The organism is Exiguobacterium sp. Leaf187 (genome assembly GCF_001423925.1).
Taxonomy (GTDB): Bacteria; Bacillota; Bacilli; order Exiguobacteriales; family Exiguobacteriaceae; genus Exiguobacterium_A; species Exiguobacterium_A indicum.
The window spans coordinates 1-56,694 of the sequence record NZ_LMPR01000009.1 but is presented as its reverse complement, the minus strand read 5'-3'; the positions used below and the strand labels follow the sequence as shown (position 1 = coordinate 56,694).

General features: G+C 48.7%; 61 protein-coding genes (1 of these 61 only partly in view). 7 read left to right on the top strand and 54 right to left on the bottom strand.

Going from position 1 to position 56,694, the window contains the following annotated elements:
- From ASF99_RS04220 to ASF99_RS04080, 29 genes are all read right to left on the bottom strand, one after another.
- Positions 1 to 275: the beginning of a DNA-3-methyladenine glycosylase family protein gene (locus tag ASF99_RS04220; RefSeq protein WP_023467713.1), read on the bottom strand. 553 nt of this gene lie to the left of the window's left edge; 275 of the gene's 828 nt are visible here — the first part of the coding sequence; the start codon lies at positions 273 to 275; its stop codon lies beyond the left edge, outside the window.
- Entirely contained in the window at positions 272 to 1,540 is a 1,269-nt protein-coding gene (locus ASF99_RS04215; protein WP_055967116.1) for a DUF445 domain-containing protein, read from the bottom strand. Before ASF99_RS04215 ends, ASF99_RS04220 begins: the two co-directional genes overlap by 4 nt.
- Positions 1,541 to 1,645: 105 nt before the next feature.
- Complete coding sequence (locus ASF99_RS04210) at positions 1,646 to 1,933, bottom strand: hypothetical protein (RefSeq protein ID WP_029341204.1); 288 nt, start codon at positions 1,931 to 1,933, stop codon at positions 1,646 to 1,648.
- Positions 1,934 to 2,057: 124 nt separating this feature from the next.
- A complete protein-coding gene (locus tag ASF99_RS04205) occupies positions 2,058 to 3,512 on the bottom strand; it encodes a phytoene desaturase family protein (protein ID WP_055967113.1) in 1,455 nt (484 codons plus the stop codon).
- Entirely contained in the window at positions 3,509 to 5,143 is a 1,635-nt protein-coding gene (locus ASF99_RS04200) for an alpha/beta hydrolase (RefSeq protein ID WP_055967110.1), read from the bottom strand. The genes ASF99_RS04205 and ASF99_RS04200 overlap by 4 nt, the downstream gene beginning before the upstream one ends.
- A 127-nt stretch (positions 5,144 to 5,270) precedes the next feature.
- On the bottom strand, positions 5,271 to 6,446 hold the full coding sequence (locus ASF99_RS04195) for a glycine C-acetyltransferase (RefSeq protein ID WP_055967107.1): 1,176 nt from the start codon (positions 6,444 to 6,446) through the stop codon (positions 5,271 to 5,273).
- A complete protein-coding gene (gene tdh, locus ASF99_RS04190) occupies positions 6,446 to 7,534 on the bottom strand; it encodes an L-threonine 3-dehydrogenase (protein ID WP_023467708.1) in 1,089 nt (362 codons plus the stop codon). The genes ASF99_RS04195 and tdh overlap by 1 nt, the downstream gene beginning before the upstream one ends.
- 99 nt (positions 7,535 to 7,633) lie before the next feature.
- The gene (locus ASF99_RS04185; protein ID WP_023467707.1) at positions 7,634 to 8,500 is read right to left on the bottom strand and encodes a 2-oxoacid:ferredoxin oxidoreductase subunit beta; all 867 of its coding nucleotides are present in this window, start codon (positions 8,498 to 8,500) and stop codon (positions 7,634 to 7,636) included.
- A complete protein-coding gene (locus ASF99_RS04180) occupies positions 8,487 to 10,235 on the bottom strand; it encodes a 2-oxoacid:acceptor oxidoreductase subunit alpha (protein WP_055967103.1) in 1,749 nt (582 codons plus the stop codon). The genes ASF99_RS04185 and ASF99_RS04180 overlap by 14 nt, the downstream gene beginning before the upstream one ends.
- A gap of 189 nt (positions 10,236 to 10,424) precedes the next feature.
- Positions 10,425 to 10,685 carry a stage V sporulation protein S gene (locus tag ASF99_RS04175; RefSeq protein ID WP_023467705.1) on the bottom strand — a complete coding sequence of 87 codons (261 nt, stop codon included), beginning with the start codon at positions 10,683 to 10,685 and terminating at the stop codon, positions 10,425 to 10,427.
- Between the two features lie 29 nt (positions 10,686 to 10,714).
- Positions 10,715 to 11,509 carry a TIGR00282 family metallophosphoesterase gene (locus tag ASF99_RS04170; protein ID WP_023467704.1) on the bottom strand — a complete coding sequence of 265 codons (795 nt, stop codon included), beginning with the start codon at positions 11,507 to 11,509 and terminating at the stop codon, positions 10,715 to 10,717.
- A gap of 49 nt (positions 11,510 to 11,558) precedes the next feature.
- The gene (gene rny, locus ASF99_RS04165; protein WP_023467703.1) at positions 11,559 to 13,121 is read right to left on the bottom strand and encodes a ribonuclease Y; all 1,563 of its coding nucleotides are present in this window, start codon (positions 13,119 to 13,121) and stop codon (positions 11,559 to 11,561) included.
- 193 nt (positions 13,122 to 13,314) lie between these two features.
- A complete protein-coding gene (gene recA, locus ASF99_RS04160) occupies positions 13,315 to 14,358 on the bottom strand; it encodes a recombinase RecA (RefSeq protein WP_023467702.1) in 1,044 nt (347 codons plus the stop codon).
- A gap of 111 nt (positions 14,359 to 14,469) precedes the next feature.
- Positions 14,470 to 15,702, bottom strand: a complete 1,233-nt coding sequence (locus tag ASF99_RS04155) for a competence/damage-inducible protein A (protein ID WP_035398191.1) — start codon at positions 15,700 to 15,702, stop codon at positions 14,470 to 14,472.
- 71 nt (positions 15,703 to 15,773) lie between these two features.
- On the bottom strand, positions 15,774 to 16,352 hold the full coding sequence (gene pgsA, locus ASF99_RS04150; RefSeq protein ID WP_023467700.1) for a CDP-diacylglycerol--glycerol-3-phosphate 3-phosphatidyltransferase: 579 nt from the start codon (positions 16,350 to 16,352) through the stop codon (positions 15,774 to 15,776).
- Positions 16,353 to 16,415: 63 nt separating this feature from the next.
- Positions 16,416 to 17,315: a helix-turn-helix domain-containing protein gene (locus ASF99_RS04145; RefSeq protein WP_035398676.1), complete on the bottom strand. Its 900-nt coding sequence runs from the start codon at positions 17,313 to 17,315 to the stop codon at positions 16,416 to 16,418.
- Between the two features lie 27 nt (positions 17,316 to 17,342).
- Positions 17,343 to 18,125, bottom strand: a complete 783-nt coding sequence (locus ASF99_RS04140; protein ID WP_023467698.1) for a DUF3388 domain-containing protein — start codon at positions 18,123 to 18,125, stop codon at positions 17,343 to 17,345.
- Between the two features lie 94 nt (positions 18,126 to 18,219).
- Positions 18,220 to 18,924 (bottom strand): elongation factor P 5-aminopentanone reductase, encoded by a 705-nt coding sequence (gene ymfI / locus ASF99_RS04135; protein ID WP_023467697.1) that lies wholly within the window; start codon positions 18,922 to 18,924, stop codon positions 18,220 to 18,222.
- Positions 18,924 to 20,195: an EF-P 5-aminopentanol modification-associated protein YfmH gene (gene yfmH, locus ASF99_RS04130; RefSeq protein WP_235515864.1), complete on the bottom strand. Its 1,272-nt coding sequence runs from the start codon at positions 20,193 to 20,195 to the stop codon at positions 18,924 to 18,926. Before yfmH ends, ymfI begins: the two co-directional genes overlap by 1 nt.
- Positions 20,192 to 21,445: an EF-P 5-aminopentanol modification-associated protein YfmF gene (yfmF, locus tag ASF99_RS04125; protein ID WP_055967099.1), complete on the bottom strand. Its 1,254-nt coding sequence runs from the start codon at positions 21,443 to 21,445 to the stop codon at positions 20,192 to 20,194. Before yfmF ends, yfmH begins: the two co-directional genes overlap by 4 nt.
- A complete protein-coding gene (locus ASF99_RS04120; protein WP_029341191.1) occupies positions 21,442 to 21,993 on the bottom strand; it encodes a cob(I)yrinic acid a,c-diamide adenosyltransferase in 552 nt (183 codons plus the stop codon). Before ASF99_RS04120 ends, yfmF begins: the two co-directional genes overlap by 4 nt.
- A 33-nt stretch (positions 21,994 to 22,026) precedes the next feature.
- Positions 22,027 to 23,754 (bottom strand): ATP-binding protein, encoded by a 1,728-nt coding sequence (locus ASF99_RS04115; RefSeq protein WP_023467693.1) that lies wholly within the window; start codon positions 23,752 to 23,754, stop codon positions 22,027 to 22,029.
- Positions 23,755 to 23,756: 2 nt separating this feature from the next.
- Positions 23,757 to 24,473 (bottom strand): response regulator transcription factor, encoded by a 717-nt coding sequence (locus ASF99_RS04110; RefSeq protein WP_023467692.1) that lies wholly within the window; start codon positions 24,471 to 24,473, stop codon positions 23,757 to 23,759.
- A 170-nt stretch (positions 24,474 to 24,643) separates the two neighbouring features.
- A complete protein-coding gene (gene ccsB / locus ASF99_RS04105) occupies positions 24,644 to 25,810 on the bottom strand; it encodes a c-type cytochrome biogenesis protein CcsB (RefSeq protein WP_055967096.1) in 1,167 nt (388 codons plus the stop codon).
- Positions 25,807 to 27,354 (bottom strand): cytochrome c biogenesis protein ResB, encoded by a 1,548-nt coding sequence (resB, locus tag ASF99_RS04100; RefSeq protein WP_082486978.1) that lies wholly within the window; start codon positions 27,352 to 27,354, stop codon positions 25,807 to 25,809. Before resB ends, ccsB begins: the two co-directional genes overlap by 4 nt.
- A 22-nt stretch (positions 27,355 to 27,376) precedes the next feature.
- Positions 27,377 to 27,967: a thiol-disulfide oxidoreductase ResA gene (resA, locus tag ASF99_RS04095; RefSeq protein WP_023467689.1), complete on the bottom strand. Its 591-nt coding sequence runs from the start codon at positions 27,965 to 27,967 to the stop codon at positions 27,377 to 27,379.
- A 126-nt stretch (positions 27,968 to 28,093) separates the two neighbouring features.
- Complete coding sequence (locus ASF99_RS04090; protein ID WP_023467688.1) at positions 28,094 to 28,855, bottom strand: pseudouridine synthase; 762 nt, start codon at positions 28,853 to 28,855, stop codon at positions 28,094 to 28,096.
- Positions 28,855 to 29,427, bottom strand: a complete 573-nt coding sequence (gene scpB / locus ASF99_RS04085) for an SMC-Scp complex subunit ScpB (RefSeq protein WP_023467687.1) — start codon at positions 29,425 to 29,427, stop codon at positions 28,855 to 28,857. The genes ASF99_RS04090 and scpB overlap by 1 nt, the downstream gene beginning before the upstream one ends.
- Positions 29,417 to 30,172: a segregation/condensation protein A gene (locus ASF99_RS04080; RefSeq protein ID WP_055967093.1), complete on the bottom strand. Its 756-nt coding sequence runs from the start codon at positions 30,170 to 30,172 to the stop codon at positions 29,417 to 29,419. The genes scpB and ASF99_RS04080 overlap by 11 nt, the downstream gene beginning before the upstream one ends.
- A 92-nt stretch (positions 30,173 to 30,264) precedes the next feature.
- Here ASF99_RS04080 and ASF99_RS04075 point away from each other — a divergent pair, with 92 nt between their 5' ends.
- Positions 30,265 to 30,729, top strand: coding sequence for a DUF309 domain-containing protein (locus tag ASF99_RS04075; RefSeq protein ID WP_023467685.1), 465 nt, complete (start codon positions 30,265 to 30,267; stop codon positions 30,727 to 30,729).
- A 17-nt stretch (positions 30,730 to 30,746) separates the two neighbouring features.
- Here ASF99_RS04075 and ASF99_RS04070 read toward each other — a convergent pair whose 3' ends face one another.
- From ASF99_RS04070 to ASF99_RS04020, 11 genes are all read right to left on the bottom strand, one after another.
- Entirely contained in the window at positions 30,747 to 31,094 is a 348-nt protein-coding gene (locus ASF99_RS04070; protein WP_023467684.1) for a GNAT family N-acetyltransferase, read from the bottom strand.
- 151 nt (positions 31,095 to 31,245) lie between these two features.
- Positions 31,246 to 31,773 (bottom strand): type 1 glutamine amidotransferase domain-containing protein, encoded by a 528-nt coding sequence (locus ASF99_RS04065; protein ID WP_035398198.1) that lies wholly within the window; start codon positions 31,771 to 31,773, stop codon positions 31,246 to 31,248.
- 97 nt (positions 31,774 to 31,870) lie between these two features.
- The gene (locus tag ASF99_RS04060; protein WP_023467682.1) at positions 31,871 to 32,308 is read right to left on the bottom strand and encodes a peptidylprolyl isomerase; all 438 of its coding nucleotides are present in this window, start codon (positions 32,306 to 32,308) and stop codon (positions 31,871 to 31,873) included.
- A gap of 103 nt (positions 32,309 to 32,411) precedes the next feature.
- A complete protein-coding gene (locus ASF99_RS04055; protein ID WP_023467681.1) occupies positions 32,412 to 33,416 on the bottom strand; it encodes a S66 family peptidase in 1,005 nt (334 codons plus the stop codon).
- 82 nt (positions 33,417 to 33,498) lie between these two features.
- Positions 33,499 to 34,158, bottom strand: coding sequence for a hypothetical protein (locus ASF99_RS04050; RefSeq protein WP_055967090.1), 660 nt, complete (start codon positions 34,156 to 34,158; stop codon positions 33,499 to 33,501).
- Between the two features lie 109 nt (positions 34,159 to 34,267).
- Positions 34,268 to 35,569, bottom strand: a complete 1,302-nt coding sequence (locus tag ASF99_RS04045; RefSeq protein WP_055967087.1) for a pyrimidine-nucleoside phosphorylase — start codon at positions 35,567 to 35,569, stop codon at positions 34,268 to 34,270.
- Between the two features lie 47 nt (positions 35,570 to 35,616).
- The gene (locus ASF99_RS04040) at positions 35,617 to 36,429 is read right to left on the bottom strand and encodes a purine-nucleoside phosphorylase (protein ID WP_029341181.1); all 813 of its coding nucleotides are present in this window, start codon (positions 36,427 to 36,429) and stop codon (positions 35,617 to 35,619) included.
- An 18-nt stretch (positions 36,430 to 36,447) separates the two neighbouring features.
- Positions 36,448 to 37,620: a phosphopentomutase gene (gene deoB / locus ASF99_RS04035; RefSeq protein WP_055967084.1), complete on the bottom strand. Its 1,173-nt coding sequence runs from the start codon at positions 37,618 to 37,620 to the stop codon at positions 36,448 to 36,450.
- Between the two features lie 118 nt (positions 37,621 to 37,738).
- Entirely contained in the window at positions 37,739 to 38,623 is an 885-nt protein-coding gene (xerD, locus tag ASF99_RS04030; RefSeq protein ID WP_023467676.1) for a site-specific tyrosine recombinase XerD, read from the bottom strand.
- Between the two features lie 124 nt (positions 38,624 to 38,747).
- Positions 38,748 to 39,230, bottom strand: a complete 483-nt coding sequence (fur, locus tag ASF99_RS04025) for a ferric iron uptake transcriptional regulator (protein ID WP_023467675.1) — start codon at positions 39,228 to 39,230, stop codon at positions 38,748 to 38,750.
- 101 nt (positions 39,231 to 39,331) lie between these two features.
- Positions 39,332 to 39,862 carry an NUDIX domain-containing protein gene (locus tag ASF99_RS04020; protein WP_023467674.1) on the bottom strand — a complete coding sequence of 177 codons (531 nt, stop codon included), beginning with the start codon at positions 39,860 to 39,862 and terminating at the stop codon, positions 39,332 to 39,334.
- A gap of 168 nt (positions 39,863 to 40,030) precedes the next feature.
- On the opposite strand from ASF99_RS04020, the gene ASF99_RS04015 reads away from it, so the two are divergent.
- Together ASF99_RS04015 and ASF99_RS04010 are read left to right on the top strand one after the other, a co-directional pair.
- Positions 40,031 to 40,885 (top strand): aldo/keto reductase, encoded by an 855-nt coding sequence (locus ASF99_RS04015; RefSeq protein ID WP_023467673.1) that lies wholly within the window; start codon positions 40,031 to 40,033, stop codon positions 40,883 to 40,885.
- 67 nt (positions 40,886 to 40,952) lie between these two features.
- Positions 40,953 to 41,612, top strand: coding sequence for a type 1 glutamine amidotransferase domain-containing protein (locus tag ASF99_RS04010; RefSeq protein WP_023467672.1), 660 nt, complete (start codon positions 40,953 to 40,955; stop codon positions 41,610 to 41,612).
- 66 nt (positions 41,613 to 41,678) lie between these two features.
- On the opposite strand, the gene ASF99_RS04005 is transcribed toward ASF99_RS04010, so the two are convergent.
- From ASF99_RS04005 to ASF99_RS03955, 11 genes are all read right to left on the bottom strand, one after another.
- Positions 41,679 to 42,296: a hypothetical protein gene (locus ASF99_RS04005; protein ID WP_055967081.1), complete on the bottom strand. Its 618-nt coding sequence runs from the start codon at positions 42,294 to 42,296 to the stop codon at positions 41,679 to 41,681.
- Between the two features lie 80 nt (positions 42,297 to 42,376).
- Positions 42,377 to 42,913: a PadR family transcriptional regulator gene (locus ASF99_RS04000; protein WP_023467670.1), complete on the bottom strand. Its 537-nt coding sequence runs from the start codon at positions 42,911 to 42,913 to the stop codon at positions 42,377 to 42,379.
- A 162-nt stretch (positions 42,914 to 43,075) separates the two neighbouring features.
- Positions 43,076 to 43,660 (bottom strand): NUDIX hydrolase, encoded by a 585-nt coding sequence (locus tag ASF99_RS03995; RefSeq protein WP_023467669.1) that lies wholly within the window; start codon positions 43,658 to 43,660, stop codon positions 43,076 to 43,078.
- Positions 43,657 to 44,238, bottom strand: a complete 582-nt coding sequence (locus ASF99_RS03990) for a CDP-alcohol phosphatidyltransferase family protein (protein WP_023467668.1) — start codon at positions 44,236 to 44,238, stop codon at positions 43,657 to 43,659. The genes ASF99_RS03995 and ASF99_RS03990 overlap by 4 nt, the downstream gene beginning before the upstream one ends.
- 1 nt (position 44,239) lies before the next feature.
- A complete protein-coding gene (locus ASF99_RS03985) occupies positions 44,240 to 45,127 on the bottom strand; it encodes an ABC transporter ATP-binding protein (RefSeq protein ID WP_055967078.1) in 888 nt (295 codons plus the stop codon).
- On the bottom strand, positions 45,099 to 45,848 hold the full coding sequence (locus tag ASF99_RS03980) for a hypothetical protein (RefSeq protein WP_023467666.1): 750 nt from the start codon (positions 45,846 to 45,848) through the stop codon (positions 45,099 to 45,101). The genes ASF99_RS03985 and ASF99_RS03980 overlap by 29 nt, the downstream gene beginning before the upstream one ends.
- The gene (locus ASF99_RS03975; protein WP_035398208.1) at positions 45,845 to 46,603 is read right to left on the bottom strand and encodes an ABC transporter permease; all 759 of its coding nucleotides are present in this window, start codon (positions 46,601 to 46,603) and stop codon (positions 45,845 to 45,847) included. Before ASF99_RS03975 ends, ASF99_RS03980 begins: the two co-directional genes overlap by 4 nt.
- Positions 46,590 to 47,786, bottom strand: a complete 1,197-nt coding sequence (locus ASF99_RS03970; RefSeq protein ID WP_055967072.1) for an ABC transporter substrate-binding protein — start codon at positions 47,784 to 47,786, stop codon at positions 46,590 to 46,592. Before ASF99_RS03970 ends, ASF99_RS03975 begins: the two co-directional genes overlap by 14 nt.
- Positions 47,787 to 47,805: 19 nt before the next feature.
- Positions 47,806 to 48,564, bottom strand: coding sequence for an SDR family NAD(P)-dependent oxidoreductase (locus ASF99_RS03965; RefSeq protein WP_055967069.1), 759 nt, complete (start codon positions 48,562 to 48,564; stop codon positions 47,806 to 47,808).
- Positions 48,564 to 49,535, bottom strand: coding sequence for an MBL fold metallo-hydrolase (locus ASF99_RS03960; RefSeq protein ID WP_055967066.1), 972 nt, complete (start codon positions 49,533 to 49,535; stop codon positions 48,564 to 48,566). Before ASF99_RS03960 ends, ASF99_RS03965 begins: the two co-directional genes overlap by 1 nt.
- Positions 49,536 to 49,708: 173 nt before the next feature.
- Entirely contained in the window at positions 49,709 to 51,148 is a 1,440-nt protein-coding gene (locus tag ASF99_RS03955) for an NADP-dependent glyceraldehyde-3-phosphate dehydrogenase (RefSeq protein WP_055967063.1), read from the bottom strand.
- A 218-nt stretch (positions 51,149 to 51,366) separates the two neighbouring features.
- Here ASF99_RS03955 and ASF99_RS03950 point away from each other — a divergent pair, with 218 nt between their 5' ends.
- Positions 51,367 to 52,245, top strand: coding sequence for a chemotaxis protein CheV (locus ASF99_RS03950; protein WP_055967060.1), 879 nt, complete (start codon positions 51,367 to 51,369; stop codon positions 52,243 to 52,245).
- Positions 52,246 to 52,290: 45 nt separating this feature from the next.
- Here the strand turns inward: ASF99_RS03950 and ASF99_RS03945 are convergent, their stop codons facing one another.
- The gene (locus ASF99_RS03945; RefSeq protein ID WP_023467659.1) at positions 52,291 to 52,659 is read right to left on the bottom strand and encodes an Hpt domain-containing protein; all 369 of its coding nucleotides are present in this window, start codon (positions 52,657 to 52,659) and stop codon (positions 52,291 to 52,293) included.
- A 122-nt stretch (positions 52,660 to 52,781) separates the two neighbouring features.
- Between ASF99_RS03945 and ASF99_RS03940 the strand changes: the two genes are divergently transcribed.
- Positions 52,782 to 53,717 carry a magnesium transporter CorA family protein gene (locus tag ASF99_RS03940; protein ID WP_023467658.1) on the top strand — a complete coding sequence of 312 codons (936 nt, stop codon included), beginning with the start codon at positions 52,782 to 52,784 and terminating at the stop codon, positions 53,715 to 53,717.
- Between the two features lie 80 nt (positions 53,718 to 53,797).
- Here the strand turns inward: ASF99_RS03940 and ASF99_RS03935 are convergent, their stop codons facing one another.
- Positions 53,798 to 54,901, bottom strand: coding sequence for a PP2C family protein-serine/threonine phosphatase (locus tag ASF99_RS03935; RefSeq protein WP_023467657.1), 1,104 nt, complete (start codon positions 54,899 to 54,901; stop codon positions 53,798 to 53,800).
- 126 nt (positions 54,902 to 55,027) lie between these two features.
- On the opposite strand from ASF99_RS03935, the gene ytzI reads away from it, so the two are divergent.
- Both ytzI and ASF99_RS03930 read left to right on the top strand, forming a co-directional pair.
- Positions 55,028 to 55,201 carry a YtzI protein gene (gene ytzI / locus ASF99_RS17200; protein ID WP_023467656.1) on the top strand — a complete coding sequence of 58 codons (174 nt, stop codon included), beginning with the start codon at positions 55,028 to 55,030 and terminating at the stop codon, positions 55,199 to 55,201.
- A 134-nt stretch (positions 55,202 to 55,335) separates the two neighbouring features.
- On the top strand, positions 55,336 to 55,887 hold the full coding sequence (locus ASF99_RS03930; protein WP_023467655.1) for a hypothetical protein: 552 nt from the start codon (positions 55,336 to 55,338) through the stop codon (positions 55,885 to 55,887).
- 52 nt (positions 55,888 to 55,939) lie between these two features.
- Here ASF99_RS03930 and ASF99_RS03925 read toward each other — a convergent pair whose 3' ends face one another.
- On the bottom strand, positions 55,940 to 56,524 hold the full coding sequence (locus ASF99_RS03925; RefSeq protein ID WP_055967058.1) for a YdcF family protein: 585 nt from the start codon (positions 56,522 to 56,524) through the stop codon (positions 55,940 to 55,942).
- Positions 56,525 to 56,694 lie beyond the last annotated feature (170 nt).

The following is a 56,694-nucleotide window of genomic DNA, read 5'->3' as shown; positions in this document are numbered from 1 at the left end:
GTCGCCTTGAGACGCTGCGCAGGATTTGGCTCATTGAGTCGAAAGCGTCGATTGAGTTGCGTCAGCACCGCTGTTTGCGGTCCTGAACCGTCAATCCGTAACGTGTAACCATCGATGGCTTCCATCGTCGTGATGTATGCCTGATCGTTGATGAAGATCGGAACGACGAGTCGCCCATCCTGTTCGATTTGTAACGGGTCTTCCGTCAAACGAGATACGATTCCTTTAAAATCAAATGCTTCCGACAACGTCACATCATGCGTCCACCGGCTCATCCGACGAACACCTTGATCGCACCGAGAATCAAACCGATGATGAATCCACACAATGCCCCGTTGACCCGAATCCATTGCAAGTCACTGCCGACCTTATCCTCGATCATATGAATCAGTGTCTCCGTATCGAACCGGTTTAAGTTCTCGCGGACGAGTCCACCGATTTTTTGGTGATTTTGTTCGACGAAACGAACGAGTTGCTCCTTCATCCATTGATCACTGCTATCTTTGAACGTCGGATGCTGTTCCCAGTCGTCTAAAGCGCGCGAAAGCATCGGCATCGCCCGTTCCGTCCAGAAGGCATCTGACGTCAAGTAGCGTTCGAGTTCGATCAAACCAGCATCATACGCGCGTTCAATGACCGGAACGAAGTCAAACCGGTCGACCTCGCTTGCCTTCCAAGCATCGATTTTTGCTAGACGCTCTTCATCAATCGATAACTGTGCCAGATTACGACGCAGATGATCAAGAATCGCTAAACGATTCGGGTGATGGACGTGTCGCATATCTTGAATGACCGTCAACAAGACACCTTGAATGACAAGACTGAGTTTTTCTTCTGAATAGACTTTTTGGACGGTTCGCGCTGTCACCCGCAAGAACGTATTCTTTTCTTGGTCGATCATCGCCGTATAGGCAAGGCGCCCAATCTGGTCTCGGATGACGGGGTCTTCGAGCAGACGTTGCCCATAACCGAGTAACTGATCCATCAGCCACTCGTCGAGTCGACGTTCCTCATTTAACTCCATCGCCCGTACCGCCAGCCGTTTTGACGGATACGCTTTGATCGTCTCCGTCAACCGTGTATTCGCAAACTCAAGAATCGCCTCTTTCGGTAATTTCCGGATCAGACCGACCAATAGTTCGGTAACGGTCGCTCGAAAAGCAGGCAGAACGAGAATCGAACGTAAGATTTTGATGACACGGTCTGCGAGCGTCATATGCTGGAGCTTCGCGACGATACTCTCTTTATTGAGCAAGTCCGTCTCGAGCATATGAACGATTGATTCGATGACCCGTTCCCGATTTTTCGGCAACAGGTTCGTATGGGGAATCTTTAAGCCGAGCGGATGGCGAAACAATGCCGTGATCGCAAACCAGTCGGCAATCCCACCGACGAGTCCGGCTTCAAAACCACTCTGGAGCCAAAAGACCCACGCATTTTCTTTAAATGGCAATGAGACGACGAATCCGACCGCCATGAAAATCAACGAGACGGTCGCAAGCCGCCGTGTCGATGTTTTAGGTTGTTCAAGTGATGACACATCGTTTCCTCCTTCAACTGAGTCACTTATCTACCTTACGAACGGGACAAGGATTAGGTTTCGACACGAAAGAGCCCCAGTCATCGACTGGGACTCCCTATGTACTTAAAACGTGTATTCACCAAAACGGTCGCCATCCCATGTCGCGGTTGCCGTTGAGACAAAATAGACCAGTCCGTTGCCGAATGTATTTTCCATTAATGAAACGAGTTGTTGACCATTCGTCTGCTCGACGAACGCTAATCGGACTTCCTCTTTCCCTTGATAAATCCGTTCGTAAACGCTTAAACCGCGTGCATTGAGAAACGTACGCGCCGACTCGAATTGAATCGGACCGACTTCAGGTCGTCGTTCCTGAATGAACGACTGACATTTTTGCTCGAATGTCTCCATGGTTCTTCACTCCTTCTCTCTTTCTGTTCATGGATATCATGTTCCCGACTCTTCCTCATCATAATCCTCAAATGTGAAAAAAGCGACAGATGCGTCGCTTCTTTCATCATTTTACGATGATTTCTCATAATCTGACATCAAACTGTCGGGCAACATGAATCGCAGACGTCGTCGCCCCGATAGTCCCGGCACCCGGAAAGATCGTGTCGCCGATCGCAAAGAAGTGATCGATGCCCGTACGAAACGGCGCTGCGAACAAGAGACTCGTACTCGGACGTTGCGGATATCCCCCGACTCCACCGTCCGGACGGAACGTATAGCGAACCCACGCACCGGGTCCACCCGGATGACGTTCGATTGCCTGTTGACGGAAACCTGGAAACTGTTGTTCAAGAATGGCTTCGAAGATTGCCGACATCTTCTCGACTTGTTCGTCGTAGCGTTTCCGGTTCGTCTTATCGAACGTACCAATCGGAACATGACATGACATCGTCAGCGTCCGTTGACCGACTGGTGCACGTAATCGGTCGTCCGGACGGGAGAGGGAGATGAAGGCATGACCTGAAGGTAGGGAAGGATCATGGACTTGCCGGAATGCTTCATCAGACAAAATGATCGACTCCGGTATCGCCGCATAATACGTAAAGGTCGACCATTGCTGTAGCTTTTCCTGTCGCTGGTACGTCCGTCGTAACGTTCGTCGCATATCCGCGCTGACGACTTCCCGGATGCCTTCAAGCGGAACCGCACAGATGACCGCATCTGCAAGCATCAAGCGTCCGCGACGATCCTCGATCAAGAAACCATCCGGTGTCTTTCGAATCGACGTGACTTTTCGCCCAAGGAGACAGGTTGCCCCGCTCGCCTCTGCTGTCTCTTTCAATTGCTCGGCCAGTCGGTATAATCCACCTGGGACATAATAAGCACCTTCATGATAAATCGATAAGGCGACGGCTCCTAGTAAAGCAGATGCTTCCTGCCCTGTCTGCATGCTGTCGAGTAAGATCCCGTCGATCACTTGTGCGAACAGCGTATCCGCTAGTCGATGTTTGCGTAACAGATGACCAATCGTCAGCGGAAAATATGGTAAGAGGACGACACTTTTCGTATGACGAACTAACCGCCGGACGTCGGCTAAATCTTGAAGTGGCAATGCCGGCAGTTCTGCCATCAGTGGACGAATTGCCTCGTGTATCTGCTCGATTTCAGCAAAGAATGCCCGAATCGACGATGCTTGCTCCGGAAAATGTGACGTCAATTCGGTTAGAAACACATCGCGATTTTGATAATAATGAATCAATCGTCCTTCGATGCGAATCGTCATGACGACGTCGAGTGGCTCGACCTGGTGCGTCACTCCGAGATGATCGAGCACACGGGCATGAATGCCACCCGGTTCAAATCCCATCCCAAGGGTCGCTCCAACTGGATACGTCAAGTCCCGGCGCGTGAACTTCCCGGCTGATCCTCCCCATTCACGGCTTCCCTCAAGTACCGTGACGGCATGACCTTCTTGTGCAATCAATGCAGCAGCCGTTAGACCGGCAATTCCTCCGCCGACGATGACGACCTGTTTCATGATGGTTCCTCCTCCGTGACTCGATTTTCTTTAAACAGGAAATTGCGGATTTCGCGGAAGACCGGCTCCCGGCGATGAATCGTGAAGTGATCATACTTATAGGATTTCGTCTGGATGTTATCCGTGTAGTTCTCGAGTGCAAACGAACTATTTAACGAAATCAGATTGAAGTCGCCTCCTTTGGCACCAAACGAATAGACGAGTACGTCGCGTGGCCACGTCTCAAGCCTTTGGGTCAGATTGTTCATCGCTGGTGAGCCCTTCGCAAGATCGCGTATCGCAGGACTGTTCGTATTCGTGCCAAGTGGCGCAAGTGTCAATCCGAGTTTCGCGTAATCCGAACCGGCGATCGGTGAGTCGAGCGTCACGACTTTTCGGACGTGATACGGCATCTCCTCTTGTACCGTGTAGGCGACGACATCGACACCACCCATGCTGTGCCCAACGAGCTGAATATCGGCAAAGGTCGCTTTTTGTTTCGCATCGTAAGCTGCAATCGCCGCATTCAACCACTTTTGCTGATCGGCAAGACTTGCCTCATCATCTGCGAAGACGATTCGGACAAGTGGGTAGCCCGTCGGCGAGGGTTTGACGCTACAGGTTGCTTTTCCGGAACGAGTCACGTCACATCGACCACCATCATCGGCGACTTTTTTATTCGTGAAGTTTTGAATCATCGGCACGAACGTCCGCTCCGTTCCGAATAACCCGTGGACGAGGAACGTCGGCACGATTTCACTCTTTCCTTGCGTGACGATCTGACGCGTTGGTGGCGGCGCACTTGACGTATCTTCCGCGAACACCCACCACGCTCCTCCCCCGACGATCAAACAGACGAGGAGCGAGATGCTGATCGTCTTCAACTGTTGCCGGCGCAAACGACGGACACGGTGAAAGACCCAGTAGAGGAATAATCCGACACCGATTAATAACACGATACCGGTAATGATCCAACCTGTCGGATTCGGTACATACGCAATCAACTGTAGCTGGTTGGCTTTCGTTCCGTATAATTTCCATGACACATCATGGTAATTCGACCAGTCGATCTTTTCTCCATTTTGGAGACCAATGACTTTCGGACCGTGGAGCTTGATCTCAATATCGGCTTGACGGATATACCGATCGGCGAGTTTCTTGACATGTCCTGTCGGTTGATAGCCTTTGATATTCAAACGATCGATACTGAGATCGATGTTCGTATCCAGTCGATACGTATCAAACCAAAAACCATCCGATTTTTTCATGTCGAACTTCGTATCAGGTGGAATGAGAATCCCACCGATACCTGTCTTCCATTCGTCCTTGATCGATGTCATGTCCTTGAAGTTCGCGAATGTCTTCTGCATCCGGATCCCTTCATAGTCATCCTTCGTCTTGAACGTCTTCGCTGCATAGCCGTTCTTTTCTGCCTGTTTGACATAACTATTCCAATTCGGATTTAGGTTCAGTAAACGCGCCACTGGGTGTTCCTTTGCGGCATATGTCGTCTTTAAGGTGACACTTTGATCGGTATGGATCGTCGCATCATATTGGATGCGAATACAACCCCCAAGGAGCAGCGTCAGCATCAAAAATGAGAGCAAAATCCCTTTCTTCTTCGTACTCATTAGGTCACATCCTTTCCTCATCTGTTATTCCCTATCTTGCAAAAGTAAAAACGGTCGACGTTGATTCTTTCGTCATGACGCACTTCAGGCAGTGGGTCATCGACCCACTGCCTGAAAGTATGCGGACGCATTTCGTCCGTGATCGATATCAACCGATCAAGTTTAATTCACGACCGACTTTTTCGAAAGCTGCAAGCGCCGTCGTTAAATCTTCACGCGTATGTTCCGCCGTCACGATCGTCCGGACACGTGCTTTTCCTTTTGCAACCGTCGGGAAGGCGATGCCTTGAGCAAAGATACCTTCTTGACGTAAGCGGTCCGACAACTCGTGGCAACGTGCTTCATCCCCGACGATGACAGGTGTGATCGGCGTCGTCGACGTTCCGATGTCGAATCCAAGATCCCGGAGTCCTTGTTTAAAGAATTCCGTGTTTTCCCACAGACGATCGAAGAGTTCCGTCTCTTCCTCCATGACACGGAGCGCTTCCCGGTTCGCTTCGACGACTGCTGGTGGATGTGATGTCGAGAACAAGAACGGACGTCCTTTATGGATCAGGTAATCTTTGACGTGCTGTTCACACGCGACGTATCCCCCGAGGACACCGATGGCTTTTGAGAGCGTACCAACTTGCAGGGCAACACGTCCGTCAAGACCGAAGTGATTGACCGTACCGCGTCCCGCTTTCCCAAGCACACCTGACGCATGGGCATCATCGACCATGACGAGTGCGTCATAACGCTCGGCTAATTCAACGATTTCCGGAAGTGGTGCAATGTTTCCGTCCATCGAGAAGACACCATCCGTGACGATGAGGCGCGTTCGCGCGTCTTGTGTTTCTTGTAAGGCCGCTTCAAGATCCGCCAAGTCGACGTGTTTATAGATTCGGCGTTTCGCTTTCGTTAGACGAATCCCATCGATGATCGAAGCGTGGTTCAACTCATCCGAGATGACGACGTCTTCAGGACCGAGAAGTGCCGATAAGACACCGAGATTCGTTGCGAATCCCGACTGGAAGACAAGTGCTGCTTCCGTATGCTTGAATGTCGCAAGTTCCCGTTCGAATGCTTGGTGCATCTCGAGTGTTCCGGCAATCGTCCGAACGGATCCTGTTCCAGCACCGAACGTGCGCGCCGCTTCCGCTGCTTGTTCAGCAAGACGCGGATGTGTTGCGAGTCCAAGGTAGTTGTTCGACGACAGTTGAATGAGTTCCTTCCCGTCAATCGTCACGCGGTTATGTTGCGCGCTCTCAAGTGCTACGAGGTTGCGGAACGTGCCCGCCTGTTTCATCTCTTCTAGTTCTGTCCGTAAGTGTTCAAATCCCATTAATTCGTCCCCCTTGGTTGTAATACGACTTTCCCGCATTTCCCTTGACGCATCAATTCAAATCCTTCTTCGAACCGCTCAAGCGGCAACGTGTGTGTGATCAACGGTCGGACATCGACTTTTCCGCTCGATAAGAAAGCAGAAACCTGGCTCCATGTCTCGTACATCTTCCGACCGGTGATCCCTTGGACCCGGACACCTTTAAAGACGACGTGGTTCGTCAAATCGATTTCGACCGGTTTGACCGGCAGACTGAGGATGTTGACGTCTCCACCTGCTGTCACCATCTCGAATGCTTGACGAATCGCAACCGGATGACCACTCATCTCACAGACGACATCAATCCCGTCGCCGTCCGTCATACGTTCAATTCGCTCTAACACATCGTCATGACGTGAATCGATGACGACATCCGCCCCCATCGTCCGCGCGAGTTCAAGACGATACGGATTGACGTCAATCGCAACGACTTCCGCCGCACCAGCTGCTTTAGCGACGGAGACCGCCATCAGACCAATCGGACCACAACCGACGATTGCGACCGTTTTTGCACTGACATCGCTCGCGAGAACCGTATGGACGGCATTGCCCATCGGCTCTTGGATCGAGGCGATCCCTGCTGGCATATCTTCCGGGTTGACCCAAAGGTTTTCTTCCGGCATGACGACGTATTCCGCAAAACAACCTTGTGTATCGACACCGATGATCTTCGTGTTCTTACAGATGTGATATTGCCCACGTAGACACTGTTTACATTGATGACAGACGATATGCGTCTCCGCCGAGACACGGTCACCGAGCTTCAAACGTTTCGTGCCTTCTCCGAGCTCGACGACTTCGCCCGAGAACTCGTGACCGAAGACATACGGCGGATTGACACGCGAGGCTGCCCACGCGTCCCACTCATAGATATGAACGTCCGTCCCACAGATCGATGTTGCCTCGACTCGAATCAAGACTTCTCCACGACTCGGTACGGGTACCGGTACTTCTTTGAGTGCCGCACCGAACCCGCGTTCTTCTTTGACGAGTGCCCGCATCGTTTTCGTCGTTGTCGTCTCTTCTACCGTCGTTACTAATTTCGTCATCTTTCCCCGACTCCTTCGCGGAAGCTCACGTTTTTTTATATGTGGTGAACTTCCAAATGTTTAGCATCCCCAAAAAACCAAACACATCTTTCCTCTATCTTACATGAATTCTGCTGCCAGTTTACCGAATGTTTCTTCGTTCAGCTCAAGATCCGCATACGCGAGACCCGATTCTTGATACCCATCGATTTGTGACTGGTAATCAGGACGAGTTTCATCCTGATAGATCAATCCCATGACGAGTCCGTCGTGCGCATGAACAGTTTGTTTCGCAAGATCCAAGTTCGACGGATCATATCCTTCGATGTCGGACAGCTTCGTCAAGTTCTGTTTGAACCAATCGTACGTATTGACCTTGTTGAACGTGACACACGGACTGAAGACGTTGATGAAGGCAAATCCTTTATGTGCCGTCGCTTGCTCGATCAGTTGCGTCAAGCCCTTCAAATCGTTCGAGAAGCTTTGGGCAACGAACGTCGCGCCAGCCGTCAAGGCGAGTTCAACCGGTGAAACACTCTTTTCGATCGACCCTTTTGGAGTAGATTTCGTCTTGAATCCAGGTGCAGAAGTGGGTGATGTCTGCCCTTTCGTCAAGCCGTAAATCTGATTGTCCATGACGATGTACGTCATGTCGACATTGCGCTTGAATGCATGAATCGTATGTCCCATGCCGATTGCAAATCCATCACCGTCGCCACCAGACGCGATGACCGTCAATTCGCGGTTCGCCATCTTGACACCTTGGGCGATCGGAAGGGACCGTCCATGAACGCCGTGGAAGCCATACGTATTGATATAACCGGAAATCCGACCAGAACAGCCAATCCCGGAAATCAATGCCAACTCTTCTGGTTCGAGACCGACGTTCGCGACAGCACGCTGAATCGCTGCTTGAATCGAGAAGTCTCCACACCCTGGACACCAGTTTGGTTTGACATCGTTTCTAAAATCTTTAAAGGTTGCCATGATATACCCCTCCTACGACCTGCTCGACGACCTCTGCTGGGTAGAACGGGTCGCCATTGAATTTCAGGATATGCTCGATCTTCGATGCATGTCCACAGTTCATCTGGATCAGCTTCGCCAGTTGTCCCGTTGCGTTGTACTCGACGACGATGACTCGTTTTGCCCGCTCTAAGTGCGGCGTGACGAGCTCACTTGGGAACGGATGGACTTGACGGATATGCAAGTGATCAACCTTGATTCCTTGTGCTTCGAGTCGTGGCATGATCTCTTCGATCGTTCCACGTGTCGAGTTGAAACCGACGAATAAGATATCCGGTTCTGCATGATGCTCCGTTACGAGAACGGCATCCTGTAAGCGGAACGTGTTCAGCTTACGGAGTCGCTTCGTCATCTGATCGACTCGGTTCTTCGTCGCTTCCGACGGACGACCTTCCTCATTGTGCTCAACACCCGTTACATGATGAATCCCATGCTTGACGCCTGGAATGACACGTGGGCTGATCCCATCTTCCGTCACTTCGTAGCGTTTGAAGTACGCTTTTCCTTCAAGTTTCGGTAAGTCTTCCTGGATCAACTTCCCGCGTCGGATCTCAACGCGTGACATATCCGGTGGTTCGACCGATTGTTTTCCAAGAGACAGCATCAAATCCGTCAATAGAATGACAGGACACTGGTATTCCTCTGCGATGTTGAATGCCTCTGCTGCATCGTAGAACGCTTCCTCGACCGTTGACGGTGCCAAAACGACCTTTGGAATCTCACCATGCGTGCTGTAGATCATCGCCATCAGGTCAGACTGTTCCTGTTTCGTCGGTAGACCGGTTGACGGACCGCCCCGTTGTGTATCGACGATGACGAGCGGTGTTTCCGTCATCCCGGATAATCCGATCGCTTCCGCCATCAATGACAATCCTGGACCAGCAGACGCCGTCAAAGCACGGACACCTGCGTAGTTCGCACCGATTGCCATTGTGACTGCTGCCAGCTCGTCTTCCGTCTGGACGACCGTTCCGCCGAACTGCGGCAGTTTCTTGATTAAGTATTCCATGATCTCAGATGATGGTGTGATCGGGTAAGCCGCCATCAGACGCGCTCCACCGGCGATTGCACCAAGGGCGATCGCATCGTTTCCGATCATGAACATCCGTTGTTTTCCGTCAGCCGGTTCCAAGACGAACCGTTCGCCCTCTCCTGCAAGTGCTTCGAACGCTGCTGCTCCTTCACGGATTGCCGCTAAGTTTTTCTCGACCATGTCTGGACCTTTTCGACCGAAAATCTGTTCGACGACGGCTTGGAAACGTTCCGGTGCAATGCCGAGAATCGCGCTCGATGCACCGATCGCGACCATGTTCTTCATCAAGGCCGTACCGAGATCAGCTGCAATTTCCGTAAATGGAATCGCATACAAGGAAGCGCGTGCTTCGTCCGGATTCGTCGGATTGAATTTCGCATCCGCGATGATGATGGCACCTTGACGCAATTCATGGAAGTTAACATCGATCGTCTCTTGATCGAATGCGACCAAAATATCGAGATCATCGGAAATCGTCCGGACTTCCTGTGTCGCGACACGAATCTTATTGTTCGTATGTCCTCCCTTGATACGTGACGAAAAGTGACGGTAACCATACAGGTAATAGCCGAGTCGATTCAAGGCAATCGCAAAGATTTCGCCTGTTGATTCGATCCCTTCTCCCTGCTGACCGCCAACTTTCCATGATAACTGATTATACATCGACGTTCGCTCCTTCTCTGTCCCCTGAAATGATAGTTCTCTCTATCCTCCCTCATGATACCGATTTACCGGAAGTAGTACAATGCTCCCTCGGTGGAAAGGTGAGAAAATTTCGCAGGCGCAGCAAAAAGACCATCTACTCCAGTCGAGTAAATGGTCTACTTGCAAATAGGACCTATGTCCAATTCGTTATCGTGGTTCGATGATGAGTTTGATGGCGGTTCTCTCTTCCCCATCAATCAAAATGTCTGTGAAGGCTGGGATACAAATCAAGTCGATGCCAGAAGGCGCCACGAATCCGCGTGCGATGGCGACGGCTTTGACAGACTGATTGAGCGCTCCCGCACCAATGGCCTGAATCTCGACGGAACCTCTCTCTCGAATGACACCCGCGAGTGCACCTGCTACCGCGTTTGGATTCGACTTAGCTGATACTTTCAGGACGTCCATGCGTGTACCTCCCCATCCAGAAATGGCAATCAGTCGAAGAATACTGACTGATCCGTCAGATGAATCCGTTCAATCTTCGTTGCTTTTTTGGTTGTGTCATCGATATGAATCAAGACTCCATTAAGTTGTTCCCGTCCTTCGGCAACTTCAAACCGTGTTGGGAGCTGTGTCTTGAATTTTCGTAGGACATCTTCCTGGCGCATTCCGAGCACGCCGTTCAGCGGACCTGTCATCCCGACATCCGTGATGTAAGCCGTTCCTCCGTCAAGGACACGCTCATCTGCTGTCTGGACGTGCGTATGTGTGCCGACGACAGCTTGTACTCGACCGTCGAGGTGATAGCCCATCGCAATTTTCTCACTCGTTGCTTCCGCATGGACATCAACGAAGATGGCATCAACTTTTCCTTCGACTTCAGCAATCAGTGCATCGACGGTACGGAACGGGTCACCGAGTGGTGGTAAGAAGACCGTTCCTTGGACGTTGATGACGGCAATCTTTTTATTACCTGCTTTGACGATCATCATCCCACGACCTGGCGTGCCTTCCGGATAGTTCGCCGGACGGACGATTCGATCCGCGTCGTCGATCCAGTCAAAGATGTCGCGGTTATCAAACGTGTGGTTCCCCATCGTGATTCCGTGGAATCCGAGTTCAAGGAATTGATGATAGATCGACTTCGTGATGCCGCGTCCGTGTGCCGCGTTTTCGCCGTTGACGAGCATGACGTTCGGGTTATACTTCGCTTTCAGGCGTGCTGTGAATTGTTGCAGGATGTGTCGACCGGGTGCACCGACGACGTCTCCGATGAATAAAATCTTCATTGCTGTTCCTCCGTTCATTAAAAAAAGTGGCGGTCGCCCGCCACTCCACTTATTTCGCGTATTCGACTGCTCGTGTTTCCCGAATGACCGTGACTTTGATGTGTCCCGGATAATCGAGTTCTTCTTCGATTTTTTTCCGGATGTCACTCGCCATCTTGTGAGCCAGTACATCATCGACGACGTCAGGTCGAACGATGATACGGACTTCACGACCCGCTTGGATCGCAAATGATTTTTCGACACCGTCGAACGATTCCGAGATTTCCTCGAGGCGTTCGAGACGGCGGATATAACTTTCGAGTGTCTCTTGACGTGCACCTGGACGAGCAGCAGATAATGCATCCGCAGCTGCGACCAAGACGGAAATGACAGATGTCGCTTCCGTATCCCCGTGGTGGGACGCGATCGCATTGATGACGGTTGGATGCTCTTTGTACTTCGTACCGAGCTCGACTCCGATCTCAACGTGACTGCCTTCGACTTCGTGGTCGATCGCTTTCCCGATATCATGCAGAAGACCCGCACGCTTCGCAAGCGTGACATCTTCTCCAAGTTCAGCTGCCATCATACCTGCAAGGTGGGCAACCTCAAGTGAGTGATACAGGACGTTCTGTCCGTAACTCGTACGGTACTTCAAGCGACCGAGAATTTTGACAAGGTCCGGATGAATGCCGTGGATTCCGACATCATACGTCGCTTCTTCCCCGATTTCTCGAATCCGCTCGTCGACTTCACGACGGGATTTGTCGACCATCTCTTCAATACGGGCCGGGTGAATCCGACCATCCTGAACCAATTTCTCGAGCGCCATTTTAGCGACTTCGCGACGAATTGGGTCAAAACCAGACAAAATGACGGCTTCCGGCGTATCATCGATGATCAAGTCGATCCCAGTCAAGGTCTCGAGCGTACGGATGTTGCGGCCTTCCCGTCCGATGATCCGACCTTTCATCTCATCGTTCGGTAAGTTGACGACCGATACAGTCGTCTCTGCGATATGTTCAGCGGCGAACCGTTGAATCGCAAGTGACAAGATGTTACGTGCTTTCTTGTCGGCTTCTTCTTTTGCTTTTTGTTCGATTTCTTTTTGAAGAATGGCTGCGTCATGTAAAGCAGCCTGTTTCGTCTCATCCATGATGATCGTTCTTGCCTCGTCTTGCGATAAATTCGCGACGCGGACAAGCTCTTGACGTCCCTGTTCATACAGGTCCTCTACTTTGCGCTCTAGTTCTTCAGCTTGATGCTTCCGTTTCGCGATCTCTGCATCACGTGTATTGATTTGATCTTCCTTACGGTCGATAGCGTCAACACGGCGATCGAGTGTCTCTTCTTTCTGGAGCAACCGGGCTTCTTGTTTCGCTAGCTCTTGGCGACGTTCACGCAATTCTTTTTCCACTTCGTTACGAAGTTTGAATGCTTCATCTTTCGCTTCGAGTACTGCTTCTTTTTTCGTTGCCTCAGCCGATTCACGCGCACGTTCGACGATTTTGTTCGCTTCCGTTTCTGCGCCTTGAATTTTCGCTTCTGCAATCGATTTCCGCAAGAAGTAGCCTACGATGAATGCGATCAGCAAAGTGAGGAGAAGTATGACAATCCAAGTCAGTGTACTCATGGGTTCACCTCCCCTTTGCAAGGTGTTTCTTAGTTCATTTCGGTATTTCATCGAAGCTGTCTAAAAAACGTACATCTATATTGTAAGGATAGCACTCGTTCATTGTCAACGAACGGACGGGAAAGAATTCCACTGTTTTCCTCTTTTACACTAAAAAAGAGAGGATTCGCACGCGAATCCTCTCTGAAACGGTTTATTCAGCAAATAGATCTTCTGGTTGTTCTGCTTCGAAATCAACCGGCTCTTCGCGATCGACGAGACCGTGGTGTTCACGAATCAAACGTTCGACCTCTGCTGCGACTTCCGGATGCTCGACCATGTATTGTTTCGCGTTCTCACGCCCTTGACCGAGACGTTCAGAGTTGTACGAGTACCATGCACCACTCTTTTGAACGATATCAAGGTCTGTTCCGATGTCGATCAACTCGCCGACTTTCGAAATCCCGAGACCATACATGATGTCGACTTCCGCTTGTTTGAACGGAGGTGCGATCTTGTTCTTGACGACCTTAATCTTCGTTTTGTTACCGACGACATCCGTACCGTTTTTCAACGCTTCCGCACGACGCACTTCTAAACGAACAGACGAGTAGAATTTAAGTGCACGACCGCCTGGAGTTGTTTCCGGGTTACCGAACATGACACCGATTTTTTCACGGATTTGGTTGATGAAGATGACGATCGTCTTCGATTTATTCGTTGCACCAGACAACTTACGAAGCGCTTGGCTCATCAAACGTGCTTGAAGACCGACGTGTGAGTCACCCATCTCGCCTTCGATCTCTGCTTTTGGTACGAGTGCTGCAACCGAGTCGACGACAAGAATATCGACCGCACCAGAACGAACGAGTGCTTCCGCGATTTCAAGTGCCTGTTCCCCAGTGTCCGGTTGTGACAAGAGGAGCTCATCGATGTTGACACCGAGTTTGTTTGCATATGCTGGATCGAGCGCGTGCTCCGCATCGATGAATGCGGCTTGTCCGCCTTGTTTTTGAACTTCTGCGATTGCATGAAGCGCAACCGTCGTTTTACCTGACGATTCAGGTCCGTATACTTCGATGACCCGTCCACGTGGGTATCCACCTGCACCTAGGGCAATATCTAATGTAATCGATCCAGAAGAGATTACTGATACCTTCTGATCCGCATTTTCTCCGAGTTTCATGATAGAACCTTTACCGAACTGTTTCTCTATCTGGCGTAACGCCATCTCAAGTGCTGCTTTACGATCACTCACGTAGCAGGCCTCCTTTTAATTATCTTACTGAGATTATTGTACTTCTTTTGAGACCGAATGACAAGCATTTTACGAACATTTATTCGCATACTTGCACTTCGATCATTTTTCTTACTCTGATGATTTTTCGAGATGTTTCAGTAAAAGGAAATAGGTATCCTTGACGGCGCGCAGTCGAATCATGCCTCTGTCGAACGATGGATATTGCCATTCGACGATCCGTGTTCCATGTGCGTCCGCAACAGCACAATAGACCGTTCCGACCACTTTTCCACTGTTGCTCGTCGGACCTGCTTCCCCCGTCAAGGCGACGGCGATATCGGATTGATACAGTTCTCGTGCCCCTTCAGCCATCGCAATCGCTACCTCTTTACTGACAGCAGTATGCTCTCGTAATAAATCCTCTGGTACCGATAACACGGCTTGCTTCGCTGCATCATCATAGACGACAGCGCTCCCGCGCAATACTTGACTCGCACCGCTGACATCAACGAGACCACTCGCGACAGCTCCTCCCGTCAGTGATTCGGCGAGCGAAAGTGTCAATCCTGCTTCTTGATACCGTTTTAGGACGACTTCCGGCAGACTCGTCTCCCCATATCCATAAAAGTACATGCCGACTTCAGCAAGGACGTGTTGTTCGAGTTCATCGAGCATACGATCGGCTTCCTGTTGATCGAGTGCTTTAGCCGTCAGGCGCAACCGGACTTCAGCGAGCTCCGCATACGGTGCGACCGATGGATTGGTAGCTTCCTTGATCAACGTTTCTAGACGGTCGTTTAAAGCCGATTCCCCGATTCCGAAGAATCGTAACGTTCGAGAACGAATCGTTTCTTGACCGAATAGATGACTGAAGTGATCTTTGAGGATTTGCTTCATCTCGCGTGGCACACCGGGTAAGACGATATATTGGTGATGCTCCGTTTGGACCGACATACCGGGAGCAAGTCCTGCATCATTACGTAAAACCGTTGCACCATCGATGATTAATGCTTGTTTTCGTTCGTTGATCGTCATCTCTCGTTGACGTGTCTTTAAAAACCCTTCGATTCGCTCGTACGCCGCTTGATCGAGAACGAGATCACGTCCGAGGAGATCAGCGAGCACCTCTTTCGTCAAATCGTCTTCCGTCGGTCCAAGACCTCCTGTGATGACGAGGAGATCTGCCCGCTGTTGTGCCTGACGGAATGTTTCTTGCATCCGTTCGCGATTGTCACCGACGACTGTATGATAATGAACGTCAATTCCGGCACTCGCTAACCATTCGGAAAGGTACTGTGCATTCGTGTTCGCGATTTCCCCAAGGAGGAGTTCGCTTCCGACTGCGATGATTTCTGCTTTCATGTTGATTCCTCACCTTCTTGAAGTATAAGAAAAGACTGTTCGGTATGACGAACAGTCTAAATTGATCCATCTTACATGGATTTCGTAATTAACTTAATGTTTTTCGAGAAATATTCGACGCCTGAGTAGATCGTCAAGATCAAAGCAAGCCACATCGTAATATCTGCGAACGGAATGTTCCACATCGCAAAGATGATATCGTGCAACAAGTATGCCGTGATTGATGTCAGCTGGACCCATGTCTTGGCTTTCCCAGAGTTTCCGGCAGCAAGGACGATCCCTTCGTCAGATGCGACGAGACGAAGACCCGTGACTGCGAACTCTCGACAGAGAATGATAACGACGATCCATGCTGCGACGAATCCAAGTTCCACCAAGTAGACAAGCGCAGCAGCGACTAACATCTTGTCGGCAAGTGGATCCATGAATTTTCCAAAGTTCGTCACTAATTTTTGTTTACGAGCGATATATCCATCGAGCCAGTCCGTCAGTGAAGCAACAAGGAAGATGATAGCTGCAACGAAGTGTGAGACGGGAAGCTCGGCTCCCAACACATCCCACTGTCCCCAGTTCGGATCAATCGCAAGTACGATGACGAACACGGGAATTAATAAAACACGTAATACTGTCAATTGATTCGGTAAGTTCATGTAACGCCCTCCTCCTTCATTTCATATGTAAATGACATACCATCTAAAAGAAGGCACGCCGGATTACGGCGTGGCTACTTTCTTTAGATAGATGTTTTGGACGAGAAGCGAACGGTTCAGTTTCAGTTCTTGGTCATTGACGACGATTTTATCAATCCCTTTAATCGAACCGATCCGGATGCGGATCAAGTCCGTCTTCGCGTCCTTCACGACGATCGGATTCGGATCCGATGCGTTGATGTGGTCTGGCGCGAGTGCTTTTCCTTCAAGTGATGTATCACGCACACCGACGAATGGCGACGGAGAGGCATCTTTCTTGATTTGAATCGAGACACTCATCGTATCTTTCGTTGCGACTTCATACGTGACATCTTGACCAGATGTCGACTTCGCAGCAAGTGCCTCTTTTTTAGGTTCTTCTTTTGTTTCTTCCTGTTTCGCCGGTTCTTCCTTCGGCTCTTCTTCCGTCTTCGCAGGCGCATCCGTCTCTTTACTTGGCGCGTCCCCTTGATCGATCGTGACATCATTTTGCTTCGGTGCGGACGTCTTCGCCTCTTCGTTACCGTCGAGGAACGTCTGCAGACCATAATACAAGGCAGTACCGATTGCAAAGATTAGTACGATGATGATGATATTCGGAATCCAACGCTTCGCAACGCTCTTTTTCGGAGCACTGGATTTCGAATACGTCGCGCGCCGTGACAGTTCGACGACCGGTTGTGCTTCCGGTTCCGGAAGATCACGTTTATAAGTCGTAAAGACTTCATCGACGTCAAGACCGAGTGCTTCCGCATATGTCTTGATGAAGGCCCGGGCGTAAAAGGCTCCCGGCAATTGATCATAATTGCCTTCTTCGATCGCGACGATGTAACGCTTTTGAATCTTTGTCGTCGTTTGAATTTGTTCGAGAGAGACGCCTAGCGCCTCCCGTTGTTCCTTTAAGTAGGTTCCGAGCTCGGTCATCGGTAACACACCTTCCATTTTTCATACTTATTCAAAGTTGAACCAATCATTTCCCCCATGGGAACGAGGCAGTTCAGTCACAATGATTTCTTCAGTCGTGTTGCGTAATTCAATGATGTAATCAAAATCATCCCACGTATACTCACTCGATTTGACGAACGCATCCGGATGTTCGACGATCTTCGTCGCGGGTAGACGCATGACTTCCCGCAGGATTTGCCAGTGTCGTTCATCGAAATTTCGTTGTGACACTAACGCATCGATGATGTAAACATAATCACCCGTCCGCTCGTCGTCGAACAACGATGTTCGAACCGTCTGTTTAATCAACGTCGACGATAGGAACAGCCATTTCTTATTTGCACTGACGCTCGCTGCGACGATCGACTCCGTCTTACCGACGCGTGGCATGCCGCGGACACCAATCAACAAGTGCCCATCCTGTTTACATAGCTCTGCCATGAAATCGACGAGAATCCCTAAGTCTTCCCGGACGAAGCGGAACGTCTTTCGTTCATCACTGCTTTGATCGATATAGCGCCCGTGACGAATCGCGATTCGGTCACGTAGTTTTGGTTTTCGTAGTTTGATGACCTCTATGGTTGACATCGTCTTGAGAATAGCGGCGAGTCGTGGAATTTGATCCGGTTGTTTCGTTTGGAGCAACATACCGCGTCGTTGATGATCGACACCATTGATCGTCACGATCGAAATATGTAACATTCCCATCAACGAAGCAATGTCCCCGAGTATACCGGGACGATTGACCTTTAATTCATATTCGAGATACCATTGCTCGAACTCACTCACGCGCCCATCCTCCTCTATTGATACGATTATCCATTCCTCATGTTAAATGATTTTTTGAAAAATGAAAAGCATTCCTGAACTGAAATTCCAATGCTTACATCCACGCGCCATCTATTTTAAGGATGGCTCCCGATACATAACTCGATTCGGGTTGCACTAAGTAGCGGATCGCAGTAGCCACTTCCTCTGCTTTTCCGAATCGTCCGGCAGGAATTTCAGCAATCGCTTCTGCCTTTTCATCCTCAGAAAAAATCGCGTTCATCGGCGTATCGATCCACCCCGGCGTAATCGCATTGATGCGTCCATGCATCGGTCCAAGTTCCTTACTGTATGCCTTGACGAATCCAAGCTGTGCCGCCTTGCATGTCGAATAGACGACCTCACCCGCGACACCTTGTTCTCCTAACACACTACTGATGACGACGATCGCAAGCTTCGACGTAAACGGTTTCGTCCGTGTCACGGTTTGGCTGATGCGCATCAACGCCTCGACATGAATTTTCCAGAGTTCGTGCATTGATGTTGCTGATTGATCGAGCAACAGACCGCTATAACTCGTTCCGGCACAATGGACGAAGGCATCGACGACAGGTAATGCCGCACAAAATGCCTGCAAGTCCTTCTCGTCTGCTAAATTCGCAGTCAGGATGTGGTGCTCGCCTTGCCACTCCTCTATCATCCGTTCTAAAACCGCTTGCTGTCGATACGTCTGAAGCACCAATTCATGTCCGGCGGCAGCAAGTTGTTTTGCTGCCGCAAGACCAATGGCGCCACTCGCACCGGTGATGAGGATTCGCATCACGCGTACGGTTTGACGATTGAGATCGCCCGGTTTTCAATGGCGAACAACTCGTCGAAACGGGCTTCAATCTCTTCTTTCGTAATCGAAGCAATCAATGTCGGAAGCGTGAACAGATTCGTACCGGCAAGTGCGTGACGCGAGAACTGATTCGCAATGAATTCCGGTGAATTCAAGGCACGGAGGAATTTCCCTTGCATCATGTTCCGCTTGCGCGTGACTTCATCTTCCGTGAAGTCAGGACGCGTTTGCAGGAGTGTCTCATACGCTTGGATGAACTTGTCTGGATCCTCTGTCTCCATGCCAAACGTCGCAAAGGCGAACTCTTCCTCACTCGAGTAATCAAAGCTGAACGTATCGTCAATCAGACCGTCTTCATACAGTTCCAAATACGTCGATGATGTCTGATCGAACAAGAGGTGTAACAGCAGTTCACTCGTTAACTCACGGCGGACTTGTGCCTCGCCGCGAAGCGATTCGTCCTTGTAACCGATCAATACCTTTGGTGTCTTAACGTCGAGCTCGAGTTCAAAACGTGGACGATGTACGCCATGCGGCTCTTGACCGTAATCTCGTTCGATTGCCGGGCGATCCGTATAGTCTTTCTTCGCTTGGTTCGCCTTGATCAATGCCAGTGTCGCTTCCGGATCGATGTTTCCGACGACGAACAACACCATGTTCGATGGATGATAGAACGTACGGTAGCACGTGTACAAGTCATCGGCTGTGATTTGATTGATTGATTCCGGAGTTCCCGCGATATCGATCCGAACTGGATGCGATGCATACATCGATTCGATCAGACCGAAGAACAGGCGCCATCCCGGATTATCTTGATACATCTGGATTTCTTGCGTAATGATCCCTTTCTCTTTTTCAACGCTTTCCGGCGTGAAGTAGGGATCTTGTACGAAATCGATCAACGTCTCGAGGTTTTGTTCGATCAACGACGTCGCTGAGAACAAATACGCTGTCCGCGAGAACGAGGTAAAGGCGTTCGCAGAGGCACCGAGACGACCGAACTCTTGGAAGACGTCCCCTTTTTCGGATTCGAACATCTTATGCTCGAGGAAATGGGCGATGCCGTCCGGTACCGTGATCCATTCCTCGCCTTTTTTGAATCGTTGATCAATCGAACCATAACGCGTCGTAAACGTCGCATACGTCTTTTCGTATCCTTTTTTTTGCAACAAATAGACGGATAAGCCGTTATCGAGCTGCTCGTGGTATACCGTTTCGTCTGTATCGTGATAGGTTAGTTGTTCCATCATGCTTCACCTCGCAATAGATATACGGCATCAAGATCGATTGCCGCTGCTAATCGAACGACGTCTTCACGTGTCGCCGTTTCAATGATATGAATCTCATCTTCCAGTGTCAGTCCACGCATCTTCGAACCATTCAACCAACCAATCAGTTGACCTGGCTGATCAAGGATTTGACGGCGCGCATTGATCAACATCGCCTTCGTCTGTGTCAATTCTTCATCCGTGAACTGTCCTGCTTTCAAATCAACGAGTTGTTCCAAGATGATCTTCTCGGCACGTTCTGCTTCTTTCGTGTCGACCCCGGCATAAACATAGAGTGCACTGTTCAATGCCGCATACCGTGAAGCCGCATAATAGGCGAGACTCTCTTTTTCACGGACATTCATGAACAGTTTTGAATGCGGGAAGCCACCGAACAGACCATTGACGATTTGCATCCGAATCGAGTCAGCAGATGTCGGATCGACCGCTACCCGGTAACCAAGATGCAATTTACCTTGTTTGATCGGTTGCGTTTCACTCGACCGTTTTACACCATTGACTGCTTTTTGGGCCGGAATGTAATGACTGATTTTTTCAGAATGCGATGGCAAGAATGATAGAGCGTCTTCCATCTCCTCCCTCGTTACATGTCCGACGACGAAGACATCAATCCGGTCGTCTTCGATCATCGAACGGTATGTATCACGCAAGGATGACGGGGTGATCTGTTCGAGTTCTTCGAGTGTTCCAAGCGATGGCAACGCGACGGCTTCACCTGGTGCCATCAATTCGAGAAGACGTTGCTGTGCGTAGCGCATTTTATCGTCATATAGTGAACTGATCCGTAAGGCATGCAATCGTTTTTCTTGTTTGACGAACTGTTCACGGAAGCCACCTTCCGTCAAATCTGGATACAGCACCATTTGCTCGAGCAATTCGAGTGCTTCTTTTAACAACGACGGATGATGGACGAGTTCTCCCCGGACGACATCGAGTTGGAATGAGATGACATGCTCTTCTCCGAACTTCGACGCGTCCGCATAAAGTCCCGCATCATATAGTGTTTCAAGCGGCTCACGTAACGCTTTCATCGACGGATAAGCGGCTGTCGATTTTTCCATGATATACGGTAGGATTGCACGGCTTGTCAGCGTCTTCGCTTCTAACGGTGCTGAAAATGTGACGAGAATCGTCGTCGTCTTGAATTTGTCGGTCGGAACGAGATGGTAGCTCGTTCCTTCCTTTTTCCATGTACTAAATGACTGACTCATTGCTCTCCATCCTTTCGTTTGAATACATGCGCACTGCGGACATATTCAATATCTGCTTTTTGTTTGACGGCATTCTCGTAACGGGCTGCTGTAAAGAAGAAGTCACTGAGTCGGTTGATGAACGGTAACAAATGAGCCGCTTGAGGAACATCGATCATCGAACGTTCAACGCGACGACAGACCGTCCGTGCCACGTGTAACGTTGCAGCTGCTTCCGTTCCGCCAGGCAAGATGAACTTATCGAGCGGCGGCGATAACTCCGTTAACGTGTCGATCCAACTTTCTAAATCAACCGTCGCTTCTTGACTCAAACGTGACGGGCGCGGCTCGACATACATCAAGTCACTACCACAATCGAATAAGGCGTGCTGGATCACTGTCAGTTGCTCACGCACCTCGATTGACGATGCTTTCGTCCGGGCAAGTCCGACGAAACTGTTCAATTCGTCGAGTTCTCCCATCAAGCTAATCAACCGATCATTTTTTTTGACTCTTCCACCAACGAGAGATGTTTCTCCTTCGTCACCAGACTTCGTGTAAATTTTCATGTTTCATTCACTCCTATAGCGAAAGGAAGCGACTCATAATGTTCGCTTCCCTTGTTTTTTCGGTAATCGGATCCGGAAAGTCGCTCCCTCTCCCAAGCGGCTGTCGACTTCGACTTCACCACCATGAGCTCGGACGACATTCGCCACGATCGCAAGACCGATTCCTGTACCCGTCTTGCCACGTGTCCGCGCTTTATCCGCTTTATAAAAACGGTCAAAGACGAACGGTAGATCTTCTTCTGGGATTCCGTCACCCGAATCAATGACGGATAATGTAATGTTTTCCCTATCTTCATCAATCTTAATCTTGATTTCACCGTTCTCCGTATAACGCAGGGCGTTCCCAAGCAGGTTCGTCAAGACTTGCTCCATCTGATCAGGGTCTGCTTCAAACGCGATGTTCGGACCAGAAACCGAGAACGTGACCTGTTTATCGCGTCCCATCTGTTTGAACTTCTTGATCACCCGCTTTGCAAAAGGGATTGCTTCGACGGATTCAATCCGTAACTCCTGATATCCCGCTTCCATTCGCGCAAGATCAAGAAGATCGTTAACAAGTCTCGACAGTCGCTGGGACTCGTCGTAAATGATCGATGCGAATTCTTTCGTCGCCTCGTCACTTTCGGTCATGCCATCGACAATCGCTTCCGAGTACCCTTGCAACATGACGAGTGGCGTCCGTAATTCATGACTGACGTTCGCGACGAAATCAGCACGCATCTTCTCGAGCTGCTGCGCTTCCGTCATATCACGCAGGACGGCGACCGCTCCGATTTGTTCTTCTTGTTCGAGTAACGGACTGACGATGATGATGTAAAAGCGTCCCTCTCGTTCGAAGGAGACCGTCATCTCCGTCTCTTCACGCATGACCGTCTGGAATAACTCAATCAGTTCATCCGGTACGGGAGAACCTGCCAAAAAGGCTTCAGCTGGTGGATTCGTCGCGAGGAGTTCACCTGATTTCGAGAACGTTAAGACCCCATCCGCCATACAGCGCAGAATCGAGGAGAGTAAATGCCGCTCCTTGTCGAGATCCGTGACATATTGATTGAGTTGACTACTCATTTCATTGAACGCAAGCGCTAAGTCACCGATCTCATCCCGTGAACGTTGCGTCAGGCTCTGATCAAACTTTCCTTCACCGGCCTCAACGACAGCTTGACGAATCGTCCGCAGTGGTGCCGTGATTCGTGTCGAGAGGAAGAAGGCAAAGACGGTCGTCCCGATAATCGCTAACAGGACACAGAGCTGAATGATTTGTCTTGCTCCCTCATTCGCCTGTTCAATGTTCGTCAATTGCTCGATCAAGTAGATCGTTCCGTTGCCACTGTCCGTAATGAGCGGTGCCCGATACGCGAGTGCCGCCTTTCCATCAAAGGTCTCATAGTTACCAATCGCCGTCTCGCCTTCTTCACCGTCAATTGCTTTCCAGTTCTGACGTTCGAGCTCCTTGATGATTCGGTTCGCCTTCGCTTGTGAGATATTCGCTTCGACGGAATCATCCTGCGTCTTTGCGATCAGTGTCGCCCCGTAGATATCCGTGATTTCAACAGCAGTACTCGACCCTTCCTCGATGCCGGAGTGCGCCTGAAAGACGGTCTCGACTTGTTGACCGAGCTTTGCCAAGTGCCCCCGTTCCTGTTCGATATGGAACGAGTTGAAAAATTCAAGTAACAAGATCGTCAAGGCGATCAAGACGACCGAAACGAGTAACAGAATCGTTCCCCATAGTTTGATGACAACGCTTTGCAACCATTTCATCGTCAGGTTGGACTATTCTCGAACTTGTATCCGACACCCCAGACCGTCGTGATCATTTGAGCGGCGTTCGGAGACAAACGATTCAGCTTTTCACGCAGACGTTTGACGTGTGTATCGACTGTCCGCAGATCTCCGAAAAATTCATAGTTCCAGACTTCCTTGAGTAATTGTTCTCGCGAGAATACCTTATCCGTTTGTTTTGCTAAGAAATACAGGAGTTCGTATTCTTTTGGTGTTAAATTGACTTCTTGCGACTCGACCGTCACGCGGTGCGCATCATTGTCGATCGTCAAGTGTGGGAAGACGATGACATCTTTTGTTTTCGCATCCGTGTGGAGGAATTTCGTCGCACTTGCCCGACGAAGAATCGCTTTGACACGCAAGACGACTTCACGTGGACTGAATGGTTTGACGATATAATCATCTGCCCCCATCTCAAACCCATGGACGCGGTTCGTCTCTTCGCCTTTTGCCGTCAACATGACGATTGGCGTCGCTTTTGTTTTCCGCAGTTCTTCACAGACTTGCATCCCGTCCATCTTCGGCATCATCAAGTCGAGGAGAATGACATCGTATTCTGTCTCAAGCGCCATTTCAAGCGCCGTCTCTCCATTGTCTGCTTCCTCGATCGTGAAATTTTCCCGCTCCAGATACATCTTCAACAGGCGACGAATCCGTTCTTCATCGTCGACGACTAAAATACGTGCTTCTTCTGACATGCTGTCTCCTCCTATGAACTAAACTCTACTCCTCTATCCTACTACTCTTTTAGTATACTATGAAACGAAAAGAATGGCTTGCTCCGGCTGATTTCTCCGAAAAGGCACACTTCGGTCAGACGCACACGAAAAAGCAGCGGACCGTTTCCGGGTCCGCTGCTTGCTTTTTCTTATGCGTACGAGTGTAATCCTGCTACGACAAGGTTAACGAAGACAAGGTTGAACATGATGACGGCAAATCCGCCGACACATAACCAAGCTGATTTTTTACCAATCCAACCACGCTGGATGCGCATATGGAGATAAAAGACGTAGAAGAGCATCGTAATGAGTGCCCATACCTCTTTCGGGTCCCAGCCCCAGTAACGGCTCCATGCCATTTGCGCCCAGATCATTGCGAAGATCAGACCGCCCAGGATGAAGATTGGAAGACCAATCGCAACAGAACGATAGCTGATCTCATCTGCTGTCTCAAGATCAATCTTACGCGCAATCGGCTTTAAGCTTTCAGCAAGACGCTTGCGAAGAATGACGAAGCGAAGCAAGACGTATAAGACGACGCCACCAATGATCGACCATAAGACCGTATTGACTTTGTTCGCGTTCAAGAAGTTTGGTAATTCGATGACGGCACCTGAACCCGATAAGACTTTTCCGCCTTCAGGACCTGTCAAGACTGGCATGACATAGTCATGCGTCATCGTTGCACCGTTTTTCGCAACGTATTCGATCGTCGATGCAGAACCTGTTGCTTTGAACAACAGCCCAACTAAGATGTAACCGACAACACATGCGAGTGAGAACATGACGACTTCGAGCCACGTCCGTGTTTTCGATTCCTTACTGAAATCCGTCGCGTGAATCAGATACAGTAATCCCGTCGCGAAGCTGACGGCAAGAATCCCTTCGCCGAGCGCTGCCGTCGTGACGTGGATTTTGAGCCAAACACTTTGTAGTGCTGGGATCAACGGTTGGACTTCATCCGGGAACATCGACGCATAGGCGATGACGAGCAAGGCAACTGGCATCGCAATCAAGCCAAGGACGTTGTTTTTGTAGATGGCATAAACGATCAAGAATCCAAGCACCATCATCATGCCGAAGAATGTCGTGTATTCATATAAGTTCGAGACTGGAACATGCCCAGCTCCAGCCCAGCGCGTGAAGAAATATCCGAGCTGCGCGAGGAACCCGATGATCGCGAGCGTAAAGGCGATTTTACCAGAACGCGTCGGTCCTTTTTTACCACTCGTCGCTACAGCGAAGAATCCTGTACTGACGAGGTAGACGATGAATGATGTAAGGAGCAGGTTACTGCTCAACTGAAGCAAATTCATTTAGCTTCCCCCTCTTCCCGCAACTTTTGTCGATCCTCAAGTTCTGGCAGACCGACTTCCGTCAACGCGAGATTAGCTTCTTTTTGAAGCCCCAATGCATTTTTGTTCGTAAATCCAGCAATCTGGATCCGACCGTTCTTCTCACGTAACCAGAGACGACGGTGCGGCCAGTACATTCCGATCAATAGGCCTGCCATGAAGATGATACCACCTGCAAACAGGAACGGTAGCGTCAGATCTTTTTTAATCCGGACACCCGAGATGTTTGAGAGTTCCGTACCGGCGAACGCCATCTTGTACTGGTTCTCATCTCCACCGACGTTCAATTTGATCCCAATCAAACTCCGTTCACCTTTCGGGTGTTCAGGTGACTTGATACTAAAGACGAAGGCAGGATTGACTGGACGTCCCGAGTTCGTCGTTGGCTGACCATCTTTGACGACGAAGTCCGGAAGGAAGTCCTTCAGTTCGACCTCATACCCATCTTTTAAAGCATATGTTTCTTTCGGATCACGCAAGTCGACTTTGATCGTATCGACGACTTTGTCCGTCTTCTGGTTGACGATATTAAACGACATCGTCTTGAATTCCGGATCTGCCGCGTATTGTTCCTGGAAGACTTGATAATCATCGAATTCGAATGGGCGGTTGACTGCCGTCTCACCTGACTTGATTTCTTCAAGCTTCGGTTTGAAATCGGATGTTTCGCCGACTTTCTTGTACAGCGTCATCTTCGTATCATAGTTCTTCGGTACGTTTCCGCCTGCTGCTTCAAGTGATTTCTTGAACTTCTCATCGACCTTCTCAGGATCATAGAACTCGATGTTGAACGCTTCATTTTTCAAGTAGTACTGATTGTCCGTCGCCTCGATCGGCAACGTCTCTCCTTCGCGGAGCCAAAGCAATTCATCTTCGTGCATCCCTGGTACTACTCGAAGCATCGCACCACCGAAGAATAAGACGAGTCCGATATGATTGATGTATGGACCCCATCGTCCGAAACGTTGCTTTTCCGCTAAGAGTGCCCCGTCTTGTCGACGGACTTTATAGCCTTTTTTCTCAAGCAACGGTGCGATCGCATCGATTTTTTTAACATCGCCAGTCGCTTCCGCGCCAAATCGCTGACCGTTCATGAAACGGTCCGACTGGATGACCGGTTGTTTCTTCAGTGCTCGGTAGAGCGGGAAGAATCGGTCAATCGACACGATAATGATCGAGAGTAATAAAAGCGTGATCAATCCGATATACCACCATGATTCAAATAGGTTATGGAATCCTAACGTATAGTAGATGTCACCTGCCGTGCCGTATTCCTTTTGGTAAAACTCTTCTGGTGGTGTTGCCTGTGGAATATACATCTCTTGCGGGAAGATCGTTCCGACCCCGCTCGCGATGATGATCAAGGCAATCAACCATAACCCGACCTTGACGGACGAGAAGAACGTCCATGCCCGGTCGATCCAAGATGGATTCTTACGTTTCGATCGAAGCTCCGCTTCCTCGTAACGCATGTCCAGTTGTTTGAAATCTTCTTGCTCCTGCATCCTTAAATCCCCCTTCGATGCGTTACTCGTTCGCCTTCTTCACCATCTCTTCGAGCTTCGCTTGATCAATCTCACCTTCATACTTCTCGACGACTTCACCTTTTTTATTGATGATGAACGTCACAGGTAAGTTGTAGATCCCGTAAGCCTTCTCGACCGAACTGTTCGTATCCATGAGAATCGGATAGTCCGTTCCGCCAATATCCTTGATGAAGCTTGAGACACGAACTGGTGTTTCACCGACATTGACCGCTACGAAATTGACGCCTTGGTCTTGCATCATCTGATAGTTGTCATTGATCAATGGCATCTCTTTCTTACATGGTTCACAGAATGTTCCCCAGAAATTGAGTAAAAGTCCTTTTCCTTTGTATTCGTCCATCGAGTGCTGTTTCTCACCATATAGATCGACGAGTGCGAAACCAGGGGCATCATCGCCTGCCATGACACGACCGTTTTTATCACGTGTCGCTTGATCGACGAATTGCATGATGACGACTGCTCCGGCGAACAAGACAATCGTCATGATCATCAGACGCCAGAAGGAGCGTTTCTTCTTTTTTTGCTGGGCCGCTGCTAAGCGTTCTTCCGGATTTTGTTTCGTTTTTTTCATATTTTACCGCCTCCACCCATATTGTACTTGAAATCGCTTTACCGTTGACAAAATGTGAAATTCGTTAATCGTTTTGTCACAAAAAAAGAAAACTCAACCCGGAGGATGAGCTTCTCGCTTTACAAATTAACGTTTTTTTGTGTTCTTACGTCTTTTCGTAGGTGGAGCGGCTGGATCCGCTAGCTCACGCAATTGATTGACTTCTTTTTTTGAAAGTTCACGCCACTCGCCAGAAGTAAGACCGGCCAGTGTCAAGAAACCGAACTGTTCACGTTTCAACTTCAAGACTTCCGAACCGAGTGTCTCGACCATTTGACGGACTTGACGGTTATGTCCCTCGTAGATGACCATTTCAAGAATCGCTGTATTTTTCTTCTTATCGATATCGCGCATCTCGACACGTGCTTTACCTGTCTTGAAACCATCCGGTAAGACGACACCTTTTTCAAGACCTTTGACGTGGAAGTATTCTGGTACACCTTTGATTTTGACGATATAACGCTTCGGTACCTTATATTTCGGGTGAAGCAAGAGGTTCGAGAATTCACCGTCATTCGTCATTAAAAGAAGACCGCTCGTATTGTAGTCGAGTCGACCGACTGGGAAGACACGGTGTCCGGGTGGTACGAGATCGACGACCGTCTTACGTCCTTTGTCGTCTTCAACCGTCGAAACGACACCTGTTGGTTTATAGAGCATGTAGTAGACGTGTTCTTCCCGTTCGAGCTTCACACCGTCTACTTCGACTTCGGCACGTGCTCCGACTTTCGTTCCAAGCTCCGTGATGACTTTTCCGTTGACCTTGACGCGACCTGCTGTGATCAATTCCTCTGCTTTACGCCGCGAAGCGACACCTGCTTGTGCGATGATTTTTTGTAACCGTTCCATTAATTCACTCTCTCCTCTAATGAAGGATCATTCCGGAAGAAGAGATCTCCATCCGATTCGAACGTTTCTTCGAACTCGAGTGGCGGCAACTCTTCAATACTGTTCAGACCAAAATGGTCCAGGAAATGATCCGTCGTTTTATACAATTTTGCGCGACCGACGCCTTTGGCGCGTCCCGCCTCTTCAATCAAACCTTTTGCACTTAACGTATGGATGACACGCTCCGTCTTCACACCACGAACGACTTCGATGTCAGCACGTGTGACGGGTTGCTTGTATGCGATGATGACGAGTGTCTCCATTGCTGCTCGAGACAAGGAATCTTCTGCGAGCGAACCGGCATATGCCTGAATATATGGCGACATCTCTTTTCGTGTCACCATCTTAAAGACACCACCCGACTCCACGATTTGCAACACACGCTGCTCTGCTTCGAATGTCGTTTGAAGAGCCAGCAACTGTTCACGCGCTGCCGCTTCACTGATCTCTAGCGCTTGACTGAGACCACGCGGATCGATTCCATCGTCTCCGACGACGAATAACAGGCTCTCAATGATTTGTTCATACGCCAATCTGACTCTCCTCCTTCACCATGCTCCGCAATAGGATATCATCGGTCATCTGTTCACAATCAATGACCCGTTGCTTCACGAGCTCAAGAACAGCGAGGAAGCTGACGACTAGTTCTTCGACCGTCGGTTGCTCCGCAAAAAAACCGAAGAATGTCGTCCGCTCACGGGTCGCGACGTACCGGGCAACGGACTCCATCTGTTGCTCGAGTGAACGTTCTTCCCGTTTGACCGTCTTCGAACGGCGTACCTTCCAAGCTTCCCGTTGGCGCATTTTTTCGTAAACACGTAATAAATCACTCAGTGATAACGTACCGTTATACTCTTGTGCATCCGTGTCGAGATAACGCATCAAATCCTCTGGTTGTTTCGAGAACAGCTCAAGGCGTGCCTCTTCCTTTTCTTTCAGGACGAGTGCTGCTTCCTTGTATGCTTTATACTCGATCAACTGTTGAATCAGACCTTCTCGCGTCGGTTCTTCCTCGAAATCGGGAATCTCATCGTAATCCGTCTGTTCGATCGGCAAGAGTTGTTTGCTTTTCAGTTGCAACAGCGTCGCTGCCATGACAAGATATTCACTAGCAACATCTAGTTCAAGATGCTGCATCGCACGGATATAGGACACATATTGATCCGTCACCATGGAAACGGATATATCATAAATATCGATTTCTAATTTACCAACCAAGTGTAACAGCAAGTCCAGCGGGCCTTCAAACGCATCCATCTTTACACTGTATGATTCCATGATTTTCCCTGCCCATCAACGTTTTTTGCGCCTTAGTATACCATACAACAGATGGGTTCGACTATGTTATATTCAAAGGAAGAGGTGATTCCATGAATCCGATTGAACGATTCGTATTTGAATTCAACATTCGGCACGATTACTTCGAGTGCCATGAAATCTTAGAGGAAGTCTGGCAAGAAGGACAACGCCAGGACGAGGCGCTTGTCGGTCTGATCCAACTGGCCGTCGCCCGCTATCATCACCGCCGCGGAAATACGACTGGGGCACAGCGGACATATGCGAAAGCATTCGATAAAATCGAACGTCACCGGGCATCACTGATTGCGTCCGGGATCGACGTCTCATATTTGCTCGATCATCGCGACCATTTTACGGATAAGGTCTATCGACACATCCCGTTACCTGTCTTCTCGGACGTCATCCGAGCTGTCGCACTTGAAGCGACAGCACCTGATCTCGACTATGTGACACATAAACACCGTTTACGCGATCGTACGGATGTCGTCACGGCACGACAAGAAGCGCTACAAAACCGAAGAGACCGGTCCATCTGAGCCATGGACCGGTCTTTTTATTGATTTTTCCATTTGTCGACGAGGCGTTGCGTCTCTTCGGTCGCACCCGTAATATCCGTTCGAAGAAGTTTGGCTGCTTCATCGAGTAGGAGATACGACATCCGTTCTCCACGGAAAGACGGTGATAATGCGATATGTTTCAATTCAGCATGGCCATCCATTAATTGAAACCCGATGACACCGACGAAATCCTCATCTTGTTTGTACAAATACAAGCGTTGGTCTTCTTCCTGTTCATAGGCTTGAACCGTTTCAAGCAAATACTTCGGATCCTTCACTTCGCACGAAAAGGCGATCAGCCCCATCGCGGTCCGTTCATTCAACTTCTTATATTTTACTAGCATGTGATTCTACACCTTCCTAATTTCAACAACTCTCAGGAGCATGAACGACTGAGACTCATTCATTCTACACCTTCTCACACAGAATTACTGCATTTTTTTCATAATCCATGAAAATGCAGGAGTCCGTCTCGTGACGTCCCCTGCATCTGAATCACGCTTGTTCTTCCATCACTTGGATGAAGGCACGCATGTAGTCCGGTAGATCGGGTGGACGACGACTCGAGACGATATGTCCGTCGACGACGACAGCTTCATCATGCCAAATCGCACCCGCATTCGTCATGTCATCCTTGATCCCTGGCGTACTCGTGACGTTGACGCCTTTTAAGATGCCAGCAGAGATCAGCACCCAACCAGCGTGGCAGATTTGACCAATCGGTTGTTTGTTCTGGTCAAAATGACGCACCATGTTCAGGACAGAGTCAAAGCGGCGTAACAGATCGGGTGACCAACCACCCGGAACAAGAATCGCATCGTATTCTGCTGGATTAATCTCATCGAACGTCTTATTCGATTTGATCGGAACACCGTACTTCCCGATATACGTCTCATCTGCCTTCTCACCAACGATGTCGACGATCGCGCCTTCTTCACGCAAGCGATGGACAGGATACCATAATTCTAAATCCTCGAAGTCATTGCTGACGACTTGGATGATTCGTTTTCCTTCTAAACGCATGACAAACACTCCTTTTCGAGTTGAGTTCCCTTACTGATTGTACCCGGTTCTAAAAAAAGAAAAACTCCTCTTCGAACGTTCGAAGAGGAGCAAGAACTTACGCTTCGACGCGGATTTCTTTAATGCCAGCGCCTTGCTTCATTTTTTGTGCATGTTCGAGACCTGAAGTCACTTGTCCGAAGACCGTGTGTACGCCGTCGAGGTGCGGTTGTGGCTCGTGTACGATGAAGAACTGGCTTGATCCTGTGTTACGACCAGCGTGTGCCATCGAGAGTGAACCCGCCTTGTGTTTGTGTGGGTATGATGTTGACGTTTCACAAGGAATCGTTTTTCCTGAACCGCCTGTACCGTTTCCGATTGGGCATCCGCCTTGTGAGACGAAGCCTGGGATGACACGGTGGAAGTTCAATCCATCGTAGAAGTTCGAGTTCGCAAGGTTTTCGAAGTTTTCAGTCGTGATCGGTGCTTCATCGTTGAACAATTCGAATTCAATTTTATTTCCATCTTCTAATAAGATATGACCAGTTTTTTGCATGTTTGACCAACCTTTCGTGCTTTTCAGCAGGAGATTCGTCACGATTCAAGATCGTGATTCCATGGTACAGTGTACCAAATTTCAAGGCGTCGTGCAGGCCTTTTTACTCGACGGCTGCCTCTAACACATCGAGTGTCACCGAATCCGTTGCTTCGACACGAATCTGCACCCCATTCGCGAGTGTCGTGACGGGATCCGTATGCCCGAAGTCCGCATCGAGAATGATCGGGAAATCATAGCCTCGCGTCGCGCGCAGAATGATGTCCTTGAGCGGGAAGTCCGGGTCAAAATCGACTTTTCGCGGGAAGCGTCCGACGACGAGTGCCGCAATCTTGTCATACGCACCCATGTGTCGCAATTGCGTGAAATACCGGTCGATCGTTTCTGGTGTCTCACTCTCGTCATCCTCAAGCATCAAGACGACACCGTCAAACGATGGCAAGTAAGGTGTTCCGGCAAGCAGTAAAAGTGTTCCCGTGTTCCCCGTCAGAATCGGACCTTCTGCGACACCGGTCTTAACGATCGTGTACCCTGCGTTCACTTGATGTTCTCGTCTTCGGTCGTCCGCGACATCCCAGCGTAAAACCTCATCTGTCCACTCCTCAGACGCTTCGATCCGACCAATCGGCTCCGTCTGCATGAACGTACGTTTGAACGATTCTTCTGTATACGGATCAAGACCATCGAATTGACCGAACTGCGTCAGCAGTGCGGGTCCGACGAACGTCGTCAATCCTGTCTGCTGATAGATCCCAGCAAACAGTGCCGTGATATCGCTGTAACCTACGAAGATCTTCGGATTGTTCCGGATTAATTCATAATCGAGTTCGTCGAGTAGCTGGTGCGAGTTAAACCCACCGATCGTCGAGATGATCGCCTTGATCGACGGATCAGCGAACGCCATATGTAAATCTTGTAGCCGTTCCCCGATCGTTCCTGCCGTATGACTATGGACAGCTGTTGCGTTCGGCATCAAGACGACCTCAAAGCCCATTTTTTCAAGTGTTGCGATACCGCGGGCGAGACGACGCGGTACGTATGCTGCGACAGCAGACGCCGGTGAGACGATGGCAATCTTATCCCCTTTTTGTAAACGTGGTGGTTTCATGAAAGTTCCCCCTTATTCATTACAAGTATTTCCAGTATAACAAATCGAAAGGGAACCGCGTACTTTCATTTTTTAATCCATTTTATAACGTTACGAACAACGAATTCCCGTCCTCCAGTAACTCACCTTTTTTCGAGACATAGTCAATCTTGACCGTCATATGTTGAAGAATCTTTTGTTCGCGTAATGACTTTGCCCACTCTTCAATTCGTACTTTGTCCAGTTCATGTCGTTTACGATGTACATCAATTAAGATTGTCGGTGCCACGTCTTCACGTAAGTATGCTTCTGGTTCAAAACGCGCGTCATCAAGTTGTTGGATCTCTTCGTTATCATATAAAACGTGTACTTCCAATTCCTCATCAATGTTTTCAAGCGTAGGAGGCATGATACGTCTTTCTAACTGGTCTTCCCAAAGTGACGCATGATACGAATCAACGAATGTTCCCGATTCTTCAGTTTGATAGATTAAAAACTCGGTATTCGTTTTTTTATCAACAGCTTGTGCTGCATAGTCAAATGAAAAATTCCCCATACTATCATAAACACTACCGGTCACTTGCGCTTCCTTTAGATACTTTTGCTTTTCTAAGTAAACCTTGGCTTCGTTTTTTATTTTCGCTTCTTCTGCTGCTTCTGGCTTCGTACTTTGCCAAAAGGAAAAAACTAGTATGACAATGCCACATCCGATGACTCCGATTAGACTGAATAACAGGATGGTCAAACGTTTCATAAGCTTCATGGCGGTAAGTCCTCCTCTTTTTAAATACCATTTTTTTACACATTTGATTTTACCATAAAAAAAGAGTAGCGGACAAAGTCCACTACTCAGGTATTGCTGATTGGATTGCTTACTGGATAACAGCGTGAACGAGCGGGCGTTCTGCCGGTTTCGTTTCACTGATATGGTACGCGTGATCCATTTTTTCGATTGCTTGATCGAGTGTTTCTTTGTTTGAACGAAGTGTTGCGATGACATCGCCGACTTCTACACGGTCGCCGACTTTCTTGTGCAACGTAACGCTTGCTGCGTGATCGATCTCATCTGCTTTCGTCGCGCGTCCTGCACCGAGGATCATTGCTGCAACACCGACTTCGTCAGCGATGATTTCAGAGACATAACCTGCTTTTGAAGCGACGAATGTTTTTTCGTATTTCGTTTCAAGTGCTTTTGTCATGTCGTCAACGAGAGACGCGTCGCCACCTTGAGCTGCGATGAACTTCTTAAAGACGTCAAGTGCTGCTCCGTTACCGAGACGTGTTTCGAGATCCGCATATGCTTCGTCAAACGTCGGGTAGAAATCACCGAGGACTGCCATGTGTGATGCAATCGTCAAGGCGATGACTTTCAAATCACGGACATCTTTCCCTTGAAGGACTTCAATCGCTTCCTTGACTTCGTTTGCGTTTCCGATCTCAAAGCCGAGCGGCTGATCCATGTCCGTAATGACAGCAACCGTCTTACGGTTGACACTCTTACCGATCGAAACCATCTCTGTCGCAAGTGCTTTTGCATCTTCGAACGATTTCATGAAGGCACCAGAACCCGTCTTGACGTCGAGTACGATGCTGTCTGCTCCTGCTGCAATCTTCTTCGACATGATTGAACTTGCGATCAATGGGATCGAGTTGACCGTCGCCGTGACGTCACGAAGGGCGTAGAGTTTTTTGTCTGCAGGCGTCAGGTTACCCGTTTGACCGATGATTGCCATCTTAATGTCGTTGACTTGTGAGACGAACGCTTCTTCTGAAAGCTCGACGTCAAAACCAGGGAACGCTTCGAGTTTGTCGATGGTTCCACCTGTATGACCGAGTCCACGACCGCTCATCTTCGCAACCGGAATGCCGATTGACGCAACGAGTGGTGCGACGATCAGACTGATTTTGTCACCAACACCGCCTGTCGAGTGTTTGTCGACTTTTTTCCCGTGGATACGTGAAAGGTCGATCACGTCGCCCGAGTTGACCATCGCCATCGTCAAATCAGCGATTTCACGATCTGACATTCCTTGATAGAAAATCGCCATCGACATCGCTGACATTTGGTAATCTGGAATCTCACCATTCGTGAATCCTTCTACCATTGCTTGAATATCAGCTGTTGCGAGTTCGCCACCGTCTCGTTTTGTTGCAATCAAATCTACCATACGCATAATCTAGTTCCTCCTCAGGAGTGGTTTGTGAGTTTTATAAACAGTCGTTACATTTTTTTGATCGAACCGCGAACGAGTGATAGGAAGTGTGCCCGGACACGTTCTGTCGTTTCGATGACTTCATCATGATGTAACGGTTGGTCGAGAATACCTGCTGCCATGTTCGAGACACATGAGATCCCAAGGACTCGCATATCGGAATGACGGGCAACGATGACTTCAGGGACCGTCGACATACCGACGACGTCGCCACCAAGCATCCGTGCCATCTTGACTTCTGCTGGCGTCTCATACGTTGGACCAGTGTTTCCGAAGTAGACACCTTGACGGACACGAATTCCGAGCTCGTCCGCTGTTTCCTGTGCAAGACGAAGTAATTCCGCATCATACGGCTTCGACATATCCGGGAAACGTGGTCCCATCTCATCGACGTTCTTCCCGATCAATGGGTTCGTACCGAAGAAGTTGATGTGATCCGTGATCAACATCAAATCACCTGGTTCGAACGCTTCGTTACAAGCACCCGCTGCGTTCGTGACGATCAATGTCTCGACACCGATCGCTTTCATGACACGGACTGGGAACGTGACCATGTCCATCGAATATCCTTCGTAGAAGTGGAATCGCCCTTGCATCGCAACGACTTGTTTCCCTTCAAGAGTACCGAAGACGAGTTGTCCCGCGTGTCCTTCGACCGTTGATACCGGGAAGTTCGGGATTTCATGATATGGAATCGCGATCGGGTTTTCGATCTCATCCGCAAGGACACCTAGTCCTGAACCGAGAATCAATCCGATCTCCGGTTTTGCCTGCATCTTGCTTTCTAAAAACGAACGTGTTTCATTCCAGTTGACTGTCATCTGAATCGCTCCCTCGAATTATAGTTCTGTTAAAAAGCTTGTTCCATGTGCCGGCATCTTGACGGCGAAGTTTTCTGCGACCGTCGCTCCAAGATCAGCGAACGTTTCACGGATACCGAGCGGTTTTGCAACACCATTTTTATGGTAGGCAAGCAATGGTACGTATTCCCGTGTATGGTCAGTCCCAGCATGAACCGGATCGTTTCCGTGGTCAGCCGTGATGATCAAGAGATCGTCTTCGTTTAAGCGAGCAAACACTTCCGGAAGTCGCGCATCGAACTCTTCGAGTGCTTGTCCGTAGCCTTGCGGATCACGACGGTGTCCGAACAGCGCATCGAAATCGACAAGGTTTAAGAAGCAAAGTCCGTTGAAATCACGATCAAGTTGTTTCACGAGCTGATCCATCCCGTCCATGTTCGACTTCGTCCGGATTGCATCCGTGACGCCTTCTCCATCGTAGATATCAGCAATCTTACCGAGCGAGATGACATCGAGTCCTGCCGTCTCGAGTTCGTTCATGACCGTCCGGTCGAATGGTTTAAGTGCATAGTCGTGACGGTTCGCTGTCCGGACCCACGCTCCTGCTTCACCAAGGAATGGACGCGCGATGATACGACCGAGCATGTACGGGTCATCCCGTGTGATATCACGTGCGTATTCACAAATCCGGTACAATTCTTCTAATGGCACGACTTCTTCGTGTGCTGCGATTTGAAGGACAGAGTCTGCCGACGTATAGACGATCAAGGCGCCTGTCTCGACATGTTCTTGTCCGAGTTCGTCGAGAATTTCCGTACCAGAAGCCGGTTTGTTCCCAATGATCTTCCGACCTGAGAACTCTTCTAGGCGATGAATCAAATCATCCGGGAATTTTTCGAAGACACGGAATGGTGTATCGATCCGGAGTCCCATGATCTCCCAATGCCCTGTCATCGTATCTTTCCCTGCAGATACTTCCTGCATTTTTCCGTATGCCGCAAGCGGTGCTTCTTCAGCTGAGATACCTTCGATCGGTTCGATATGCGAGAGACCGAGTTTTGCCATGTTCGGCATGTTGAGTCCGTTGCGTTCACGCGCGATGTGACCGAGCGTATGCGAACCAAGATCTCCGAACTGTTCAGCGTCCGGTGCTTCTCCGATTCCTACGGAGTCCATGACGATCAAAAATACACGTTTAAATGATTGAGCCATTTGCTGTTCCTCCTATATACGAGCTGTAGTTGTGCGATTCCCGTTACGATTTTTCCCGGAAAGGGACTAGACAAAACGCATCATTTGTCTGAAGTCAGACCTTTAAAAGATAGAACCATCATGCCCGTGGATGATGTTTCTTATACACGTCGTGAAGTCGTGCTTTGTTAACGTGTGTATACATTTGTGTCGTCGACAAATCAGCGTGTCCTAGCATTTCTTGTACGACGCGTAAATCGGCACCATTTTCAAGTAGATGGGTCGCGAACGAATGGCGCAGGACGTGCGGTGTGATCTCTTTTTCAATACCCGCTTCCTTTGCCCGTCGCTTGATCATCTTCCAAAACCCTTGCCGTGACAAACGATCACCGCGACTGTTTAAGAAGACATCGTCCGTCTTTTGACCGCCGAGACTATTGCGCGCGAGGTCAAGATATGTCCTGACACTTTCAATCGATGTCGTACTCATCGGGATGATCCGGGATTTGTTCCCTTTCCCAAGACACGACAGATACCCGAGTTCGAGTTGCAAATCGTTCAACTTCAGTTGGAGCAGTTCGCTGACGCGCATGCCTGTTCCATAGAGAAGCTCAAGCATTGCTGCATCTCGTCGTGTAAGCGGATCGACACCGACGACCGAATCAAGCAAGCGTTCGACGTCCGTTTGACTCCAGACGACGGGCAACTTTTTCTCCGGTTTCGGTAAATCAAGATGACGAGACGGATCATGTGTTGCAAGTCTCTCTTCGACCAAATATTGATGGAACGAACGGATCGAGCTCGTCGCCCGGCGAACCGTCGATCGTGACTTTCGTGCTTCAAGCAATCGTTCAATATGGTCGACGATATGATGTCGGTGAACCTGTTCGAACGAGGAAACTTCCGCTGTTTCAAGCGTCTGTAAGTATTGATTTAAATCATTTCGATACGCAGCTGCCGTATTCGCGGACATTTGCCGTTCAATCACTAAATAATTGATAAATGCTTCCAGTTGTTCACGCACTGAACTCATCCTCTTCGTTTACGAAATCGCTTACTTTCCCATCATATCAAAGGTGTAAACCGTTGTGAAGAGGTCTGACCTATAAAATTGAAAAAGAAAAACCATCCGAAATTTCGTCGGACGGTCAGACTGTTTGTGTTTGCGATTGTTCCAACGCTTCCCGAGCATGACGCTCTTGGCAGACACGGCAGACGCCATGGAATGTCAGGCGGTGATCCTTGATTTTAAAGTGGAATCGGGACACGATTTCTTTCTCTACTTCTTCTAGCATGTCGTCTAAAATCTCTTCGACGGATCCGCATTCGATACAGACGAGATGGTGATGCGAATGACTCGCACCTTCTTGTCGTAAATCAAACCGGGATACGCCATCTCCGAAGTTGACTTTATCGACGACTTCAAGCTCCGTCAATAATTCGAGCGTCCGGTAAACCGTCGCAAGTCCGATGTCGGAGTTCTTTTCTTTTACAAGGAGAAAGACATTTTCGGCACTGAGGTGATCCGACTCGTGTTCGAGCAGGACACGCACAGTCGCTTCACGTTGGGGAGTCAGCTTATATCCTTTACCGCTTAGCTGTTTTTTGATGCGTTCTACACGACTTTCCATCATAACGCCCCCTTTGTTCGAACTGATGCTATTATCATAGCTGATAATCAGTCTTTTTTCAAATTAAAATGATTATCAACTGAAAATCATTTTAATGAGAATCATTTTAAAGTACGAATTTGCCAATGCTGGATCGCCATGATCGTTTTCGCGTCGACGATCGTTCCGTTTGCAACGAGTTCGAGTGCTTCTTCGAGCTTCAATGTCTTATTCTCAAGGAACTCATCCTCATCGAGTTGACGATCACCGGCAGTCAGACCAATCGCTTCATAGATATGTACACGCTCACTGCAGAAACCAGGCGCACCGTAGAAATCAAAGACATGTCGTAACTCTTTCGCGACGTAACCTGTTTCTTCCTTTAATTCGCGTCCGGCACAATCAAGTGGATCTTCGCCTTTCTCGAGTTTTCCTGCTGGAATCTCGATCGATAGACTCTCGAACGCCTTCCGGTACTGTTCCACGACGATCAAATCACCTTGTTCATCAAAAGCAATGATCGCGACGGCACCATTATGATAGACCAATTCACGGACCGAGGTATTGCCGTTCGGTAACGTGACGACATGTTTCTCGACGTCAAAGACTTTTCCTTCATAAATCACTTCACGTTCAATCGTTTTTTCTTCCATCGGATGTGTTCCCCTCTTCTATCTTAGTTTACGTTCTCTATCATGATTAGTATGCCGTTTCCGACGTATTGCCGCAAGACTTCGAAATCGTCTTTTTCATCAGATATGATACACTAGAAAGCAGAAGTTCCAAACTTATAGTTCATCTAAGAAAAGAGGGAATTGAACATGTCATTAGGATTAGGTACGATGACGATCTTAAAGCGTGGTCAGGAGGAAGCAACAGCAATCCTGCGGACGGCACTTGATGCCGGAATCACGCACTTCGATACAGCGGACGTCTATGCGAACGGAGCGGTCGAATCCATCATCGGTCAAACCTTCTCACAAGAGGATCGCAGTCGATTGTTCCTCGCCTCAAAAGGTGGGAATCGGATGAACGCGACCGGAACCGGTTGGACATGGGATCCGAGTTATGACTATCTGAAGCAAGCTTGTCTTGAAAGTTTGAATCGTCTTGAAACACCTTATCTCGACCTGTATTACGTCCACGGCGGCACGATCGATGATGACATCGATGCGTCGATCCGCGCAATGGAAGATTTAAAAGCAGAGGGGAAGATCAAGGAATATGGTCTGTCGTCACTGCGCCCGAATGTCATCGAATATTGGCTCGAGCATAGTAATTTCTCTTACTTGATGACGCCTTATTCGTTGCTCGATCGCCGCATCGAAGAGTTGTTGCCACGCTTAAAAGAGAAAAACATCCAAGTCGTTGCCCGTGGTCCACTGGCAAAAGGACTCTTGACACATGAGAGTGCTTCACGCCTGCAGTCGGTTGATCGGTTCGAACAATTCGATAAGGAAACGCTTGAAGCGAGTCTTCAAAAACTTCAAGATTTCCCGCTTCCTGCGCTTGCGTTGCAAGCCATCGATCAACAGGTCGACATCGTCCTTCCTGGTGCGTCGAGCGTGTCACAGCTTCAGGCAAACGTCCAAGCGATGAAAGAGTCGATCTCACAAGCTCAAATCGACCAGGCACTTGCTACACTACCGGTTCATCACTATACGGAACACCGGTGAGGTTTAACTCTTCATATCTCCGGGAAACTCCTTCTTTGTAACGTTCATACAGAGGAGGAGTTTTATTATGGCTCGTATTTTAATCGTATCAACAAGTGCAGATGACATGAATGGTCACAAAACAGGATTATGGTTCGAAGAGTTCGCAGCACCATACAACCTGTTTAAGGATGCAGGACATGACGTGACGGTCACTTCGATCAAAGGTGGCGACGTCCCGATCGATAAAGCATCGATCGTCAAAGAAATCTTGCCAAAATTCCAAGATGCACGCCGTGCATTGCACGACACGAAAGCACTCTCGGAAGTCGATCCAGCATCATTTGATGCTGTTTACTTCCCAGGTGGTCACGGTGCAGTCGTCGACTTCCCGAATAACCCACAAGTGGCTGGTGCCATTGAAGCTGTCATCAAAAAAGATGGCGTCGTCGCATCAGTCTGTCACGGTCCAGCGGCCTTCGCACACGTCATGATCGATGGCAAACCTTTCGTATCAGGTCGTCAAATCAACGGCTTCACAGACGAAGAAGAAAAATCGACAGGTCTCGAAGATAAAGTACCATTCTTGCTTGAGACGACACTTCGTGGTGAAGGCGCTACTTTCCTGACATCGGATGCTGGTAAGGAATTCGCAGTCATCGACGGCAACGTCGTCACAGGACAAAACCCGGCTTCAAGTGAAGCGGTCGCGAAACTTGTCCTTGCGAAACTTGCGACACAAGCTTAATACGATACCTTTATACAAAATGGAGCAAACGACATAACGTCGTCTGCTCCATTTTTTTGGCGTGAATTACAATCGGTGAAGTGAATCCAATCGTTCGAGATCAGCTTCAGTCTCACGTTTTTTTTGTTCGAGTCGCTTTAACTCGTCCTCGAGTTGTTGCTGTTGTGCCTGTAGCGCAGATCGTTCTTCCTCCGTATAGGAACGTGCTACTTCTTTTTCTTTGAGATACCACCATTTTTTGACCTTTTTAGGTGGTGGTCCGAGTTCAATCTGTTGCTCGTGTTGTTTGACCTCATCTATTTGTTCAGCATGCGCCAATTGAAGCTGCTTCAATTCCGCCTCATAAGTGGCTTGTCTCGCTTCAAGAATTGGTGTGAGGTACGCGAGGATATGCGCAGTAAAGTCTCGCTCGACGACCCGTCGTAACACATCTCGCCGAAGGGAAGCTTCCGAATGACCTGAGGCATTCTCCCAAACGATTGAATCCGCTCGTTCTAGAATCTCCTCTTCTTCTGCTTCTCCGAGCCAACGTAATTTCAGCAATAATGGTTCAAGGAGTGCCTCTTCTACATACGCCGTAAATTGCGAATACGAGATCGCTTCTCGTATCAGCGGTTCTTCATGTAAGTGAAATAAGGCTTCCGCCTCTTCCTCAATCCAGTCTTCATAGTCATTAAAGTACATCGATTCTCTCCTTACTAAATCCTATTACAAAATAAAACTGGCTCGAATCCGCCATCTACATGACAGTCGAGCCAATATTGTTAGACGTTTGCTTCATTCTTTTTGATTTCCGCGATTGCCCAGTCACACCAATCCAAGTAATTCAACATCATACGCAAGCCGTACTCACTCGTCAAGGTCTCCCCTAGTGTTGCACCGTTCTCGAGGTGGTCGTGACGCCAACTATGCATCATCTCAACGGCAAATTGATGGTGCCGCTTCGACTCTTCCAAATAAGCAACGGCTTCCTCTGGTGGGAGCAGATGCAAGAGCGACACCCGCATCAAGTTCTCATCCTTCATCTTCGGTTTGAATTCATTTGGTGTCCGTAACCATTCAACGAGCTCCGTACGCCCTTTATCGGTAATCGAATAGACTTTCTTGTCCGGCAAGTCTTCTTGGACGATATGAACACTCGTCACGAGCTCTGCCTCTTCCATTTTCAACAACTCTCGGTATATTTGAGTATGGTGTGCGGTCCAGAAGTGGATCATCTGTTTTTTAAAAGTCGCGCTTAAATCGTAACCGGTCGCTTCCCCTTGGGTCAGCAGCCCGAGTAGTGCAAATCGTAATGCCACTGGCTGCACCTTCTTTCCTTCTTTTGTATATATACTTAATTATCTCAAATATATCTTAATTTCGCTACTCTTGCGTCGAACGAATGTACGATTAAAAAAAGACCTGCGAGCGAAATCACATTCGATCGTAGGTCTTCATGCGTTATTTCTTTCCCATTCTTTCTATTTACGTAATTGCTCGATTCCCTGTCGTACATGTCTCCAGTAAGAAGAAGGATGCGGAACGAATTGACGACGATCGAACCACTCGCCTGTCGTGTCCTGAATACGCTCGATGGACATGTCAGCAATTCGCTCAAACTGCTCGATCGAAAAAGCAATCAATCGCTTCACTTCTGTTTCCTGGAGGACGTATGCGTCTATCGCTTGATCACTTCGAGCAAGAAAGACATGGCATCGCTCACAGTCCCATAGTGACGCATCCCGAAACTCCTCTTCCTGGATGCCAAGCGGTATCAATTGATCAAACGTACACGTCAAACCAATCTCTTCCTCGAGTTCCCGGACACCATCCTCGACTGTCTCATTCGCAAGCAAGTGACCCGCTGCCGTGATATCAAGCATTCCTGGAAAGTCCTTCTTTTGTTCAGACCGTTGCTGGAGCAACACGACGTCCCGCTTTGGATCATAGACGAAACAATGAAACGTTTCATGCCACAAGCCGTTTGCGTGGACTTCTGATCGTGGACGAGGTCCGAGCAGGTTGCCCGCTCGATCCACGGTCATGATCATCTCTTGTTCACTCATCGCAACACCTTCGAAGCTTGATGGAACCGCTCCCCGACCGTATAGAGTTCAGCAATCAAGAAGACAATTGCGATCCAAATGATGGCACTTGGGAACAGGATCATCGCTGTTAGGAATAAGAACCCTTCCGTCCGCTCGACGAGTCCCGGTTGATATTGAAACGACTTGTAGCCGTAATTTTCACTGACTGCTCCGATTGCAAGGAACATCGTCATCCCAATGACGAATGATGCGACGAGCAACAGAATAACGACCTGCGTTTCCGGAAATCGGAGTGCAAGACCAATCAGCACTGACAGCTCGACGATCCGGTCGAGCACAAGGTCAAGAATCGTACCAATCGGAGTTGTCTTTTCTTTTCGTGCCATCGTTCCATCGATGACATCAAGCATGCCCGAGATCCACAATAAGACAATCGCCGTTCCCATCATATCGTTATAAACGAAAAAGCCCGTCGCACCACCGATGATGCCGGAAATGATCGTCACCTGTGTCGCCGATAATCCAATTTTCTTAAACAAGGTCGCCCCTTGATCAAACAGGGGTTGAACGATTTTACGCGCACGCGTATCTAACATGTCACCCCTCCTTTCTAACGATATAGCCTTCTTTCTCATGAATCGTCTCGTCTGAAGAAAGCACGAGCCGTTCTCCGGACGCCCGTTCGACTTCGTAGAAGCGAACGCCGTATTGAATGAGTTCTTTCGTAATCGTAACACGTTCATCCGTCTCCTTCGTCGGTCTTGAGACCAAGTTGACTGCCGTCAGCGGATGCCATGTTTCTTCAATCTGAATGCCTTCGCCAAAAAACGGGCTGGTCTGGCTCAGCGTAATCGGTGTACCATGATCGACGATTCGCCCCTGTTCTAAGACATAAACGACATCTGCCATCGCCATTGCCTCTTCCCGATCGTGTGTGACAAGGAGCGTCGTGACACCTTGTTCCTCGGTCAACTTCCGAATCAATGTCCGAAGTTCCCGTCGTCTCGGTACATCTAGACTCGAGAACGGTTCATCGAGCAACAAGAAGTCCGGTTGACTCGCCAGCGCACGAGCTAAACTCGCTCGCTGCTGTTCGCCCCCTGACAGTTCATGGACAGCACTTTTCCCTCTTCCCTCGAGTCCGACGCGATGTAACCAGGATTCGAGCTCGATCGGTGTTAATTGTTTTGCACCGAGACGGATGTTTTGTTCGACGTTCAAATGTGGGAACAATAGCGACCGTTGAAACATCATCGTCACACCACGTTGATTCGGCGAAAGAACAGTGACATCTCGGTCGCCGAACTGAATCATTCCGCTCGTCACGCGCTCAAGACCTGCAATCAGACGGAGTAATGTCGTTTTCCCACTACCACTCGGTCCGACTAAAGCCACACATTGTCCAGATGCGATATTTACATCGATATCAGACAATACATGCTTCGTTCCAAATCGTTTATTGACTTGTTGTATCGTGACTTCCATTTAAACGCCTCCGTACGATTCGTATCCAACTAGAAAAAATAACGGCTTGTCCAGCATAAAAGAGAATGGGCAACCCGATCAACCACAGCGTCGCTAGACGCGCCGCCCCTTGCGAATTACCAGAATACGCCGGGAATACTTCGAGTGATATCATGCGGACGATCCCACCACCAATTAACGCAACTAGTGCATACTGACTGATCGTGATCACCGTGACGAGTAGCGTCACGGATTGTAACGTCGACCGAAGCATCGGTCCCGTCAAATAGAACCAACGCTTGAACCGGTTTCCCTCAATCAAGACCATCTGTTCAAGCATCCGTTCTCCGAGCGCCTGAAATCCGTTCGTGTACAAGCGAACTGTATAGGGTAAGGTCGGCAGAAGCAACACGAGCAGGACACCAAAAAATCGATCTGCCAAACCAAGACGGATCCATGTCAAATAGAGACCGAATGATAGCAATAACACGGGAACGAACAGCGGCAAACTAATCAAGAACTCTGCTATACGAATCCGTTTCCCCGTTTGAAAGGCAATCGCTTTTCCTGCCATGTATCCGAAGAGATGATTTAACAATACGACGGCACAAATCATCGCGACGGTCGTGCCGAGCGTCGCTTCTAGGCGCGGATTCCAATTCCACTCTCCTGGAATCAAACCAATTAAAGGAACGATGAACAGGAGTACAACGAATACGGTCACACTGATTTTTTTCATCATTCGCTTCGCCCCCTACTGATCTTCGTTGCCAGTGGGCGTGTCAAACCAGTCATAAGCAATAGCAGGAGGAAGAGTCCTCCCGTCAAGACGACACTCATTGCAAAAGCGAGTGGTTGCTCCGATAAATCGCCTTGTGTATACAAATCGAATGCATAGACGCCAAGTAATTTTGGATAGGTCACGCCGAGCAGTGCTGGAATCTCATATGCGAACAGGATGAAGGCAAGCAAGATAAATGCTGCCTCAAGCATCGGAACGAGTAGGAAAACGCCCCGCGCATGCCAGAATCGGCGCACTGGTGATAAACCGAGCATCATACCGAGTTCTTGATAACGCGAATCAAGGCGCCGGACCACCGGTAAGAGATAAAAAAACACGAACGGAATTTCTTTATACAGATACGTCAGGATGACACTAAAATAATTCCCTTCATGCGGTCCGATGACAGGCACATCACTCAAATAGAGAATCGCGAGGTATGCTGCTCCTAGATGAGGGATAAATAAAGGAATCGCAAGTAACGCAGCTAGTCGTGTTCTGCTCAAGAGCCTTGCGAGCACCACACCAATGATCAGCGCGAGCACCGTACTGATGATGGCCACGTAACTGCTGACGGCTAGACTCTCTAAAAAGACCTCATCCGTCAGTAGCTCGCGGTAATCAGCAGATGTCGTCATCGAGATACTGACCCATAACCCGTATAAGACCATCCCTGCCATCAAGAGTGCAGCAGGATACGCGTTACCGCGCCACACGAGACGGCCATTCCTTACGGATCATCTCGAAAATGGATGGGTCGAGTTCCGTCCGGACCTTTCCTTCAAAGACGCTTGGCTTTGGTGTCGACGGTGCAGCCGGTACATCAGCGAATTGCTTTTGTTCTGATGAATCAAGTGTCGATAAATCAAGACTCGTTCCGTCTCCCCAATACGTCGCATCGTATTTTTTCAACTGTGCTTCTGGTGATAACAACGTATTGATCGCTACGAGTGCGCCCTTCGGATTCGGTGCGTTGAACGGTACGGAAAGGAAATGCGTCGACGCGATTGATCCATCCTTCAAGACGATCGGACGTGTTTGTTTCGGAAACGTTCCTGACTTCACTTCTTGTTCAGCCCGTCGTTCGTTGAAGCCCATCGTGAAATCAACGTCTCCCTTCGCGTATAACTGATCGAGTTGGGCAAGTGTCTTTGGATAGGTCTTCCCTTTTTTCCAGAGATACGGTTTGATTTCGTTCAAATAAGTCCATGTCTTCTTGAAGTCTGCTTTCGGGTCTTTTAAGGTTTCATTCGATTCGACACCATACATGACGTGGCGGACGAAGGCATTCCCCGTAAAGTCCGTCACTTCCGGATAAGTGAAACGTCCTGGATTTTCCTTAACCCATGACTTCAGTGCTTTCAAGTCGGTCGGTGGCGACTTCACGTCAGCTGCGTCATAGTGCAACGTATATTGAACTTTCCCCCATGCGGCTTCAAGTCCGTCTGTTTTCGTACCACTATCTGAACTCTGTGCGGCAGCATCAACATATTTCATGTTCGGGAGGACTTTTGTGATTTCTCCATAGAGTAAATCATCTTTTTTAGCATTTAAAAAATTATCGCCATTGATCCAGACGACATCGATGACACCTTTTTCCTTACCTGCCTGTTTCTCAGCACGCAGTTTTTGAATGATATCCGCCGTCTCGATCGGGACCCGTTCTAACGTGATGTTGTGTTCCTTCTTCAGACGCGGTGCTACATACTCATCGATGTAGGCATTGATGCCGTCATCGCCGCCCCACATATACATCCGAACCGTTGATTTTTCCGCTTCTTTTTCGATCGTCTGATAAGAAGTCCCTAAGACATTCTTCGGTTCCGGTGTCGCATCCGGTGTACCACAGCCTGCGAGCAGCGTACCTAGGGCAAGAAAGCTGATTACCTTTGTTTTCATTTATCGTTCTCCTCCGTCATCACTTTTTATCGAAGCCCGGTTTTCCTAACCACTCGATCAACCGTGGCATCACGCCGTATCCTTTTGCCGATAACTCCATCCACCATGGTGCATTGACTTCACGTTTACGCCGCTCTATTGCTCGGACGACAGTCGAAGCTAGTCGTTCTTTCGATAGGACGATGGAAGCGACATTTTGCTCATACTTCCGGTCGACATCCGCACGGACAAAAAATTCTGTCGCGATCGGCCCTGGATTGACCGTCATGACGTGGATGCCTTTTGGACGTAACTCCAGACGTAACGCGTTCGAAAACTGCAACATCGCTGCTTTCGTCATGCAATAGATCGTCGATTTCGGTGTCGGTAGTTTTCCGGCCTGACTGGCCACGTTGACGATCATGCCACCCTCTCTGAGTAATGGCAGACATGCCTTCGTTAAGCGAACGGGACTTAAGACGTTGATCCGGTGCATCGATTCAATCGTTTCAATCGAGGTATCGGCTAGGAAGCTGAATTCCCCGAAACCTGCGTTATTAATCAAAATATCAATCCGTCCATAACGATTTGCGAGTGTTTTCGCAAGAATTTCAGGCGCCTTTTCCAAATCGTAGACCAGGTAGTCTGCCTGGAGTTCAGATGCTAACGTTTGTAATCGATCCTCGCGTCGTGCAATTAAAATCAAGTTTGCGCCTTCTTTATGCAGAGTGCGCGCCAGTGCTTCCCCGAGTCCACTTGAAGCACCTGTGATGACGATCGTCCGGTTGATGAGTTGCATTAGACTTCCTCCGCTTTTGAATAGTAGAGGATACCTGATCGTTTCTCGACCGTGATCGCACCGCGGGCGACGAGTGTATCGAGGCGTGCTTTCATCTCACTCATGACAAGAGGGAATGATTTTTTTAATCGGTTTCCATACGTCACTTGTGCTAATTCGAATAACGTATGTTCTCCCGTAAAATACTTCAAGAGCTGATCACCACGTGCTTTGCGTTGCATCAATCGTTCTTCGACGAGTACCGCAACATCTCGAATCGGAGCACCATGTCCAGTGTAGGCGATTCGAATCTGCTCACTTTGTAATTTTTCTAAAGAGTCAAAATACGCAAGAACAGGACGTTTTACGAGCACATCATCACCTGGTTGTGGTTGCTCGAGCAATGGATTCGGCTCGACCCGGTCGAGCAGGTGATCAGCCGCGAACAACACACCATCGTCACTTAGTATTCCGATTTGGTCACTTGCATGCCCCGGTAGTTCGATGACCCGGTATCGCCCAGACGGCGTAATCGCGTCGCCTTCTTTTAATGTGAAATCAAGTTGACCTTTTCCAAGCCATTTCAAGGCAGATTGATAGCTTGGTAACATCTCTTGAATCGCTAGCGGAACGCCAAACGATGTCGCCAATCGACGCAAGAATACGTCCCCGTTGTTTAAGAAGGTCTCGTCCTGTTCCAAGTATGGGCGTAATCGCGCATGTCCATAGACGGGAATGCCTTTCTCTGAAAAGCGATGTGCCATCCCAGCATGATCCGCATGGTGATGTGTCACGATGACACGATCTAAATCCTCGACCTGAAGTTCATGTCGCGCAAGCGTCCGTTGCATCGTTTGCCATGCTTCAAGCGTATCCGGTCCACAATCAATGAGGATGTTTTCCCCTTCCGTTCGTAGTACATAGCAGTTCACGTCTCCAACCGGAAATGGTGTCGGAATCGGAATCGGGATGATTTCGTCTGATACAGTCATACCTACACGCCTCTTTTCTCTCGTCCATTTTCTTTCATTATAGAGAGAATGAAGCTATAGCGCCAAACTTTGTGCGTCAAAGGGTAACATTTGTTTTCTAGCTTACGTTAAAGCGCGAGAAATGGATGCACAAAAAACCGACCTTTCCGCAGATTGAAAGGTCGGTCAGAAACTTATTTTAAGTTGAGGACTGTTAATTTGTCGCGTGTCATCGAAGCGAGGCTACGTCCGACGCCTTGAACGCCGAGACCCGATGATTTCACACCGATGAATGGGAAGTGGTCAGGACCACGTTCCGTCCGACCATTGATTTGAACAGAACCTGTTTCAAGCGCATCCGCTACTGCAAACGCAGCATCGATGTTCTCTGTGAAGACACTTGCTTGAAGACCGTATTCTGATTCGTTTGAGTATGCAATCATTTCGTCGACCGAGTTGACACGGATGATTGGAAGAACTGGTCCGAACGGCTCTTCCCAAGCAACGCGCATATCGCGTGTCACGTTGTCAAGAAGTGTTGGTTCGATCAAGTTCGCCGTACGTCCGCCACCTGTGACGAGTGTTGCGCCTTTGTCTGTTGCGTCCGTGATCAAGCCTTCGACGAAGTCCGCTGATTTCGTATCGATGAGCGGTACGACGACACTGTCTTGTTCAGGTGAACCGACTGTCAATTTCGCGATTCGTGTCTTGAGTTCTTCGATGAGTGCATCCGCTTGGTGATCAAGAACGAAGACGCGTTTGATTGCTGTACAACGTTGACCTGAGTAAGAGAACGCCCCACTGATGATATGGTCTGCCGCAAGTGACAGATTCGCATCTTCAAGAACGAGCGCTGGGTCTTTTCCACCAAGTTCAAGGACAAGTGGAATCATTGCCGATTGACGCGACAAATGTTGTCCTGTGCCTGTACCACCAGTAAATGTGATCATGTTGATGCCTGGGTGAGCCGTCAAGTAATCACCGATGACCGATCCACGACCTGTGACGATGTTGACGAGTCCAGCTGGAAGACCTGCTGCGACGAGTGCCTCGACCATCAAGATACCGCTGATCGAACCTTGTGTTGCCGGTTTGAAGACGACGGCGTTTCCTGTCATGAGGGCAGGTGAGAGTTTCGCTGCTGCCAAGTTGACTGGGTAGTTGAACGGTGAAATTGCAAGCACGACGCCGAGTGGTGCTTTTTTGATGACCGCGATTTTTTTCGCGCTACCACCAGGGAACGAATCCCCTTGCATCATCTGACCGTCGAAACGGAGACCTTCTTCCGCTGTGTAGCGAATGATTTCAGCTGTCCGTTTGACCTCTTTGACGCCATCTGCACGTCCTTTACCGACTTCGCGCATGATGACTTCACCGATTTCGTCCGCACGTTTTTCGAGTTCCGTTGCCCAAGCGTGAAGCAATTCAGCCCGTTTGTTCGCTGGTTGTTTTGCCCACTCTGCTTGTGCCGCTTTCGCTGAAGCGATGGCACGATCGACTTCCGGTTTCGTCATCGCTTGAACGCGACCGACAAGATCCTCTTTATATGGTGAAGAGATTTCAATTGTCTCTTTTGATTCACTTTCATGCCATTGTCCATCTAGTAAAAATGTGTAGGTTGTTGCTGTAGTCATTCCACTCTACCTCCATTTATTTTTATCTCTCTCATTTCAGTGTGTGGCTGCATAGCTTATTGTAATCAATTGGTCTGACAAATGCCAAACTTTTTGCTTAACATATTATGAAAGCGATTACAACACTTTTTTTGTCAATTCAGAACTAGAATTTTCAGCGTAGCATGCCGATAACTAGTCAGAAGTGAAGTGAAGGTAATGGAAAGGGGCACAACCATATGTATAATCAGCACGATATTTTATTAGAAGCCGGCACGAACGAACTCGAGATCGTCATCTTCCATTGCGGACCATACACGTTTGGAATCAACGTCATGAAGGTCCGGGAAATCATCGTTCCGCTCCCGATGACACCACTCCCAGGTACACCGGATGCTGTCAAAGGATTGATTGAACTCCGTGGCGAAGTCATGACGGTCATCGATTTGCCGACCGTCATCGGTGTTCCTCACGATGAAGCAACCGAGGATCGATTGATCATCTGTGAATTTAATGGGGAAAAGAGCGTCCTGCGTGTAGATTCCGTGACGGAAATCCGTCGTATCTCATGGGAACAGATCGATACACCAAACGAACTCGCTCGTGGCATTGAGGGATTAACGAACGGTGTCGTCAAAACGGGCGACAAGATGATCATCTTGCTCGACTACGAAAAAATCGCACTTGAGCTCTCACGCAAGGATATCTTCGCCCGCGAAGAAGGGCGTCGCGTCCAGTCCCGTGACCGGTCCGACAAAGTCATCTGGATCGCCGAAGACTCGGAAATGCTTCGGACATTGATCATCGAAACACTCGAGGAAGCCGGTTACCATGGTCTGAAATGGTTCATCAATGGTAAGGACGCTTTTGATGCGTTTGAAAACGGAAGCAACTGCGACCTCCTGATCACCGATATCGAGATGCCGAAGATGGATGGACTACACTTGACGAAACGACTCCGTGAAGATGATCGTTATGCGGAATTGCCAATCATCGTCTTCTCTTCCTTGATTTCCGACGATTTACGCCATAAAGGTGAGTCGGTTGGTGTCAATGCACAAATCACGAAACCGGAAATCGGTCGTTTGATCGAAACGGTCGATTCATACGTCTTATAAGAAAAAAGCCGACAGCATGTCGGCTTTTTTGATCTATTCGATTGCTCAACGCAGCGCGTCAAGATTTTTTCCAGTAAACACATCGAGCCAGACGACACGGAATTCCACCATGCATTGCTCAATCCGATCGACGATTTCTTGTGTTCCGGTCATTGAACCAGATTCTGCTTCTTTTTCAAGCAGTTCGAAATCATCAGCTAAATCATCAGCGGCAACGGAATAGGAAGCACCTTTTAGCAAGTGAGCGAGCTTTTCAGTTTGCTCAGCATCTTGCTTGGCGACGGCATCTTTTAGTTCAGGAAACTTTCGATCGAACTGCGCGATATACGTTTCTCCGATTTTTTGAAGGAACGCGTGATCCCCACCCGCAATCGATTGAAGTTCTTCGAGCTTCTTAGCATTAAAAAAAGGCATGTCTTCCCCTCCTCTGTTTTCATCTTATCACTAATCTTCGTAAAAAAAAATCGGAGAATCATTTACACGCTGTCACATCTATTTCTATAATGAGACAGTGAAGAGCAGGAGGGATAGACAATATGTTGACGATTTATCGAAGCGATGTCACCGGGGCAGTCAACGAGATACAGGAGTTCACGAAGGGTTCCTGGATCCATCTTGTCAATCCGACAAAGGACGAAGCCGACCAAGTCATCGCTGCTACGAATATTCCAGAGGATTTCATATATGACCCTTTGGACGTGGAAGAAAAACCACGTTTTGAAAAAGATGAAGAAGGTCTACTGATGATCGTCGACGTTCCCTACATCGAAGAAGAATCATCAGGACGCCGTTATAATACGATTCCGCTCGGTATCATCGTGACATCCCGTCATTTCATCACCGTTTGTTCGCAACAGCTCGATGTCCTGACGTTATTCTCGAGTGGTAAGTTGCGAGGATTCCGGACGAATTACCGATCGCGCTTCGTATTCCAGATTCTCTATAAAGTCAGTTCCTCGTATTTACGTTTCTTGCGTCAAATCGATCGTCGTATGGACGAACTTGAGGAAGAACTTCAACGTTCGATGCGAAATCAAGAAATCTTTCAATTGATGAATCTTCAAAAATCATTGGTCTATTTCATGACGTCCTTGAAATCGAACGATGGTGTGCTCGACCGAATCATTAAGACACCGAGTCTTGAGAAACATGAAGATGATGAAGATTTACTGGAAGACGTCTTCGTCGAACACCGACAAGCGATGGAGATGGCTCAAATTTATAAAGACATCATCAGTTCGACGATGGATACGTTTGGTTCTGTCATCTCGAACAACGTCAACTTCGTTATGAAGTTCCTTGCCTCAATTACGATTGTCATCTCGATTCCGACGATGATTTCCGGGATGTTCGGGATGAACGTCCACGTTCCATGGGAAGGAGAAGTCATCGGATTCTGGATTGTTTTCGGTATGATGATCTTCTTCTCTGGTCTTGCCGCCTTCATCTTATGGCGGAGAAGGTTCTTTTAGTTCAAGTAGATCCAGAGCTTGTATGACTCAAAAAAGACTCAGCGACGGTGCTTCCGTCGCTGAGTCTTTTCATTTACAGGTTAATTGATTTCGACCGTCACGAGACATAGGTCATCCGCTTCATCGCTCTGATCCGGTTGAATCAACTGATGGATGTTCGGTCCTTGTTGTTCGATCAGATTCTGGATGGCATGGATTCCTTCATCAATGCCTTTACTGTAGAGTTCCATGAAACCATCCGTGTACAAGTAAACACATCCTGGTGAGACGATGTCGATCGTCTTGCTCGAATACGTCGAGTCTTCGAACATACCGACAGGAAGTCCCGTATTCTCAAGCGGAATGATTCGATCATTCATGCGTAACAAACCAGGTGGGTGCCCTGCGTTCGCATAGCTGAGCTTCATCTCATCTAGGTCGATGTAGAGGTAAACGGCAGTGAAATAGATTTCTGTCTCGTCTCCCGGGAACAAACGACTCATCTGCTGATTCAATTCTTCAAGTACTTGTGCTGGATCACCAATCCGGTGCACGAGTTCGAACAAAATCGAACTCATTCCCATCGTGATCAGCGCAGAAGAGACACCGTGTCCCATGACGTCAAACAAGATGATGCCGTATTTATTTTGAGAGATGCGGTACCAGGCGTACATATCTCCCGCGAGCTTTTTAGAAGGGATATACGTCGCCATGATGCGGATCTCATCGTCTTCGATATTCGCACTGAGCACACTCTGTTGCAGTTTTTGCGCCAAATCAAAGTCTTCCTGTAATACTTTTTCATATCGTTTTCGCGCATCGATTGCTTGCTTCAGACCAATCGCGTTACGAACTCGCGCGAGCAATTCCGTTTTACGGATCGGTTTCGTCGTATAATCCGATGCTCCTGCATTCAGTCCATCAACGATATCTTCTTCGTTTGATCGCCCGGAAACGATCAGAATCGGTAATTCATCAAGACCAAACCGTTTTCGAATCAAACGTGTCGCCTCGATTCCGCTGATTCCTGGCATTTCGACGTCGAGAAGAACGACGTCCAACTGTTCGATGAATAACGGATCCTCCATCAATTCGATTGCTTCTTCCCCACTCATCGCCTTGACGACGTCATAGCCTTCATTTTCTAACAATCGCTCTAGGAGCATTAAATTCGTTAACTCATCATCTACGACCAAAATACTCATACGCCGTCACCTCGTTCCGTTTAACATGTTTATCTGACATCAGTTTAGCACACAACCTACAATTTCGTTTAGACGGAAGCTGCGTTTTCCGTCATACTAGAAAGTGAACGAAAGGAGGAGTGGACTATGTGGTTATATGTCGTCTCCATTCTCATCATCGTATTCGTCTTGGTCGCCTCGATCATCGTCATTTCGAAAGGATATGGCTACAAAGGCAACAAAGATGATATCGAAATCGATTATGATGAAATCAACCGAAAACTTCGTCACGAAAATGATGATGATTCATCCAACAAATGAACCTCTTAGACCATCATATCACGATGGTCTTTTTTATATTCATTTCAAATACATGTTATTTTTAAATGTTTTTTATTCACTCACAAGGGTATATCCATATCATGGTTAAATATTATCTCAAGGGAGTGTTCATCATGGAACCGAAGCTTCAACATGATCCACACGCAGCACACGCAGAACATCCGAATCGCCAGTTCGATCAGGAAGAATCATCAGGTCGTCAAATCAATCTCGTCACAGGGATGTTGCTCGGTGCCCTTGTCGGCGGTCTATTGACGCTACTTAGTTCTTCGTCTCGCCAAAATACGAAACAGAGTTTACGGGGGGCGAAAGATTCCGTCTCTACCCTCGCTTCTTCTATTAAGGAAGATCCGTCAGGTAAAGCATCACAAGTCATCAATCAAGTGAAGAGTGCTTCAAGCATCATTCAAGAAGTCGCATCTGACGTTCAAAATGTCTATGACAAAGTGAACACAGAGCTTGAAACGGTGAAATCAGATGCCTCGACGGTGAAAGAGACAGTAAATGAGACGAAAGGTGACTTGAATGCAATCAGCAATAAAGTCGTCGAAGCGAAGGATGTCGCACTCGGCAAAGAAGAACCACCTGCTGAGCATGATGCTTCCGACAAACAAGCAAATGATTCTCAATCTTCCGAGGAAAAACATAAAGGTGAAGGCATCTAATCATTCAATGCACTTCTTCTTTCTCCCCGACATGTTCAGCATGTCGGGGTTTTTAGCGTAGGAATTGAACAACGATCGCAACGCGTTCGCGCATTCCAAATCGAAGGACTCCTGAAAGTGGCGTTTCAGCCGGAATCGCATCCGTCTGTAAACCAAGTTGTTTCGCCTCTTGTCGCGCACGGTACAGATGAAAGTCTGACGTGACGATCGAGACGCGACGAACGTCCTTTGGCAACAACGCTTTTGAAAATTGTAGATTTTCCGTCGTTGATGTCGAGTCGGCTTCAAGGATCAACCGTTCTTCAGCAATCCCAGATGCCACCATCCCGCGACGCATCGCCTCTGCTTCTGAAATATCTTCATCCGGACCTTGTCCACCGCTCAAGATGAAGCGGACTTCTGAATGTTGTTTCCCATATGCCGCAGCTGCCTGAATCCGGTTATGTAGGATTTGCGACGGTTTTTCTCCTTTGACACCCGCACCGAGGACGATGACATACGGTGACGTCCCATCAGCGAGTGGCCGTTCCCCTTTATTGACGAAAATACCGACACTGTACCAGAAGGCGACACAAGCGACTAGTCCCCCACCGACCATCCATTTGATGTTTCGTTTGTTAAACATGCGTTTGATCATACCGTACGACCTCTCTACTAAAAAATGGCTTACGGTAGGAAATACGAATGGTTCTCCAAAAAAGTTTCAGCATAACAGGTTCGGACTCAATGAAAAAAGGCTGACTCAAAAAAGAATGACGCGTCTTTTCACGCCCTTTCCTCAGGCGAGACACAAGCCAGTTTTCCTGC

What these genes read in the sequence shown, in the direction of transcription:
- ASF99_RS04210 (WP_029341204.1), bottom strand. Translation starts at nt 1,933, where the DNA reads ATGGAGACATTCGAGCAAAAATGTCAGTCGTTCATTCAGGAACGACGA.
- ASF99_RS04205 (WP_055967113.1), bottom strand. Translation starts at nt 3,512, where the DNA reads ATGAAACAGGTCGTCATCGTCGGCGGAGGAATTGCCGGTCTAACGGCT.
- ASF99_RS04200 (WP_055967110.1), bottom strand. Translation starts at nt 5,143, where the DNA reads ATGAGGAAAGGATGTGACCTAATGAGTACGAAGAAGAAAGGGATTTTG.
- ASF99_RS04195 (WP_055967107.1), bottom strand. Translation starts at nt 6,446, where the DNA reads ATGGGATTTGAACACTTACGGACAGAACTAGAAGAGATGAAACAGGCG.
- tdh (WP_023467708.1), bottom strand. Translation starts at nt 7,534, where the DNA reads ATGACGAAATTAGTAACGACGGTAGAAGAGACGACAACGACGAAAACG.
- ASF99_RS04185 (WP_023467707.1), bottom strand. Translation starts at nt 8,500, where the DNA reads ATGGCAACCTTTAAAGATTTTAGAAACGATGTCAAACCAAACTGGTGT.
- ASF99_RS04180 (WP_055967103.1), bottom strand. Translation starts at nt 10,235, where the DNA reads ATGTATAATCAGTTATCATGGAAAGTTGGCGGTCAGCAGGGAGAAGGG.
- ASF99_RS04175 (WP_023467705.1), bottom strand. Translation starts at nt 10,685, where the DNA reads ATGGACGTCCTGAAAGTATCAGCTAAGTCGAATCCAAACGCGGTAGCA.
- ASF99_RS04170 (WP_023467704.1), bottom strand. Translation starts at nt 11,509, where the DNA reads ATGAAGATTTTATTCATCGGAGACGTCGTCGGTGCACCCGGTCGACAC.
- rny (WP_023467703.1), bottom strand. Translation starts at nt 13,121, where the DNA reads ATGAGTACACTGACTTGGATTGTCATACTTCTCCTCACTTTGCTGATC.
- ASF99_RS04155 (WP_035398191.1), bottom strand. Translation starts at nt 15,702, where the DNA reads ATGAAAGCAGAAATCATCGCAGTCGGAAGCGAACTCCTCCTTGGGGAA.
- pgsA (WP_023467700.1), bottom strand. Translation starts at nt 16,352, where the DNA reads ATGAACTTACCGAATCAATTGACAGTATTACGTGTTTTATTAATTCCC.
- ASF99_RS04145 (WP_035398676.1), bottom strand. Translation starts at nt 17,315, where the DNA reads ATGACCGAGCTCGGAACCTACTTAAAGGAACAACGGGAGGCGCTAGGC.
- ymfI (WP_023467697.1), bottom strand. Translation starts at nt 18,924, where the DNA reads ATGCGAATCCTCATCACCGGTGCGAGTGGCGCCATTGGTCTTGCGGCA.
- yfmH (WP_235515864.1), bottom strand. Translation starts at nt 20,195, where the DNA reads ATGATGGAACAACTAACCTATCACGATACAGACGAAACGGTATACCAC.
- yfmF (WP_055967099.1), bottom strand. Translation starts at nt 21,445, where the DNA reads ATGAGTCAGTCATTTAGTACATGGAAAAAGGAAGGAACGAGCTACCAT.
- ASF99_RS04120 (WP_029341191.1), bottom strand. Translation starts at nt 21,993, where the DNA reads ATGAAAATTTACACGAAGTCTGGTGACGAAGGAGAAACATCTCTCGTT.
- ASF99_RS04115 (WP_023467693.1), bottom strand. Translation starts at nt 23,754, where the DNA reads ATGAAATGGTTGCAAAGCGTTGTCATCAAACTATGGGGAACGATTCTG.
- ASF99_RS04110 (WP_023467692.1), bottom strand. Translation starts at nt 24,473, where the DNA reads ATGTCAGAAGAAGCACGTATTTTAGTCGTCGACGATGAAGAACGGATT.
- ccsB (WP_055967096.1), bottom strand. Translation starts at nt 25,810, where the DNA reads ATGAATTTGCTTCAGTTGAGCAGTAACCTGCTCCTTACATCATTCATC.
- resB (WP_082486978.1), bottom strand. Translation starts at nt 27,354, where the DNA reads ATGCAGGAGCAAGAAGATTTCAAACAACTGGACATGCGTTACGAGGAA.
- resA (WP_023467689.1), bottom strand. Translation starts at nt 27,967, where the DNA reads ATGAAAAAAACGAAACAAAATCCGGAAGAACGCTTAGCAGCGGCCCAG.
- ASF99_RS04090 (WP_023467688.1), bottom strand. Translation starts at nt 28,855, where the DNA reads ATGGAACGGTTACAAAAAATCATCGCACAAGCAGGTGTCGCTTCGCGG.
- ASF99_RS04080 (WP_055967093.1), bottom strand. Translation starts at nt 30,172, where the DNA reads ATGGAATCATACAGTGTAAAGATGGATGCGTTTGAAGGCCCGCTGGAC.
- ASF99_RS04075 (WP_023467685.1), top strand. Translation starts at nt 30,265, where the DNA reads ATGAATCCGATTGAACGATTCGTATTTGAATTCAACATTCGGCACGAT.
- ASF99_RS04070 (WP_023467684.1), bottom strand. Translation starts at nt 31,094, where the DNA reads ATGCTAGTAAAATATAAGAAGTTGAATGAACGGACCGCGATGGGGCTG.
- ASF99_RS04065 (WP_035398198.1), bottom strand. Translation starts at nt 31,773, where the DNA reads ATGCGTTTAGAAGGAAAACGAATCATCCAAGTCGTCAGCAATGACTTC.
- ASF99_RS04060 (WP_023467682.1), bottom strand. Translation starts at nt 32,308, where the DNA reads ATGCAAAAAACTGGTCATATCTTATTAGAAGATGGAAATAAAATTGAA.
- ASF99_RS04055 (WP_023467681.1), bottom strand. Translation starts at nt 33,416, where the DNA reads ATGAAACCACCACGTTTACAAAAAGGGGATAAGATTGCCATCGTCTCA.
- ASF99_RS04050 (WP_055967090.1), bottom strand. Translation starts at nt 34,158, where the DNA reads ATGAAGCTTATGAAACGTTTGACCATCCTGTTATTCAGTCTAATCGGA.
- ASF99_RS04045 (WP_055967087.1), bottom strand. Translation starts at nt 35,569, where the DNA reads ATGCGTATGGTAGATTTGATTGCAACAAAACGAGACGGTGGCGAACTC.
- ASF99_RS04040 (WP_029341181.1), bottom strand. Translation starts at nt 36,429, where the DNA reads ATGACAGTCAACTGGAATGAAACACGTTCGTTTTTAGAAAGCAAGATG.
- deoB (WP_055967084.1), bottom strand. Translation starts at nt 37,620, where the DNA reads ATGGCTCAATCATTTAAACGTGTATTTTTGATCGTCATGGACTCCGTA.
- fur (WP_023467675.1), bottom strand. Translation starts at nt 39,230, where the DNA reads ATGGAAAGTCGTGTAGAACGCATCAAAAAACAGCTAAGCGGTAAAGGA.
- ASF99_RS04020 (WP_023467674.1), bottom strand. Translation starts at nt 39,862, where the DNA reads ATGGAAGAAAAAACGATTGAACGTGAAGTGATTTATGAAGGAAAAGTC.
- ASF99_RS04015 (WP_023467673.1), top strand. Translation starts at nt 40,031, where the DNA reads ATGTCATTAGGATTAGGTACGATGACGATCTTAAAGCGTGGTCAGGAG.
- ASF99_RS04010 (WP_023467672.1), top strand. Translation starts at nt 40,953, where the DNA reads ATGGCTCGTATTTTAATCGTATCAACAAGTGCAGATGACATGAATGGT.
- ASF99_RS04005 (WP_055967081.1), bottom strand. Translation starts at nt 42,296, where the DNA reads ATGTACTTTAATGACTATGAAGACTGGATTGAGGAAGAGGCGGAAGCC.
- ASF99_RS03995 (WP_023467669.1), bottom strand. Translation starts at nt 43,660, where the DNA reads ATGAGTGAACAAGAGATGATCATGACCGTGGATCGAGCGGGCAACCTG.
- ASF99_RS03990 (WP_023467668.1), bottom strand. Translation starts at nt 44,238, where the DNA reads ATGTTAGATACGCGTGCGCGTAAAATCGTTCAACCCCTGTTTGATCAA.
- ASF99_RS03985 (WP_055967078.1), bottom strand. Translation starts at nt 45,127, where the DNA reads ATGGAAGTCACGATACAACAAGTCAATAAACGATTTGGAACGAAGCAT.
- ASF99_RS03980 (WP_023467666.1), bottom strand. Translation starts at nt 45,848, where the DNA reads ATGATGAAAAAAATCAGTGTGACCGTATTCGTTGTACTCCTGTTCATC.
- ASF99_RS03970 (WP_055967072.1), bottom strand. Translation starts at nt 47,786, where the DNA reads ATGAAAACAAAGGTAATCAGCTTTCTTGCCCTAGGTACGCTGCTCGCA.
- ASF99_RS03965 (WP_055967069.1), bottom strand. Translation starts at nt 48,564, where the DNA reads ATGCAACTCATCAACCGGACGATCGTCATCACAGGTGCTTCAAGTGGA.
- ASF99_RS03960 (WP_055967066.1), bottom strand. Translation starts at nt 49,535, where the DNA reads ATGACTGTATCAGACGAAATCATCCCGATTCCGATTCCGACACCATTT.
- ASF99_RS03955 (WP_055967063.1), bottom strand. Translation starts at nt 51,148, where the DNA reads ATGACTACAGCAACAACCTACACATTTTTACTAGATGGACAATGGCAT.
- ASF99_RS03950 (WP_055967060.1), top strand. Translation starts at nt 51,367, where the DNA reads ATGTATAATCAGCACGATATTTTATTAGAAGCCGGCACGAACGAACTC.
- ASF99_RS03945 (WP_023467659.1), bottom strand. Translation starts at nt 52,659, where the DNA reads ATGCCTTTTTTTAATGCTAAGAAGCTCGAAGAACTTCAATCGATTGCG.
- ASF99_RS03940 (WP_023467658.1), top strand. Translation starts at nt 52,782, where the DNA reads ATGTTGACGATTTATCGAAGCGATGTCACCGGGGCAGTCAACGAGATA.
- ASF99_RS03935 (WP_023467657.1), bottom strand. Translation starts at nt 54,901, where the DNA reads ATGAGTATTTTGGTCGTAGATGATGAGTTAACGAATTTAATGCTCCTA.
- ytzI (WP_023467656.1), top strand. Translation starts at nt 55,028, where the DNA reads ATGTGGTTATATGTCGTCTCCATTCTCATCATCGTATTCGTCTTGGTC.
- ASF99_RS03930 (WP_023467655.1), top strand. Translation starts at nt 55,336, where the DNA reads ATGGAACCGAAGCTTCAACATGATCCACACGCAGCACACGCAGAACAT.
- ASF99_RS03925 (WP_055967058.1), bottom strand. Translation starts at nt 56,524, where the DNA reads ATGATCAAACGCATGTTTAACAAACGAAACATCAAATGGATGGTCGGT.